Genomic DNA, 55,523 nt, shown 5'->3' with positions numbered 1-55,523 from the left:
TCCAAGGCCATCGAGACGGTGAAGAAGTGGCACTATGGCAGCTACGCTGCGACCCGCGCTGCGGCTGCCCGAGCCCATCTCACCGAGCTGCTGCCGGCATTGCTGTCGACCATTTCCGGCGCCGGCAACCCGGACGAGGCGCTGGCCCGGTTCGACGACTTCCTGTCGCGGCTGCCCTCCGGCGTGCAGCTTTTCGCGCTGCTGCGCAACCACGAGAACCTCAGGAGCCTGCTCGTCGCGCTGATGGCTTCGGCGCCGCGCATGGCCGACGCGGTGATCCACCGCGCCCACGTCATGGATGGGCTGATCGACCCGGCCTTCGCCGACGATGTGCGGCGGCGCGAGACGCTGCTCGGCAAGATCGAGGCGTTCTTTGCCGATGCGCGCGACTATCAGGACGTGATCGACCGGGCCCGCATCATCGGCCAGGAGCAGATGTTCCTGATCGCTGCGGGCTTGCTGGCCGGCTCGATGGACGCGGCGCGGGCCGGGGAGCAGTTTACCACTTTGGCCGAAGCGTTGCTGACCCGGCTGTTCGACGCGGTGCGGCGCGAGTTCGAGAAGCGGCATGGCGTGGTGCCCGGCGCGCGCGTAGCGCTGCTCGCCTTCGGCAAGATGGCGAGCCGCGAAATGACGGCGCGCTCCGACCTCGATTTCATCATGCTCTACGACACCGCCGGCGCCGACGAGTCCGATGGCGAGAAGCCACTGGCGGCTAGCCAATACTATGCGCGGCTGACGCAGCGACTATTGGCGGCGCTGAGCGCCCCGACCTCCGAGGGGGTGCTCTACGAGGCCGATATGCGGCTGAGGCCGTCGGGCAATGCCGGCCCGCTGGCCACCAGCCTTTTGGGCTTCATCCAGTACCACCACGAGAGCGCCTGGACCTGGGAGCACCTGGCGCTGAGCCGGGCCCGCGTCGTCTATGCCGATGGCGAACTGGGCGCCAAGGTCGATGCGACCGTGGCCGAAATCCTGGCCCGACCACGCGACAGGGCAAAGACCATCGACGACGTGCTGACCATGCGCGCCCTGATGAGCAAGGAGCGGCCGCCGCGCCACGCCTTCGACCTGAAGCTTGCGGCGGGCGGGCTGGTCGATCTCGAGTTCATTGCGCAATCGGCACAGCTGGTGGCCGGCGACACGGTAGCGGCACCGCAGGCCACCACCGGCGTGGTGCTGCGCCGCCTGGCCGAAACCGGCTTGGTGCCCGAAGGGCTGCGGCTAGCCGAGATCCTCGAGCTCTACTCCACCGTGCTGCAAGTGATGAGTGCGGCGCTGGCCGACCCGTTCAAGGACGAAGGCTGGACCGAGGCCTTCCGCGAATTGCTGGCGCAGCGCACCAACACGCCGAATTTCGAGCGGCTCGCCGCCGATATCAGCGAGATGGAAGCCGAGGTCAGCGCCGCAGCCGGGGCGTGGTACGCCAAGGCGCGCGGGCTCTAGTCTTCACGCCCCGATCGGTGCGTGACCAATGGCATAGGCACCGAGGAACAGCGCCCAGTCGTTGATGATATGCGCGCCCGCCGACACCCAGAGGTTGCGGGTGACGAGGTATGAGAGCGTCAGCACGATACGCGCCGTGCCGATGATGCCGAGGCACTGCACGATGTTCCAGCCATAGGTCGGCAGGTGCAGGGCGGAGAACCACAGGGTCGAAACGACGACGGCGATGGCGAGGCCGACGCGCTTCGACAGGCCGAACCGGCTGACGCAGAGCCACAGCACCGCCAGCAGCGGCAGGATGGTGGTCACCTCCTCGCCGATCAGCTGGATGAAGGTGCGGGCGAGGAACAGCACGAGCTCGGCCGGCCCAATCCCGGCGAGCGATGTCACCGCCGGATTCGCCACCATCGGGGTCAGCAGGCCGAGCAGGAAGCCCGCCGTCCCGGAGACGACGATGGTGAGCACGCCAAAACCGAGCGACTGGCCGAACTGCTTGATGCCATGGCGGCCAAACAGCGCCCTCCAATTGGAGCCGGCGACCATTGCGAGAGCGCCGAGCGGGATGGCGACGAAGAGCATCGTCGGGATGAAGTTGAGGGGAGCATCGCGGAGCGGCAGGGCGACCAGGGCCGCGAAGCCGAGAGCCACGGCCAGCAGGATCAGCAGCCAGCCGCGGCCGGAAATCTCGACCGGCCGTCCGTCATAGAACGGCAGGTCCCTGTGTTCGCTCATCTCTGCCCCCGGTGCTCTATCAGCCCACTAGGCCATGGAACCCCCGGTGGCGTCGAGGTGGCTCAGGCGGGGGCGTAGGCGACTTCCACATCCAGTACCCAGGTGATGCCGAAACGGTCCCTGAGCATGCCGTAGAGCGGCGACCAGTTGGCCGGGGCGAGCGGCTGCAGGATCGTCGCGCCAGCCGCGAGCTTCTGCCAATAGGGGGCGACTTCCTCGGCGTTGCTGCCGCGCACCGAGACGAAGAGCGGGATCTCGCCCGGGTTCCAGCCGAGGCGCGATGGCACGTCACAGGCCATGATGCGGAAGCCGCTCTCGGCCTCCACCTGGCCCCACATCACCTGGTCGGCCTCGTCGGGGTTCTGCACCGCGCCGGCATCCCTGTAGCTGACCAGCGCCTGCTGGCCGCCGAACACCGACTGGTAGAAGGCGAGGGCGGCGCGGGCGTCGCCGCGGAAGTTGAGGTGGGTGGTGGTCTTGATGGTCATAGCATGGCTCCTGTTTGCTGGCCTGATGCGCCCTGCTATAGCCGGGGCCAACTGCCACTTTCTGTCAGTTGGATGATGGCCCGACCCGACCGGCTTTTCCGCCTGCTGCAGGCGATGCGCGTGCTGCCCGCCCCGATCACCGCCGCTCGCCTCGCCGAGGAGACCGAGGTGTCGCTGCGCTCGCTGTATCGCGACATCGACAGCCTGCGCGCTGCGGGGGCGCGCATCGAGGGCGAGCGCGGCTATGGCTACCGGCTGATCGAGGACTATGCGCTGCCGCCGCAGACCTTCGACCGCGATGAGATCGAGGCGCTCGCGCTGGGGCTGGCCGACGTGAAACGGATGGGCGATCCGGCGCTGGCGAAAGCCGCAGCCTCGGTGCTGGCCAAGGTCGCGGCGACGCTGCCGGATGATCGGGAGCAGCATCTGTTCCACGCCGTCTCGCAGGTTTACCGACCGGACGCCCGCTTCGCCGCGGGGCTCGATATGGACACCGTCCGGCAAGCGTGCTGGCGCGAGGAGGCCCTCGCCATCCGCTACACCGACAAGGCCGGCGCAAGTTCCGAGCGTACCATCCTGCCGCTGGCCATCGTTTACACCGAAGGCACGCTCACCGTTCTCGCCTGGTGCTGCCTGCGCGAAGCGTTCCGGATGTTTCGGGCGGATGGGATCAGCCAGCTGCGGCTGGCCGGGACCAGCTTCCGGCCGCGACGCGTGGTGCTGCTGCGGGAGTATCTGGCGGAGCTGCAGGGGAGGAGGACGGGATAGCGGTAATGTCGCCTTGCGGCTTCACCAAGCTCGACATGGGGGGGACGAGCCCGGTAGCTACCGAAGTTCCTAAGCCGCCTTCGCCGCTTCCTCGGCCAACACCGGCAGGCTCACCGCCACCGTGGTGCCGAGGCCCTGCCGGCTGTCGATGGCGAGGTGGCCGCCCGACAGCTCGGCAATGGCGCGGGCGATGGCGATGCCCAGCCCGGCGCCTTCGCGGTCACGGGTGAGGGCGGCGTCACCAAAGACAAAGGGCTGTGAGAGCGTGGCGAGGCGTTCGGCGGTCATGCCGATGCCGGTATCGGTGATTTCGAGCACCACGCCGTCGCTGCCGGCATAGGCGGCGAGGGTGACCTTGCCGCCGCGCGGGGTGAAGCGTACCGCATTCTCGACCAGGTTGGAGACCATCCGTTCGAGCGCGAAGCGATCGGCAGTGAGTGGGGCTGTGCAGGGGCCGCCGAGGCCGAAGATCACTCCGGCGTGCTGTGCCTGGCCGGCAAAGCGGCGGAACACGCCAACCAGCAATTCGTCGGCAGTGAAGCGGTCGCTCTTCAGCTCGCGCCGGCCGCCTTCGAGTTCGGCCAGCTCGAGGATCGAGCCGAAGAAGCCGAGCAGCCGCTCGCCAGAGGTTTTTACCGCTTCGACGTAACCGAGATAGCGCGGATCGCCGAGCGACCCATAGGGCTGCTGCCGCATCATGTCGGCAAAGCCGATAATGTGGTTGAGCGGGGTGCGGATGTCGTGGCTGAGATGGGCGAGGAAGCTGGTCTTGGAGCGGCTGGCGGCCTCGGCGCGGAGCTTTTCCTCATGGTAGCGCCGGGCCAGCAGACGCTGCTCCTCGCGCACCGTGGTCAGCAGCTGGTTGGTGCGGCGGCTTTCGGTGACATCCATCAGCAGCGTGACGAAGCCGGAGCCAGCCAGCGGGCGTTCCTCGATGAGGAGGGTCGAGCCGTCCTCGCGATGCAGCTCGAGCAGGCGGTTCTCGAAATCCTCGCGCACCGATTGCATGTAACCGCCCTGCGCCAGGCTCTTGACCACTTCGTGGTAGGCCGCGCCGGCCGCCAGCGCGTCGGGCGCCACGCCCAGGCGCTCGGCGAAGCGGTCGTTGCTGGCGAGGAGCCGCGCATCGGCGCCCCAGCAGGCGACCCCGAACGGCAGCGTGTCGATCAGCGCGGCATAGCCGCTGGCGGTGTCGCGGCCGGTTGCGCGGACGAGCAGCCACTCCAGCGCGCCGATGATGGTGCGGCGCAGCCAGTTGCCGCGCATCAGTCCATCAGGCGCGCGGAATCGCTTCGCCTCGTCGCCGGATTGCTCCGTCGGCCGCATCAAGTTCTCCGTCTATGTGATTGGAGCGACCCAGTGATTTGCCCCTTGGCGGGGACTTTGAATCGGCTTCGCCGTCACTGTCCAGAGGGGTTTCTGAACGGGAAGACGGCGAAGCCAAAATCATGAGTCGGCTGAATCACTTAGCGGGAAAGAAAAATTCTTCTAGCGCTAAGGTTCTGTTAACCAGCCAGCGTCCGCTCGAGGATATCGGCAGTGTTGCGGCTGAGCCCACCCGATTCCTGCAGCGATTTCAGCGCTTTCTCCGCCTCGCCGCGACGTACGGATTCGAAGCTGCGCCATACGCGGAAGGCCGTAAGCACGCGCGCCGCGACCTGCGGGTTGCGTTTGTCGACATCCCCGACGAACTCGGCGAGGAAGCGGAAGCCCGCGCCGTCCTGGCGCGCGAACTGCGTCGGATTGTTCATGCCGAAGGTCGCCATCAACGCCCGCAGCCGGTTCGGGTTGTTCCGTGGGAAATCCGGCGAAGCAAGGATGGCCTTGATGCGCTCGAGCGCCGCGTCGTCGGCGGCGAGCGCATTGAGCGACAGCCACTTGTCGAGCACCAGCGGGTCGGCGGTGTACTGCCGGTAGAAATCCGACAGCAGCGCATCGGCATCGGCGGTCCAAGACTGCACCACCGTCGAAAGCGCCGACAGCCGGTCGGTCATGTTGAGCGCCCGCTGATATTGCTCGCGCGCCAGCTTGTCCGCACCCTCGGCCTTGCCGAGCACCAGGAGGGCAAGGGCGGTGTTCTTCATCGAACGCCGGCCGGTCTGCTGGAAATCGGGCGAATAGGCGAGACGGCTGTCATTGGTCAGGTAGACCTTCTCCAGCGTCGGGGCGAGCCGGGCGACCAAAGCCGTCACCAGGCCGGTGCGCACTTCGTGGATGCGGTCGGGGTCGACATTGCTGCCGATAGCGCGGGCGATGGTCTGCTCGTTGGGTAGGTTCAGCGCCAGCGCCTTGTAGGCCGGATCGAGCTCCTTGGAGCTGAGCGTCTCCGTCAGTGCATCTGCAATGGCAGCGACCTGTGCGTCACTCCACGGCTTGCCGCCGACCGCATCGAGTATCAGCCGCATCGACACGTCCTGCAGCGCCTGCCAGCGGTTGAACGGGTCGGCATCGTGGCGAGCGAGGAACAGCTGGTCGGCTTCGCTGGCATTGCTGGTGAGCTGCACCGGCGCCGAAAAGCCGCGGAACAGCGACGGTACCGGGCGGTTGGGGATGCCGGTGAAGCTGAGGCTGAGCTTGTTGGTGTCCATGACGATCAGGTCGTCGCGCACCTCGCCACCGGACACCGAGGCCCAGCTCATCGGGCTGCCGTTCGGACCGATAAGGCCGAACTTGATCGGCAGCACCATCGGTTGCTTCTCGTCCTGGCCAGGGGTCGGCTTGTTCTCCTGCACGATATCGAGCGTATAGGTCTGCGTGGCTGCATCGAACCGGTCGGTGACGCTGACCTCGGGCGTGCCGGCCTGCAGGTACCACTGCTGGAAGTGCTGCAGGTTCTGGCCAGAAGTGTCCTCGAACACCTTGATGAAGGCCTCGATGGTGGTGGCCTCGCCGTCATGGCGCTCGAAATAGAGGTCCATCCCCTTGCGGAAGCCGGCTTCGCCGAGCAGCGTCGCCAGCATGCGGACGATCTCGGCGCCCTTCTCGTAGACGGTCGCCGTATAGAAGTTGTTGATTTCCTTGTAGCGGTCGGGCCGCGCCGGATGGGCGAGCGGGCCGCCATCCTCGGGGAACTGCGTCTGGCGCAGCTGCCGCACGTCGTCGATGCGGTTCACCGGGCGCGAGCGCTCGTCCATCGAGAACTCCTGATCGCGATAAACCGTCAGGCCTTCCTTGAGACAGAGCTGGAACCAGTCGCGGCAAGTGATTCTGTCGCCTGTCCAATTGTGGAAATACTCGTGCGCGATGACGCTCTCGATATTGATGTAGTCGGCGTCGGTAGCGCTCTCGGGTTTGGCGAACACCAGCTTGTCGTTGAAGATGTTGAGCCCCTTGTTCTCCATCGCGCCGAAATTGAAATCGGAGACGGCGACGATATTGAACACGTCGAGATCGTATTCACGGCCGAAGCGGCGCTCGTCCCAGGCCATGGAGCGCTTCAGCGAATCCATGGCGTAGAGGCACTCGCTCTCCTTGCCGTGTGCGCAGTAGATGCCGAGCGCCACCTTGCGCCCCGAGGCGGTGGTGAACTCGTCATGGATCGAGCCGAGATCGCCCGCCACCATGGCGAAGAGGTAGGCCGGCTTCGGAAACGGATCCTCCCACACCGCGAAATGCTTGCCGTCGGGCAGGGCGCCCTTCTCGACCAGATTACCGTTGGAGAGCAGGATCGGCGCCAGCACCTGGTCGGCGGTCATCCGCACCTTGAACGGCGCCAGCACGTCGGGGCGATCGAGATAATAGGTGATGCGGCGGAAGCCCTCGGGCTCGCACTGCGTACACCAGGTGCCGCTGGAGCGGTAAAAGCCCATCAGCCGAATGTTCTTTTCCGGCTCGACCGCCACCTCGGTCTCAAGCACGAAGCGCTTGTTCGGTGGCTGGTGGATGGTGAGCCCCGTGGCAGTCGCCTCATAGGCGGTGAGCGCCTGCGGCAGCCCGTCGATGGCGACGCTGCGCAGCGTCAGCTCTTCGCCGTCCAGCACCAGCGGGGTGCCGGGCGCGGTGTTGGGACGCGGCACCAGCGTCAGCAGGGCACGGATCACCGAGGTGTCGGGGGCGATCCGGACGTCCAGTTCGACCTTCTCGATGGCGTAGGGGGTCTCGGCATAATCCTTGAGGAAGACCGTCTCTTCGTTCTCGCCGCGCATTAAATTCTCCGCAACATCAACTCGTTAACCAACTGTGGCGCAGGCGCAACAGCCGAATCCCATGGTTAGTGTATTCTGTGCGGCTGACAACCAGCCAATTTGGACACGATCCTTGCCGATTCCGGCGGTATTGGGATTGGCGCCTGGCTGGCCCGCCAGCACGCACCTCCGTCACGCTACTGGCGTGGCGTGTGCGTAATCCAAAATACAGAAGAGGGCAAAGCCCTCGGATGGCAAGAGCCGCTTGACCTCAACCTATGTTGAGGCCGTAGCCGTGCCGCCATCCTGACTATGGGACGAGGGAGACGGCCGTGTTCGACAGAGTGTTCAAGTGGTTCGAGGATCGGCTCAACCCCTATCCGCTCGGTGAGCCGCAGCAGCCGCCCAAGGGGCTGGTGGCGTTCTGCCTGCACTACTGCAAGGGCGCCAAGCGCTGGCTGATCGCTATGGCGGTGCTGGGCGCGTGCATCGCGCTGGGCGAGATTCTGCTGTTCAGCTTCATGGGCTCGATCATCGATTGGCTCGGCACGGCGGACCGCGCCACGTTCTTACAGACTGAAGGCTGGAAGCTCATCCTGATGGCGGTGGTGCTGCTCGCTATCCTGCCGTCATTGCAGATCTTCGACACGCTGATCATCCACCAGACGCTGATCGGTAACCTGCCGCAGCGCATCCGCTGGATGGCGCATCGCTACCTGCTGCGCCAGTCGATGAGCTATTTCCAGGACGAGTTCGCCGGCCGCATCGGCGCCAAGCTGATGCAGACCTCGCTGGCCGTGCGCGAAGTGGTGATGAAGCTGCTCGACGTGACGGTGTTCGTGGTCGTCTACTTCGCCGGCGCCGTGGTGCTGGCGGCGATGAGCGACCTGTGGCTGGCCGTGCCGTTCCTGGTCTGGCTCGCCATCTACGTTTCGCTGCTCTGCTACTATGTGCCCAAGCTCGGCAAGGTCGCCGAGGCGCAGGCCGATGCGCGCTCGCTGATGACTGGGCGCATCGTCGACAGCTACACCAATATCGCGACAGTAAAGCTGTTCTCGCATTCGCACCGCGAGGAAGCCTATGCGCACGAGGCCATGGATCAGTTCATGGGCACCGTGCACAAGCAGATGCGGATGTTCGCCCTCTTACAGATCGTCATCCCGCTGATGAACAACCTGCTGCTGTTCGCGGTCATGGCGGTCGGCATCAACCAGTGGCTCAACGGTTCGATGACCCCTGGGGCGATTGCCGTCGCCACGGCGCTGGTACTGCGCTTCCAGGGCATGAGCCAGTGGGTGATGTGGGAGATGTCGCAGCTGTTCGAGAATATCGGCATCGTGCGGGACGGCATCAACTCGATCTCGCTGCCGCGCGTCGTCGCCGATCAGCCCGGCGCCAAGCCGATCGGCCCGGTGAAGGGCGACGTGCGCTTCGATGATGTCGGGTTCCACTACGGCAAGGCGTCCGGTGTCATCGACCATCTCGAGCTCGCCATCAAGCCGGGTGAGAAGATCGGTCTCGTCGGCCGCTCCGGCGCCGGCAAATCGACCATCGTCAACCTGCTGCTGCGCTTCTACGACCGCGAGAGCGGCAGGATCACCATCGACGGCATCGACATCGCCACCGTGCAGCAGGATACGCTGCGCGAGCAGATTGGCGTGGTGACGCAGGATACCTCGCTCCTGCATCGCTCGGTGCGCGAGAACATCCTCTATGGCCGTCCCGACGCGACCGAGGCGGAGATGCTTGCCGCCGCCCGCCTCGCCGAAGCCGACGTGTTCATCGACGGGCTGGTCGATTTCAAGGGCCGCAAGGGCTACGACGCCCATGTCGGCGAGCGTGGCGTGAAGCTCTCGGGCGGCCAGCGGCAGCGCATCGCCATCGCCCGCGTGCTGCTCAAGAACGCGCCCATCCTGGTGCTCGACGAAGCCACCTCGGCCCTCGACAGCGAGGTCGAAGCGGCGATCCAGGGCCAGTTGCAGCTCCTGATGCAGAACAAGACGGTGATCGCCATCGCGCACCGGCTCTCGACCATCGCCATGATGGACCGCCTCGTGGTGCTGGAGCAGGGCAAGATCGTCGAGCAGGGCACCCATGCCGAGCTGATCACGCTGGGCGGCGTCTACGCCAAGCTCTGGGCCCGCCAGTCCGGCGGGTTCCTCGAGATGGACGTACAGGAGGAGGCGGCCGAGTAGGCCGCCTCGCAACACATAATTTCAACCACCCCAAGGAGGGGACAAATGGAAACTCGCAATCAACCCGGATTCATCGACCTCAGCGCGGGCCCCAACGCCAGCCGGTCCAAAGTGAAGCGAAAACAATCCGTTAGAGCCCTGACCTGACTCGGATAGTCAGTTACCGGGCTCGGAAAATGAGTTCAAAATGCTCAACCGAGTCATTGCCTGGTTCGATGCCCGCTACTCTCCGGTAGCGCTGGCCAAGGACACTCAACCCCCGATGGGGGTGACCAAGTTCACCATGTATTTCGTCAACCAGTTCCGCGGCGCATTCCTGCTCCGCATGGTGCTGGTGGCCATCGGCTCGATCGCCGATGCGATGATGCCGGTCTTCGTCGGCGTCGTCGTCGGTCTGCTCGCCACGACCCCGCCGGGGCAGATGTTCGAGCTGCACTGGCAGACCTTCCTCTGGATGATCCTGGTGATCGCCGTGATCCGGCCGATCACCTTCCTGCTCGATACGCTGGTGCGTAACCACGCGATCGTGCCCAACCTCGTCGACATTGTCCGCTGGCAGAGCCATTGGCACGTCATCCGGCAGACCTGGAGCTATTTCCAGAACGACTTCGCCGGGCGCATCGCCAACAAGATCATGCAGGCCGGGGAATCGATCGAGACCTCGGTCAACATGACCATCGATGCCGTCTGGTACGCCGGCATCTTCGTCATCGTGGCGGTGGTCGTGCTGGCCCGGCTCGATTGGGTGCTGCTGGTGCCGATTGCCGTCTGGCTGGTGCTCTACGGCATCCTGTTCACCATCGTCATGCCGCTGATCGCCAAGCATTCCGAGGATCTCTCGGAAGCCAAGTCCGTGATGACCGGCCGCGTCGTCGACAGCTACACCAATATCCACACGCTGAAGACGTTCTCGACCGACGGTCACGAGGACGCCTATGTGGCGGACTCGGTGAACGAGCACGCGGTGGAGTTCCGCAAACTCATGCGGGTGTTCACCTACATGTGGTCGACGCTGTTCCTGCTCAACGCCGGCCTCGTGATCTCGATCGCCTGGATCGCGCTCAGCAGCTGGAACGCCGGAACGCTGAATGCCGCCGCAGTGGCAACGGCCATCCCGTTCGCGTTGCAGATCATGAACATGAGTGGCTGGATCCTCGATGTCGGCTCCAACATCTTCCGTCAGATCGGCACCACGCGGGATTCGATGATCACCATCGCCCAGCCGATCACCATGCTCGACAAGCCTGAGGCCAAGCACCTGGTGGTGAAGGAAGGCGGCATCGCCTTCGACAACGTCACCTTCAACTACTGGCGCGGCAAGGAAGGCACTGTGATGGAGGGGTTCAACCTCACCATCAAGCCGGGCGAGAAGGTGGGTCTGGTCGGTCGTTCCGGCGCCGGCAAGTCGACGCTGGTCAACCTGATGCTGCGTCTGTTCGACGTGGAGTCCGGTTCGATCCGCATCGATGGGCAGGACGTTCGCGACGTCACGCAGGAAAGCGTGCGCGCCGCGATTGGCCTGGTCAGCCAGGACACCTCGCTGCTGCACCGTTCGGTGCGCGAGAACATCAAGTACGGCCGCCAGACCGCGACCGACGAGGAGATGATCCGCGCTGCCGAGCACGCCAAGGTGGCCGACGTGATTGCCGGGTTGATGGACCCCAAGGAACGACGGGGCTACGACGCCCATGTCGGCGAACGGGGGGTCAAGCTCTCGGGTGGGCAGCGCCAGCGCGTCGCCATTGCCCGGGTGCTGCTGAAGAACGCCCCGATCCTGGTGCTCGACGAGGCGACCTCGGCGCTCGACAGCGAAGTCGAGGCGGCGATCCAGGAACAGCTGGTGTCGCTGATGCAGGGCAAGACCGTGATTGCCATCGCCCACCGCCTCTCGACCATCGCCGCGATGGACCGGCTGGTGGTGCTCGAAAAGGGGCAGATCGTCGAAGAGGGCACCCATGCCGAGCTGCTCGCCGGCGGTGGGCACTATGCCCAGCTCTGGGAGCGCCAGTCCGGCGGGTTCCTCGACATGAAAGCCGAGGCAGAAGCCGCGGAGTAAATAAGGGGGCGGCGGACACCAGTCCGCCGCCCTTGCTCTTCCCTTGGGAATATCGTTACTACCGGTATCAATATCGGAACTGTCTTGTCTGCGGCAATGATGCAAGCCGTCAACAGGGAGTAGTCGATGAGCGCTACCGATGAGGGTCGAGCGTCTATTGTTAAGGGGCAGAAGAGCGAAGCTGCTGTGCAGGGCTCGATATATGCTGCCGGCGTCAGCGCAGAGACCGTCGGAGCGAGATCTCTGTTCCTGGGCGTCGTGACACTGCCGCCCGGCAAACGCACGAAGGCTCACGTGCATGAGTTCCACGAAACGGCCATGTACATGCTGTCCGGCGAGGCGGTGGACATGTACTCGGGCCCCAATCTCGAACACCACGAGCAGCTCAACATTGGCGACTACGTCTATATCCCCGCCAACGTTCTGCATGTCGCCGTCAATCGCAGCTCGACGCCCGCCGTTTTCGTCGGATCTCGCAACGAGGCGACCGTGAACGAGAGCGTGGTCCTGTTCCCCGAGATGGATGGAGTCGTTCCCTAGGCCCGTCCTTCACAATGGCGGCAATTTTTCGTTCACGCGAAAACCCTCGAGAACACCCTTTCCGCGATTTCACGTTCCCTTCGTTAGGACTCAAGCTATTGAGTGTTCAACGAGAACACCCATGAAGCTCCTCGAGCCCATTCACCGCTTCTTCGAGCGCTGGACTGACCCATTCGGGAAGTCCGGCGATCTGCAGCCGCCGGCGGTGACCTGGCGGTTTTTCTGGTTCTACATCTCGCAGGCGAAGCTGGCATTCGCCTCTCTGCTGGTGCTCGGCGGGGCGGTGGCGCTGGTCGAGGCGGCGCTGTTCTACTATGTCGGCCGCATCGTCGATATTCTCGATAGCTCCAGCCAGGCCGAGGGCTGGGCCGGGCTGATCGCCGGGTTCGGGCCGGAGCTGGTCTGGATGCTGGTGGTGACGCTGGGCATGCGCTTCATCATCACCTGGCTGTCGGCCACGGTGGAAGAGCAGACCGTCAACCTCGGCTTCTACAACCTGGTGCGCTGGCAGGCCTACGCCCATGTGATCCGGCAGAACCTCACCTTCTTCCAGAACGATTTCGCCGGCTCGATCGCCAGCAAGGTCTGGCAGTCCGGCGGCGCAGTGGGCGACTTCATGGTCAGCCTGCTGCAGGTGGTGTGGTTCATCGGCATCTACACCGTGACGACGGTGGTGCTGGTCGGCCAGCTCGACTGGCGGCTGGCGGCGGCAGTGCTGCTGTGGGTCGCGGCCTTTGCCGCGTTGGCGCGCTACTACGTGCCGCGCATGCGAAAATACTCGGCCGCCGCCGCAGAGCAGGCCTCGGTGCTGACCGGGCGCATCGTAGACAGCTTCTCCAACATCCAGACGCTGAAACTGTTCGGCACGGCCGAGGCGGACGACAAGTTCGTCAAGTCGGGTTTCGAAAGCTTCATCGCCGCCATGACCAGGTTGGCGCGGACGCTGGTCGGCGTGCGCACGGCAATGGGCATGCTGTCCGGCGTGGCGATTGCCGGCATTGCGGCGCTGTCAGTGCACCTGTGGACCGAAGGGCTGGTGAGCGTCGGCGGCGTCGCCTTCACCACCGGGCTGGTGCTGCGGCTCTATAACCTCCTCGGCCGGCTGATGAACCAGCTCAACGGCCTGATGCGCAACTATGGCACCGCGCAGAACTCGGCCGAACTGATCGCCCGGCCGCTCGGGCTGGTCGATGCACCGGACGCAAAACCGCTGCGGGTGACCGAGGCGGCCATCAGCTTCGACCATGTCAGCTTCAAGTACGACAATGCCCTGCCGGTGATCGACAACCTTGAGCTTCACATCAAGGCGGGCGAGCGCGTCGGGCTGATCGGCCGATCCGGGGCGGGCAAGTCGACCATCGTCAACCTGCTGCTGCGCTTTTACGACGTGCAGGGCGGCACCATCACGATCGACGGTCAGGATATCGCGAACGTCACCCAGGAGTCGCTGCGCGCCAATATCGGCGTGGTGACTCAGGACACCTCGCTGCTGCACCGCTCGATCCGCGCCAACCTGACCTATGGCCGGCCCGATGCCACCGACGACGAGATGTTCGCCGCGGCGGCTTCGGCCGAGGCCGACGATTTCATCGAACTGCTGATCGACCAGAAGGGCCGCACGGCTTACGACGCCTTTGTCGGCGAGCGCGGCGTCAAGCTCTCGGGCGGCCAGCGCCAGCGCGTCGCCATTGCCCGCGTGCTGTTGAAGAACGCCCCGATCCTGGTGCTCGACGAAGCCACCTCGGCGCTCGACAGCGAGGTGGAGGCAGCGATCCAGGGCCAGCTGAAGACGCTGATGCAGGGCAAGACCGTGCTCGCCATCGCCCACCGGCTCTCCACCATTGCCGAGATGGACCGGCTGATCGTGCTCGAAGCGGGGCGGATCGTCGAACAGGGCACCCATGCCGAGTTGCTGGCGGCCGGCGGCCACTATGCGACGCTCTGGGCCCGCCAGTCAGGCGGCTTCCTTGATTTGAGGGCGGCGGAGTAGGGGGCTACTTACGCACCCGGTAGTGCAGGTGCGTGACGCCTTCGCCCTCGAGCACCCGCAGCCGCTCCAGGTTGCGCAGGCCAAACCCCAGCGTGTCGAACAGTCGCGTGCCGTCGCCGAGCAGGAACGGCACCTGGTGGAGCATCAGTTCGTCGAGCAAGCCGGCCTTCAGCGCCATCGGCACCAGCGTGCCGCCGCCATGCATCATCACGTTCCGCTCGCCAGCTGCCACCTTGGCTTCGCGCATCGCGACACCGAGATCGTCGACATAGTGCACGTTCGGCCATTTGCGCACCCACTCCGGCGCCTCGTGCCGGCTGACGATGAAGATCTCGACGCCGTCGTGATGATCGCCGTTCCAGCCGCCGGCGGGCTCGAACGTATGGCGCCCGGCGACCACCGCGCCGGTCGCCATCATCTCGTCCCAGATCTGCCGGTTGACGCCTTTGAGCTGCGCGACCGCGGCATCGAAATCGCCGCCTTCGGCATCGCCGAACACCCAGTCGTGGAGGTGCTGGCCCTCGTCGCCGAGACCGTTGTCCGGCCGGACGTTCGGCCCGGTGATGAAGCCATCCACCGATATCGACATGTACAATACGCTCGAACCCATCGTCTTTCTCCTCGGTTGGGCGGCGTTGGCCGCTCTCACCATCCCGACGAGTGAACGCGGCCGGGATCGACAGGCTGCTAGGCTATTTCTCGCAGGATCGTCTCGAGGCTGGAGTCGAACGCCTCCTCGATGCTGCCGCCGAGATTGAAGGCGTTGCCGATCTCCATCAGCACGAAGCCGTGCAGGAACGCCACCAGCGTGCGCGACAGCGGCAGGATGCGTGCCTCGGCAATGCCCGCGGCTTTCAGTTCCTCGAACAACGGTTGCGCCGAGAACAGGCAAGCGGTGCGGATCTCGGGGTCGGTGAAGGCGTTGCCGCTGTAGATCGCCTTGTAGCGATTGGGCGCGGCAAGGCCGAAGCGGCGATAGGCAGTGGCCATGGCGATCAGCCGCGCCTTGGGCGCCACCCCCTTCGTCTCGCGCCGGAGATAGGCCTCGAGCTCGCGGAGGATCCCGATCTCGACCACCTTGAGGATCGCCGCACGGTCGGCGAAGTGCTTGTAGAGCGAAGGCGGCTTGATGCCGGCGCTCGCCGCTACGGCGCCCATGGTGAGGGCGTCGGGACCCGTGGTTTCGACCAGCGTCCGAGCTATGCTCGCCAACTGGGCAGGGGAGGTCTTAGCGGGCGTCGGCACTGCGTGCGGCCTTCTTCGCCGGGCCAATGAGGCCGAGATGGGTGTGGTGGGCGACGCCCGGATATTTGAGGCCATAGCCGACGGCCCGGTCCATGCCGATATGGGCGGCCCAGATCAGTGCGACTTCCGTCAGCCAGAAGATGCCGCCGAACCAGCCGATGGCGCCGAGCACGGCGGGGACCGCATAGGTATGGGCGAGGTTGTAGATTTTCGCCCCGGCCGTTTCGCCGGCATAGAGCCCGAAGAAGCTGAGATCGGGCGCCAGCAGCAGCACCGCGAACAGCCACCAGTTGCCGCCGAGGAACCAGTAGGCGGTGACGGCCGCAATGAGCGCCACCAGCCCTTCGACGCGCAGCGTGGTCACGACGGACTTCGGCGGGAAACCGGTAGTGGTGGGCATGGAAAACCTCAATGGCTAACGTATGTATCTATGATAGCTATATTCGTTAGCTATGAGAGTCAAGCAGTCGTGTTGTTGCTCTGCCGTCGCACCGAACTCGATGTCATCCCAGCGAAAGCTGGGACCCAACTCGCCGCAGCGCAAGTGGATGAATGGGTCCCAGCTTTCGCTGGGATGACAGCCGGTGGCTATGGGACCTGGTAGCCTGTCATCACCACTGAAGACGCCCTCACTTCCGCACAAACGCCTCGCCGATGGCGTGGAAGGCCTTCACGATGTCGTCGGGGGTAGGGGAACGCTCGGGATCGACCAGCCACTGCGCGATGACGCCGGTGGTGACGGCCAGCATCAGCGAGCCGACGGCGCGTTTCGTTTCGACATCGGCATCCGTTTCGGCGAAATCGTCGCCGAGCCCGACTCGCGCGTCTTCCTGGCCGGCCGCTATGATGTGGATGAGCTCGGGCATGCGGATGGCGGTGGCGGCGTTCTCAAAACTGGCAGCCGACAACTGGCGATCGCCTGATACGGCAGCGGCGAGGTCGCGCCAGTGCCTTGCGAAGCGCTCGCCATAATCGGCAATCGATGCCGCCGGCTCACTACCGAACTGGTCGCCCCACTCCCCAAGCATCTCGACGATCGCCTGGGTCATCAGCGCGTCTTTCGAGCCGAAATGGTAGCCGATGGAGGCGAGATTGGTGCCCGACGCGGCGACGATGTCGCGTGCCGTGGTGTTGGCGTAGCCCTTCTCGCGCAGGCATTTTTTGGCGCCGGCGAGCAGATCTTCCTTGTGTCCCATGATCCTTCCTAGCGGCTGCGACGAGTCGTTTCTATACGATCGTATGAAATTCATCTAGACAGATGTTTTATACATACGTATGAATATCGACATCGCAACAGGAGATGCCGTGATGACCCACCACCCGATCCGTACCGTGCTGATCTCCGGGGCCAGCGTCGCCGGCCCGTCCCTCGCCTTCTGGCTCAGCCGCTATGGCTTCCAGCCGACCATCGTCGAGCGGGCCAGGCAGCTGCGCGAGGGCGGCTACGCGGTGGATTTCCGTGGCACCTCGATGGAGGCGCTGCGCCGCATGGAGCTGCTCGATGCGGTGAAGGCCGAGGCGACCAATATGGGCGACATGTACTATGTCGATCGCCACGACCGCGAAGTCGCCACCATGCCGGCCGCCGCCTTCAGCGGCGAACTCGAGATCATGCGCGGCGACCTGGCGCGCATTCTCTACGATGCCACCAAGGCCGGCGCCGAATACATCTTCGGCGACTCGATCGCCGAACTCACCGACCTGGACGACGGCGTCGAAGTCCGTTTTGAGAGCGGCAGGGTCCGGAGCTTCGACCTGGTGATCGGCGCCGATGGGCTGCATTCAAATGTGCGCCGATTGGCCTTCGGTCCGGAGGAGCAGTTCGTCCGCGATCTAGGGCTCTATGCCTCGATCTTCACCGTGCCCAACCGGCTGAACCTCGACTATTCCGGCCGGCTGTTCAGCGCCCCCGGCACCATCGCTGGCGTCTACAGCGCCCGGCAGAACCGCGAGGCGCGGGCGCTGATGTTCTTCGACGGCGATTTCGGCGATTGCGACTATCGCGATGTCGGGGCGCAGAAGCAGTTCGTACGGCAGCGCTTTGCCGGGCAGGGCTGGCACGTGCCGCAGATCCTCGCGGACATGGAGTTCGCCCCGGATTTCTACTTCGACACCATCAGCCAGGTGGTGATCGAGCGCTGGTCGCGGGGCCGCGTCGCATTGCTGGGCGACGCCGCGCATTGCGCTTCGCCGCTCTCCGGCATGGGCACCGGGATGGCGGTGGTGGGGGCGTATGTCCTCGCCCAGGAGCTGAACGCCTCGCCCGACAATCGCCAGGCGGCGTTCGCGAACTACCAGCGCAGGCTGCAGCCGTTCGTCGATGCCAGCCAGACGCTGGCGCACAAGGCCGTCGGCGGCTTCGTGCCGAAAAGCAAGTTCAGCATCTGGATGCGCAACCTGATGATGAAGCTTCTGCCGCTGCTGCCGGTAGAGGCGATGCTGAAGGAGACCTACGCCGCGGCCAACGCCATCAGCATCTGAGGGAAGGGGGCGGCGTCGCGGGGGCGCCGCCCTTCGTATTACATCGGCATCAACTCGGCGACTTCAACCGAGCCGCCGGCGGCATAGATCGGGCAGCCGCGCGCCAGGGAGATCGCGTCGTCGAGGCTTTTGGCCTCGAGGATGGAATAGCCGGTCAGCGCGTTGCCGTTGGTGCTGGCCACACGACCGTCGGCGCCGATGGTCTTGCTCGGCCCAGCCGGGTTGCCCATGTCGGCGACGGCGCTGCCCATGCCCTGGTACCAGGCGACCCATTTCTCCATTGAGCCTTCGAGGTCTGCCGGTGAGGTGGCGGGCGATCCGTGAAAGCCCAGAATGTATTTCGCCATTTTCTTTTTCCCTGTTTTGCCGCTGCTTGATGGTCACATGCTGGTCGGCAGGTTCAGCGGTTTGCCTGTCTCGAGCAGCGTCTTCAGACCCGCGACGACCACCGGCCAACCGGTGTCGATGCCGGCATTGGCTTTCTCGTAGTCGTGGTGGGTGATGGTGAACTTGACGACCTCGCCCATCGGCTCGATCGCGAAGGTGACGAGGGTCGGCTGCGAATTTTCGGCCCAGCTCGGAATGAAGCTCGAGACGATTTTCTTCAGCGGTTCGACCTCGATGACTTCGCCATCGAGCATCACCTGCCCGTCGCCGGTAAGGTAGCGGAACGGCCCCCCGCGCTTCAGCGCGCTGTCGATCCGGGTGCCGTAATAGTAGAGCGCCGTCAGCTCGGGTCGGGTGAGGGCATCCCACAGCGCCTGCGGCGTCGTCCGGATATAGGTCTCGAGCACGAAATTCGGTTTGTCGGCCATCGGTACTGAACTCTCCAACTGGTTCTTCAAATCGAGTGCGAAGCGCGCGAACGGCTTTTGGTAGGGCGCGATCCACCGGTCCGCGACTTCCTGGATCGGGGAGGCGTTGAGGTAGTGGTACTTGAACCGCCCCTCCTTGCGGCTCGTCACCAGCTTCGCCTCTTCCAGCACCTTGAGGTGCTTCATCACCCCGAACCGCGTCATCCCGAGCCCGCTTTCGAGCTCGGTCAGGGTCTGTCCGGCCTTGTCGCGCAGGCTGTCGAGCAGCTGCCTTCGGGTCGGATCGGCCAGGGCTTTGAAGACGGCATCCACAGTCACCACAATAGGTGACCAAATGGTCACATGTCAAGAGTGGGAGGTTGCCGGAGCTACGGGGAGGGGGATTGGCAGCTGGAATGGCAGCGGCTACATCAGTCGCCTGCCGGCGCTGCAATCGATTGCGCGTCGGGCATCTATCGGAGGAACTCCCCACATGGCGAAGACCAGGACCGCGGCTGTGCCTGCCACGACCGGCTACGGCGAACTCGATCTCGCGGGGCAGTTCCAGCTGACGTCGCCGAAGCTGAAGCTCAAGGCGCCGATCACGCTTCCCGGCGACGTGCATACTGCGCTGCTCGACGCCAATGAGATCCCCGACCCATATTTCGGCCAGAACGAAGTCGACGTTATGTGGGTCAACAAAACCCCGTGGACGGTGGAGCGGAAGTTCGAGGCGAGCGCCGCCGACATCGACGGCTACCTGACGCTGACCCTCGACAACGTCGATACCATCGCCACGGTGATCCTCAACGGCGAGGCGGTCGCCGAGACGCAGAACCAGTTCATCCGCTACGACATCGACGTCACCGGCAAGGTGAAGGTAGGGGTCAACACGCTACGCATCGAGTTCGCGGTGACCCGCGATGTGGCCAAGGCCCGCTCCGACGCCCACCCGTTCCCGATCCCCTTCACCTACAACTATCTCTCGAACGGCCTCGAAGGCGTGCACATGAACTTCGTGCGCAAGGCCGCCTGCCACGCCGGCTGGGATTGGGGCATCTGCCTGATGCCGACAGGTGTCTACGGCAAGATGGCGATCCGCCGCTCGCGCCTCGCCCGCCAGGAGAGCGTGACGGTCGAGCAGGCGCATGGCAAGAAATCCGTCGAACTCTCGATCACGACTCGGGTTTTCGCCTTCGCCGAGGGTTCGGTTGAGCTGATGCACGAGGTCGATGGGCAGAAGCTTGTCGACAAGGTGGTGGTGCGGCCGGGCGAGAACGTCTTCACCCACAACGTTACCATCAAGAACCCAAAGCTCTGGTGGCCGAACGGGCAGGGCCAGCAGCCGCTCTACGAGCTCTGGACCACACTCGACGGCGAAGTGACGAAGCGCAAGCTGGGTCTGCGGAAGCTCGAATGGCTGGTCGAGAAGGACGAGATCGACCACAGCTTCAAGGTGCGGATCAACGGCCGCGACATCTCGATGTTCGGCGCCAACTGGATCCCGGCCGACGCCATCCCGTCGCGTATCACTCCCGACACCGTTCGCGACCTGCTCGAAAGCGCCCGGGCGGTAAACATGAACATGCTCCGCATCTGGGGCGGCGGGCAGTACGAGCCGGACTATTTCTACGAGATGTGCGACGAGCTCGGCATCCTCATCTGGCACGACTTCATGTTCGCCTGCATGAGCTACCCATCCGATCGGGCCTTCCTCGCCGATGTGCGCACCGAGATCACCCAACAGATCCGCCGCCTCAGCCACCACGCCTCGATCGCGCTCTGGTGCGGCGACAACGAGGTGATCGGCTCGCTCCACTGGTACCCCGAGACCAAGGCGGCGCCGGAGCGCTACGTCGCCAACTACGACCGGCTCAACTCGATGCTCGGCTATATCGTCGAGGACGAGGATCCGACCCGCCGGTTCTGGCCGTCCTCGCCCTCGCTCGGCTACATGGATTATTCCGACGGCTGGCTGATGGATACGCGCGGCGACACGCACTACTGGAGCGTCTGGCACTCGGCCAAGGACTTTTCCGCCTATCGCGAGGTGAACCCGCGCTTCGCCTCGGAGTTCGGCTTCCAGAGCTTCACCTCGATGAATGTCATCGACAGCTTCACCAAACCCGAGGATCGCAACCCGACCTCGCCGGTGATGGAAGCGCACCAGCGCAATACCGGCGGCAACTCGCGCATCCTCGAGACCATGACGCGCTATTTCCGCTTCCCCTCGGGCTTCGAGAACATGGTGTTCCTGAGCCAGATCCAGCAGGGCCTCGCCATCAAGACCGCCATCGAATACTGGCGCTCGACCAAGCCGCGCTGCATGGGCACGCTCTACTGGCAGATCAACGACGTCTACCCGGTCGCCAGCTGGTCGAGCCTCGACTATGGCGGGCAGTGGAAGCTGCTGCATTACATGGCGAAACGCTTCTACAATCCCATCAACGTCGTGGCCGTGCCGGACGGCGACACCATCCTCCTCAAAGCCATCAACGATACCGCCGAAAAGGCTGAAATCGCTGTGGAAGTTCAGGCGGTACATGCCAATGGCAAGGCCCGCGTCATCGCCACGGCAAAAGTGAAGAGCAACCCCGACAAGGCAGTGGTGGCAACCAAGCTGAAGCTTGCCGATCTGGGGCCCAACGAGTTCCTGTTCTTCTCCTGGACCGCCGAGGACGGCAAGCTGCTGGGCGAGAACGACTACTTCCCCAAAGCGTACAAGGCGTACGAACTGGCCGAAGCCAAGGTAAAGGCGAGCTGGTCGGGCGGCGACAAGGCGCCGGTGCTGACGCTGACCGCCGACAAGCCGGCGGTGTTCGTCACGGCGACGGTGGATGTGCCCGGCTACTTCTCGGACAACGCCGTGACGCTGCTGCCGGGGCGGGAGGTGAAGCTAAGCTTCACGCCGCGCAAGGGGGCGGCGGTGACGAAGGATGCACTGGCCAACAGCCTCAAGGTTGGGCACCTCAGGCAGACGTACTGAGAAGCCGGCGAGGGCAGCCCCCCACCCTTAATCCCTCCCCGCAAGGGGGAGGGAGACGCGAACTGAGATGGTGGTGAGAGGGTCTCCCTCCCCCTTGCGGGGAGGGGGCAGGGGTGGGGGTCCACAGCCACCGGCCTCGCCTACGGCACCAGCACAATCTTCCCCACCGACCCCCGGCTTTCGATCAGCCGATGCGCCTCGGCAGCGTCGGCCAAAGCAAAGCGGTGACCGATCTCGACCGTCAACGAACCGTCCGCCACCGCGCCGAACAGCCGCTCGTACGATGCCGCGAGGGCAGGGCCCCGCCGCATGGGATCACCGAGCAGCGACCACAGCGAGAACCCTGCAATGGTCTGCGCTGCGGCGGTGACACCGGCCATCTGCGCCGGGCTGAAGCCCGGGTAGACCCCGCTCGCCCCGCCATAGACCGCATAGCGCCCCTCCGGCGCGAGCAGGGGCAGGCTCGCCGCGGTGATCTCGCCGCCGGCCGCATCGAAGATCACATCGTAGGGACCGGGCGCTTCCGTGCTCCAGTCCGGCGTCGCCGACAGCACTACGTGATCCGCACCTGCCGCCATCGCCGCGTCCCGCTTCGCCGCACTGCCGACCGTGCCGACAATCCTGCCAACGCCACCAAGCCGGGCCAGCCGCACCAACAACTGCCCGACGCCGCCGGCTGCCGAATGCACCAGCACCGACTTGCCCGCGACCGGGTTGCGCGCCAGCAGCTGCTCCGCCGTCAGCCCCTGCACGGCCAGCGCTGCAGCGACGTCGAACGACACCGCGTCGGGCAATTTGAACGCCACGTCCGACGAGAGCGCCACGAACTCGGCATAGCCGCCATCGAGCCGCGGCTCAGCAAAGATCGCGCCCAGCACCCGATCGCCGACCCTCAGCCCGCTGACGCCGTCGCCGACTGCTGCCACCGTTCCGGCCACCTCACCACCGGGGATGAACGGCATCGGCAACTCAAGCCCCGAGTGGCCCGAGCGGATGATGGCGTCGCCGAGGTTGAGCCCGATCGCCTCCACCTTGATCAGCACCTGACCCGGCCCGGCGGTAGGTGTCGGCACTACGCCAACCCGTAGCTCCTCGGGACCGCCGAACGCCGAGATCGAAACAACCTTCATGACAAAATCTCCTTGTCGAAGGCGTCCCTTGTTCCGATATCGTCCTCTGCCCGCTACAGACTTTCTGGTGTCATACGCACCATCAGGTGCGCTTGGAGAACCCGCGATGAACCGCCTTTCGACCTGGCCGCTCGAACGCACCCTGCAGATCATCGGCGGGCGCTGGAAACTCTACATCCTGTTCCATGTGCTGGGCGGCCCGCAGCGGCTCTCGCAGTTGCAGCGCGGCATTCCCGGCATCTCGCAGAAGGTGCTGGTGCAGCAGCTGCGCGAGATGGAGGAGCACGGGCTGATCGTGAGGACGGTGTTCGCGGCAGCGCCTCCGCATGTCGAATACAGCGCCACCGAGCTCGGCCTGTCGCTGGCGCCGCTGATGGATACCCTGCAGAACTGGGGTATCCGCCACGCCAAGGCCTCTGGCGACCACGGCCGCATGGTCTATTGCGACGGCTTCGCCGCACAGAACCGGGCAGCAACCGCCGCCTGAACGGTTGATGCTGGCTCGGCGCCTACGCCATCCGCAGCCCCTGGCTGGCGGCGTTCGTCCCTGTTGCAGTGATGGCGCTGGCCGACATCGTGCTCGGCTGGCATAGCTCGGCGCTGTTCACCTATGCTGGCATGCTGGCTGGCGCACTGATCGGGCGCGGACTGCTGCGGCAGCTCTCGGTGCTCCGGCTCGGCGGCGCTGCCATCATCGCCAGCCTCGCCTTCTTCCTCATCTCGAACTTCGGCGTCTATCTCGGCGGCTATTACGGTCTCGGCCTCGACGGGCTGGTCGCCTGCTTCATCGCTGCCCTCCCGTTCTGGGGCCTGAGCCTGATCGGTGATCTTGGCTCCACGGTGATCCTCTTCGCGCTGTTCGTCCTCGCCCGCCGCACTGTCGAGCGTGACACCGGCGCAGCAGGCTCCAGACTTTAGTTCAACTGAACCGATTGCCGCCGCCCTGCCATTGACAGGCCGGGGCGGCGCGCCCTTTGGTGGATCGGCGCCCGCATCCCTCAGCGGCACACCGGACCTGTCAATGACCTCCACCATCGCCCCCGTCGAGGAGCGCCGCAATTTCGGCATCGGCATCCTGCTGATCTCGCAGCTGTTCTTCGCCACGCTCGATACCTCGGCGAAATACCTCTCCTTCATCGGCCTGCCGTTGGGCGAGATCGTCTTCGTGCGCTACGCCATCCACGTCGTGCTGGCGATTGCACTGTTCCTGCCGCTGCAGCGCGACCTCTTCGTCACCCGCAACTGGCCGCTGCAACTGCTGCGCGGGCTCTGCCTCCTGGGCGTGACGGGCGCCAACTTCCTCGCCATGCGCTTCCTGCCGCTGACCGTCACCGGCGCACTGATGTTCACCATGCCGCTGATGGTGACGGCGCTTTCCGGCCCGTTCCTTGGTGAAAAGATCGGCTGGCGCCGCTGGGCCGCGGTGGGCGCGGGGTTTGTCGGCATCCTGATCATCGTGCGCCCCGGCACCGAGGCCTTCCATCCGGCCTCGCTGATCTGCCTCGCGGGCGCTCTCTCGGCCGCCTTCTACAGCATCATCACCCGCAAGCTCGCCGGCGTCGATTCCGCCGCGACGCAGCAGGTCTATTCGGGGCTGATCGCTCTCACCTGCATCACCCCGTTTGCCTTCAACGAATGGGTCTGGCCCTCGACCGGCGCCGGCTGGTTCGCCTTCATTGCCATCGGCGTCACCGGCATGATCGCCCACCAGCTCAACACCATCGCCCACCGCTATGCACCGCCCTCGGCGCTGGCGCCGTTCAGCTACACCGAACTGCTGCTGCTGGCGCTGGCGAGCTGGCTGATCTTCTCCGAGCCGCCGGACGTCTGGTTCTATGTCGGTGCGCCGGTCATCATCGGCTCCGGCGTCTACATCTGGTTCCGCGAGCGCCAGCTTAACCGCACCGTCACCGTTGCGCCGGTGGAGGACTGAGCGTGGCCGGCCTGGTGAAACCCGTCGAGGATCGCCGACCCTTCGCCATTGGCCTGATGGTCGCGGCGCTGTTCTGTTACACGGTGATCGACAGCTGCGCCAAACTCATGGTGCAGGCCGGGTTGCCGCCGATGGAGGTGGTGTTCGTCCGCTATGCCGGCCAGTTCATCCTGGTGCTCGCCTTCTTCCTGCCGCGCGAACGCAAGGCGCTGGCAAGAACGCGGAACCTGAAGCTCGAGGTGGCGCGCGGGCTGTTCCTGCTGGGCTCGACCATCTTCAACTTCATTGCCGTGGTCTACCTGCCGCTGACCATCACCTCGGCGATCTCCTTCACCATGCCGCTGATCCTGTGCGCCCTGTCGATCCCGCTGCTGGGGGAGACGGTGGGCTGGCGGCGCTGGCTGGCGATCGGCGTCGGCTTCCTCGGCGTGATGATCATCGTGCGGCCGGGCACTGAGGCCTTCCATCCGGCCGTATTGCTCTCGCTCGGCACTGCCGTCTGCGCCGCCCTCTACAACCTCTCGACCCGCCGCCTGGCTGGCGTCGATAGCACCTCGACGCAGCAGTTCTATGCCGCCGGCGTGGCGACAGTCTGCGTGCTGCCCTTTTCACTGGGCGGCTGGACCTGGCCGACCGATCCGGTGATCTGGGGTTGCTTTGCCGGCATCGGCGTCGCGGCGCTGATCGGCCACCTGTTCGTCACCACAGCACACCGCCATGCGCCGGCCTCGGTGTTGGCGCCGTTCGGCTACCTGCAGATCTTCTTCATGACCGGCGCCAGCTGGCTCGTTTTCAACCAGCCGCCAGACATCTGGATCTACATCGGCGCGCCGATCGTCATGGCCTCCGGCCTCTACATCTGGCTGCGCGAGCGCCAACTGTCGAAGAGCGTGATCATCGAAGTGGCGGTGCAGGACTAGAAGCCGTTGACGATCATGTCATAGGCAAGCTTGATCTGGTCGTAGTAGCGATCGAGGTTGTCGACGCAGACGCCCAGTTCGTGACGGTCCAAGGCAATCATGAATTGGGTGACGGGCACGCAGGTTTGCCCGTCGATGACCACTTCGGGGTTCAGTCGGGGGTGCCGGACCGGAGCGTCGCCGGGCTACATTAGTGGGATAACAAGTCGGTTGTCGAACGAACCAGGCAGGTCCGTTTGAACGTCCAACGCGAGTTCGCCATCTGCCAACCGGTAGACGTCGAACTGCGCCAGTCAGAACGAGCGGTACTTTCGCAGCGGCAGCCCGTGGCGTGCGACGTACTCGTTGTTGCTCCGGATGACATCGGCGTTTTCCTCAGCCCATTGGCGCGCCGTCTTCTCCGCGACAATGGCCCGGGCGATACCAGCCTCCGCTGCGCGGGAGAGATTGATGTTCATCGACCTCGCCTCTTCAATGAGGTCGCTGTCCAGGGTCACCTTCGTTGAGCGTCGTGTAGCCGTCATGTCGCCTCCGGCCTGAGCTGCATAATGATGGGGTGGCACCGTGTTGCGTCAAGCCACCCGCCGCCGCAGCAATCCGCTGCCCGGCGCGAACAGCAGCGCCATGAGGAACACCCCGGCCTGGATCAGCACGATGCACGGGCCCGTCGCGCCGTTGATGCTGAAGCTGATCAGCGTACCCAGTACGCCCGAGGCGATGGCGACGGTCATGGCGATGGCGAGCATTGCCTCGAAGCGCTTGGCCAGCAGGAACCCGATAGCGCCTGGGGCGATCAGCATGGCGACGACCAGGATGATGCCGACCGCCTTGAGCGAGGCGACGATGGTGATCGAGAGCAGCGCCAACAGGCCGTAGTGCAGCAGCTTCACCGGCAGGCCGATGGCGCGGGCATGTTGCGGATCAAAGGCATAGAGCAGGAAGTCGCGCCGCTTGGCGAGGACGATGAGGAGCGTGCCGAGCGCGATGACGGCGGTCTCGATCAGGTCCTGCCAGGTGACGCCGAGCATGTCGCCGAACAGGATGTGGCTCAAATGCTGGTCGGTCTCGATGCGCGAGAACAGCACCAGGCCAACCGCGAACATGCCGGTGAAGACGATGCCCATGGCGGTGTCTTCCTTGATCCGGCTGTTGTCCTTCAGATACCCCGTGCTCACCGCCGCGAACAGTCCGGCGACGAACGCCCCGATGGCTATCGGCAGGCCGATCACATAGGCGATGACAATGCCGGGCAGCACGGCATGCGAGATGGCGTCGCCCATCAGCGACCAGCCCTTCAGTACCAGGAAGCACGACAGCACCGCCGAGACCGCGCCGACGAGGATAGCGACGAGCAGCGCGCGCTGCATGAAGTCGTAAGTCAGCGGCTCGACGAAGAAGGCGTAGAGCGCGTCCATCAGTTCACTCCCGCTTCGCGCAGTGCCCGGCGCCGCGCCGCGAGCCGCCCGTGCTTGGGGGCAAAAAAGAAGGCGAGGAGGAACAGCGCCGTCTGCAAGGAGACGATGACGCCGCCGGTGGCGCCGTCGAGGAAGAAGCTGATATAGGCGCCCACCGCCGCCGTGGCCGAACCAAGGATCACCGCGATGATGAGGAGGTTCCGGAACCGGTCGGTGAGGAGATAGGCGGTGGCGCCCGGCGTCACCACCATGGCGATCACGAGAATGGCGCCGACCGTCTGTAGGGCGGCAACGGTGCAGGCGGCGAGCAAAGCGAAGAACAGCACCTGCAGCGCCCGCGGGTTGAGCCCGACGGTCCGCGCATGGTTTTCGTCGAAGAACACCAGCATCAGGTCCTTCCACTTGAGGATGAGGATCGCCAGCGACACCAGCGAGATGATCACCACCTGGATGACGTCGCCGTCTGAGATGCCGAGGATGTTGCCCATGACGATCGCCTGCACGTCTACCGCGGTGGGGTTGAGCGACACGATGAGCAGGCCCAGCGCAAAGAACGAGGTGAAGATGATACCGATGACGGCGTCCTCCCTCAGCCGGGTGCGCGCCCGCACCAGCACCATCGAGGCGGCGGCGAGGCCACCGGCAACGAATGCGCCGGCGGAGTAGGGGAGGCCGAGCAGGTACGCCGTGGCAACGCCGGGGACGACAGCGTGTCCGAGCGCGTCGCCGATCAGCGACCAGCCCTTCAGCATCAGGTAGGCCGAGAGGAAGGCGCAGACGGCGCCGACCAGCGCCGACACCCACATGGCCTTGACCATGTAGTCATAGGTGAAGGGGACGAGCAGCTCCTCGATCATTTCTCGTCCCGCTGCGTCTCTTTGCTGGGCGATGCCGGCTTGCTGCCGCCATTCTCGCCGTAGAACACCACCGGGCGCTCGTCGTCGGTCAAGACGGTGACGCGGCGCTGATCTTTGTCGTCGTGGAGATCTTCGCCGGCGAGATGGAAGTGCCGCAGCACGCCGCCGAACGCCTTCTCGAGATTGGTCTGGGTGAACACTTCGGCGGTGGGGCCGAAGGCCAGCACCGTGCGGTTGACCAGCACCACCTGGTCGCAGAAATCCGGCACACTGCCGAGGTTATGGGTCGAAACCAGCATCAGGTGTCCCTGGCTGCGCAACTCCTGCATCAGCGTAATGATCGCCGCTTCGGTCTGCACGTCGACGCCGGTGAACGGCTCATCGAGGAGGATAATCCGGCCTTCCTGGGCCAGTGCGCGGGCGAGGAACACGCGTTTCTTCTGCCCGCCCGACAGCTCGCCGATCTGGCGCTTGCGATAGTCGCTCATGCCGACCCGGGCCAGCGACTGCTCGACCAGCTCGCGGTCGCGTGCCGAAGGCATGCGGAAAAAGCCCATATGGCCCTGCCGCCCCATCATCACCACGTCCTCGACCAGGACGGGGAAATTCCAGTCGACCTCTTCGGCCTGCGGCACATAGGCGACGATGTTGCGCTTCAGCGCTTCGCGCACCGGCAGGCCGGCAATGCGAACCTCGCCGGCGATGGGCTGCACGAAACCCATAATCGCCTTGAACAAGGTGGATTTGCCGCTGCCATTGACGCCGACGAGGCCGGCAATGGTGCCAGCCCCGAGCCCGAAAGTTGCATCACGCAGCGCCACGTTGCCATTGGGGTAGGCGACCGTCACGCCCTCGACCTCGAGGCTCGGTTGCGGCGCCGGATTCCATGCCTCGTGCGGCACGCTGGCGGTAAGGCTCACTTCCCAAATCCCTTGGCGATGGTGTCGACGGTAACTTCGAGCAGCTTGAGGTAGGTGGGCGTCGGGCCGTCGGCCTCGCTCAGCGAGTCGACGTAGAGGATGCCACCATAGGCGGCGCCGGTTTCCTTGGCGACTTGCTTGGCCGGCTTGTCCGACACCGTGCTCTCGGAGAACACCACCGGGATCTTGTTAGCGCGCACCGCGTCGATGACCTTCCGCACCTGCTGCGGCGTCCCCTGCTGGTCGGCGTTGATCGGCCAGAGATAGAGTTCCTTCATGTCGTAGTCGCGGGTCAGGTAGCTGAAGGCGCCTTCGCTGGTGACCAGCCAGCGCTGCTCGACGGGAATCTGCTCGAGACGGGCCCGCAAAGGCGCGTCGAGCGCCTTGATCTGCTCCGAATAGGCCGCGGCGTTCGCGTCGTAAGTTGCAGCGTTCGCCGGATCGTACTGCACCAGCGCCTTGCGGATGTTCTCGACATAGATCAGCGCATTGTTCGGCGACATCCAGGCATGCGGGTTGGGCTTGCCGGTATAGGGCCCTTCGCCAATGCTCATCGGCTCGACCCCGTCGCTCACCACCACCTGCGGCACGTCCTTCACGTTGTCGAAGAATTTCACGAACCACTGCTCGAGGTTCATGCCGTTCCACAGCACCAGGTTGGCGCCCTGCGCCCTGACGATATCGCGCGGCCCCGGCTGGTAGCCGTGGATCTCGGCGCCCGGCTTGGTGATCGACTCGACCACTGCCGCGTCGCCCGCAACGTTGCGCGCGATGTCAGCGATGATGGTGAAGGTCGTCACCACCTTGAACTTGTCCTGGGCGAGAGCAGGCAAGGCCGTCATCCCGGCCAACAATGCGAGGGCCAGGACGGTGAGGCGGCGGCGCGTAATCATCGGTCGGGGCAATCTCTTGTTGCGAATGGTTCTTAATAGCATCTAGTTTTCGACGCTTGTCAACTCTCTCCAGCATTCCGGCGGTGGGGCAGGGAAAGCACCGTGCGCGGTTGCTTTCGCGGGCGGTTTCTTCCACGATTGCGAAAAACACCGAGCCGCGAACAAATCGCCTCGGGTTTGGGGGAATCCGTCCTATGCCTGCCTTCCGCCTGATCGACGCCAAGCTGCCTGACTTCGGCATTCCAGCAACGCGTCCGGAACTCGACCGTTCCGTCTATCTTGCCCGCTTCGCCGCCCTCGGCCGGGCCCGTCGTGCCGCCGGGCTCGATGCGCTGGTCGTCTATGCGGACCGCGAGCACTCGGCGAACCTCTGCTACATCACCGGTTTCGATCCGCGCTTCGAGGAAGCGCTGCTGCTGATCGCTCCCGACGCCACCCCGACCCTGCTGGCTGGCCCCGAGAATCTCGGCCGCGCCGCCAATGCCGCGATCGAGGTCGAGGCGCGTCTCTACCCCCCTTTCGGGCTGCTTGGGCAGGACCGCACCAAGACCCCGGCGCTGGCCGAGGTACTGCGCAACGCCGGCATCGCAGCGAACCAGCGTGTCGGCGTGCTCGGCTGGAAGTACTTTGGGCCCGATGAGGCTTCCAAGCCCGAGGCCTGGCTCGAGACGCCATCCTACATCGTCGACACGTTGCGCCAGATCGTCGGCGCCGACGGCCGCGTGGTGAATGCCAATGCCCTGCTGATGCACTCGGTGACCGGCCTGCGCGCCGTCAACGAGATCGTGCAGCTCGCCCAGTTCGAGTTCGGCGCCGTCGCCTGTTCGGAAGCGGTCAAGGCGGTGATCGCCAACGTGCAGCCCGGGATGAGCGAGTTCGAAGCGGTGCAGCAGATGCGCCTCGGCCTGCTGCCGCACTCCTGCCACACCATGTTCTCGTCGGGCGACAAGCTGGTCGGCCTCAACAGTCCGTCGGGCAAGAAGCTCAAGAAGGGCGATCCGATGACCTCGGCGGTCGGCTACTGGGGTGGCCTGTCGAGCCGCATGGGCTGGCTGGTCGAGGATGAGTCGGAGCTTCCATCCAATGTTCGCGACTATGTCGATCGCCTCGCCGGCCCGTACTTCGCCTGCGCTGCGGAATGGTACGAGACCATTGGCATCGGCGTCACCGGCGGTGAGCTCGACGCGCTGGCGCGCCGGCACCTCGATACGCCGTTCTTCAAGCTGGTGCTCAACCCAGGCCACCTGATTCACCTCGACGAGTGGATGAACACTCAGGTCTATCCCGGCTCGAAGGAACCGTTCCTGTCGGGCCAGGCGGTGCAGTGCGACATCATCCCGGCGGCCGGTCCGCCCTATTACGGCGCCAACATCGAGGATGGCATCGCGCTGCTCGACGAGCGGGGCAGGGCCGAGCTGAAGGTGGATTTCCCCGAGGTCTGGGGCCGCATCGAAGCGCGCCGGGCCTTCATGGGCGACGTGCTCGGCATTCGGCTGAAGCCGGAGGTGTTGCCGCTCTCCAACCTCGCCGGCGCGATGCCACCCTACTGGCTGTCGCCGAACCGTATCGTTTCCAAAGCGTGATGTGATCGTGCGCGCTCACTTGCCAATCTTGCGCGCGCCGATTATCTCGTTTGCCATCGACATTTGGCTGACTTCCGGCCGTATGCCCCCGCTCTCGGTCAGGCGCACGATAGGACTTCCAAAATTCGACTGACCGGGCAGGGTGATCGCATGTCGTTCTGTCCACCACATCACTGCGAAGAGGGACTCCCCCGATGGAAAAGGGCACCGTCAAATTCTACAACGATCAGAAGGGCTACGGCTTCATTCAGCCTGACAGCGGCGCGAAGGACGTGTTCGTGCACGCCACCGCTCTGCAGCGCGCTGGCCTGACCGGCCTGAGCGAAGGCCAGAAGGTCTCGTTCGAGACCGGCGAAGACCGCCGCACGGGCAAGATCGCCGTCACCGAGATTTCGGCCGCCTGATCTAGCGTAGAAATTGAGTTGAACGGCCGGGTACCGCAAGGTGCCCGGCCTTTCTCTATTCAGGCCGCCGCCCACGGGCTGTAGCTGCCGACGCTCCACAGGTGCCCCTCGGGGTCGAGGCAGGCGAAGCCCCGGCCGCCGTAACTCTCGGCGCGAATCTCGCGGACGATCTCGGCGCCGTTTGCCTTGGCCTTCTCATAGACCCCGTCCACATCGTCGACGATCACGTAGGGACTCTGCGTCGTGCCGCCCAGCTTGTCGGGTGTCGAGATGGCGCGGCCGAACTCGGTGTGCGGATGCGGCGAGCCCAGCATGATCATGCCGTCGCCGAGCCGCAGTTCGGCATGCGAGATGCCGCCATTGCCGTCGCTGTTGATCTCGTGCCGGACGAAGCCGAAATTCTCGCACAGCCAGTCGATCATGGCGGGTGCGTCCTCATAGGTGAGGCAGGGGATAACGGTGGAAGCCATTTTCATCTCCGTTGCTGCGGTGAGTCTGGCTCCTGCGCCCGCGCCGGTCTTGGAGATTTGTTACCTCGGCGGCGCCAGCACGCTCCCATCCGGCAGGCTGGCGCGCAGCAGCGCGGTTGGCGATTGGCCGCTCATCGAGCGGAACTCGCCGTTGAAGTGCGACTGGTCGGCATAGCCGCAGGCATAAGCGAGATCGGCCAGCGACTGCACCCGGCCGGAGCGCAGGCCCGCGAGCGCGGACTCGAACCTGAGCAGCCGTGCCACCGTCTTCGGCGCCATACCGATCTCTCGCTGGAACAGCGTGCCGAGGTGCTTGCGGCTGACATCGAGCCTCGCCGCCAGCGCGCTGATATCGAGGTTTCCACCGGCCGCGACGAGTTGCGCATAGCCGGCCTCGACCAGCGGCGTGGGCGCCGCGTTGCGGTCGAGCCGCTCGAGCAGGTAGCGCTCGATGATGGTGAAGCGCTGCGACCAGCCGATGGCATGCGCCAGTCGATCCTCGAGCCCACTGAACGCCGCGCCGAGCACAGCATCCGCCGGCACCACCAATCCCGCGATCTCGTGGAGGTCGAGGCCGAGGATGCGGCGGGCGCCGAGCGGGGTAAAGTTGACCTGCATGCAGAAGGCGTGGCCCGGCGAGCCGACCAGCGTCGGCTGGTCGGTGAGGCCGGCGATAAACCCCTGTCCCAGCCGCACGCTTTCTGCGCCATCATCAGCGAAGACGCTGAAGTGATGCTCGAACACCAGGATTAGCGGGATGCCCGAGAATGGCAGCTCACGCCGCACCAGCGGCGCGCCGCCGGTCTCGACATAGCCCTCGAGTTCGATGACGTGTGGTTGCAACAGCGCGGCGGCCTGCTTCCGCCACAGCGTCCAGCGGCCATGTTCCGATGCGTGATCGAACCTGTCGATGCCGGCCAGCTCGTCCATCCGGCAACTCTAGCTCTTAAGGCCGTTAGGCAAAACCTCACTTCTTGCCGCTGCCGGCTTCGCCCCAGGTGATCAGCCGGGCGCTGCGATGGCCGGTGAGGTAGATCCACAGCCAGCTGATCGCCACCGAGATGCGGTTCTTGAGCCCGATCAGGAAGTAGATATGGGCAAGGCCCCAGGTCCACCAGCCGATCCAGCCGGTGAGCTGGAGCCAGCCGAAGTCGATCAGCGCGGCGCTCTTGCCCACCGTGGCGATGTCGCCCAGGTGCTTGTAGCGGAACGGGCCGACCGTCTGCCCGGCGAGCCGGGCGCGGATCACCGAGGCCGCATACTTGCCGCCCTGCTTGGCCGCGTCGCCAATCCCCGGCACCGGCTTGCCGTTCGGCGCCAATACCGTGACCGTGTCACCGATGGCGAAGATATTCGGGCTGCCGGGAACGGTGAGGTCGGGTTCGACCTTGATCCGTCCGGCGCGATCCGCCTCGACCCCCAGCCACTTGGCCGCCGGCGAGGCCAGCACGCCCGCCGCCCAGATGATGGTGTTGGCACGGAGCTCCTGGCCGTCGAAGCGCACAGTGTCGGCCGTCACCTCGGTGACCGGCTGGCCCAGCATTACCTCGACGCCGAGCTTTTCCAGGGCCGACCTGGCATAGCCCGAGAGGTTTTCGCGGAAGTTGGCCAGCACCCGCGGCCCCGCCTCGATGAGGACGACGCGCGCCTCTTCCGGCTTGATCGAGCGGAATTCGTGCTTCAGCGAGGTGTGCGCCAGCTCGATCACCGCGCCGGCCAGTTCCACGCCCGTCGGGCCAGCGCCGATGATGGCGAAGGTCAGCAGCGCCTTGCGCTTGTCCGCATCGGTCTCGCGCTCCGCCGCCTCGAAGGCCAGCAGCAGCCGGCGCCGCATCGCGGTCGCGTCTTCGAGTGTCTTGAGGCCAGGGGCGAACGGCTCCCAGTCGTCATGGCCGAAATAGGCATGCCGGGCGCCGGTGGCGATGATCAGGCTGTCATACGGCACCCGCCCGCCATCTTCGAGCTCGACCAGCTGCCCCGCCTTGTCGATGCCGGTGACATTGCCGAGCAGCGTCGTCACCTCCGGCCGGTGCTTCACCAGCATGCGGATCGGCCAGGCGATCTCCGATGGGCTGAGGGCCGTCGTCGCCACCTGGTAGAGTAGCGGCTGGAACAGGTGATGGTTGCGCCGGTCGATGACGGTGATGTCGACATCGGCGCCCTTGAGCCTCTGGATGGCAGCCAGGCCGCCAAACCCGCCGCCGATCACGACGACCCGATGTCGTTGAGCCGAGTTGGTCATTTCAAACCCCACTTGCAGTGCCCGCACTGCATGTAGGTCTTTGATCCGTAATGCTCAATGAACGGCGGCCGCGCCGGGCGCAGGCCTCACATGCGTTGAGGGCACACAAGGGGGATAAGAGAGAACGGAGGGAGCCTTGCACGATCATGCATGGGGTAAGGCTCCCTCCGGCCGGCGCTCTTCGCGCCATGCCCCGCCGCAAACGGCGGGGGAGTCTGCTAAGCCACTGAGCCGTCGAAATCGCGGCGCGCCGCCTCGATGCTCTGCTGGTTGCGCACCGCGAACGAGCCGAGCGGACGGACGCTGGCGGCGAAGTCGCGGCCGAGTTCGGTCAGCTCGTATTCGACCCGCGGCGGGATGGTGGCGAAGGCGGCGCGCGCCGCAAAGCCGTGACGCTGCAGGTTCCGCAGTGTCTGCGTCAGCTGCTTTTGCGAGATGCCGTCAACGGCGCGCGAAATCTCGTTGAACCGCAGCTTGCCGTCCCGCATCACCGACAGCACGTCGACGGTCCAGCGGGCGCCGGCGAGATCGAGGAGGTCGTGAACAATCTCAAACTGGTTGGCCATGTCGTAATACCCTGTAGTTGTGGTGGTCCACCCGGCCGCGTACGGCCGGGCTTGGTCGTTACTCGCCCATCGCGTGGGCGCGCTCCTCCGCCGTCATCGGCTTGGCTGCCTTCGGCCGGCGGAGCAGGAAGACGATCGGCAGCGACACGAAGGTCAGGATCATCATCAGGTGGAAGTCGTCGAGGAAGGCGAGCATCGCCGCCTGCTGCGTGATCATCCCGTGGATCGTGCCGACGACATTGGCGAACCCGCCATAGGCCGCCGCGAAGTCGCGCAGCGGGCCGGAGTCCAGCGTGATCCGTTCTGCCAGTTCGCCATAGTTCACCACTTGCATCTGCGCGAGGATGGTGGTCACCACCGAGATGCCGACACCCTGGCCGACATTGCGGATCAGGCTGAACATCGCCGTCGCATCGACCCGGTACTTCGCATTGATGGTGGCGAAGGCCAGCGAGTTGAGCGGCACGAACACAAAGCCCATGCCGATGCCCTGCAGGAACCCTGAGATGAGGATCGGGCCCGAACCCATGACGATGTCGAACTCGGTCATCATGTAGAGCGAGTAGCCCATCAGCAGGGTGCCGCCGACCACCAGCAGGCGCGGGTCGTACTTCGACACCAGCCGGCCCACGACGATCATCGACACCATCGTGCCGATGCCGCGCGGCCCCATTAAGAGGCCTGTCTCGATCACCGGAAAGCCCATCAGGTTCTGCAACATCGGCGGCAGCAGCGCGAGGCCCGAGAACAGCGTGATGCCGGTAATGAAGATCAGCACCAGCCCGGTGACCAGGTTCCTGTCCTTGAACATGGCCATGTCCATGAACGGGTTCTCGGCCGTCAGGCAATGGACGATGAACACCCACAGGCCCGAAATGGCGAGCAGCAGGTAGAGCCAGATCTCGGCCGAGTCGAACCAGCCGACGCCCTGGCCGCGGTCGAGCAGCATCTGCAGCGATGCCACCGCCAGCGCCAGCATGCCGAAGCCGAAGAAATCGAACTTGCGGATCTTGATCACGGTGTTCGGCATCAGCGCCGCCAGCATGAAGAAGGCGACGATCCCGACCGGCAGGTTGACGAGGAACACGGCGCGCCAGTTGAACGTCTCGGTCAGCCAGCCACCCAGCGTCGGCCCGATGATCGGCCCGAACATGATGCCGGCGCCGAAGATCGCCATCGCCTGCCCGAGCTGTTCGCGCGGGTTGATGTCCATCATCGTCGCCTGGGCCAGCGGCACCAGCATGGCGCCACAAACCCCCTGGATGACGCGGAACGCCACCATCTGCGCGAGGTTGGTGGCAATACCGCAGAGCAGCGACGCCGCGGTAAAGCCGACCACCGCCGCGAGCAGCAGGTTGCGCCGACCGAAACGGTCGGAGAACCAGCCGGTCAGCGGCGTCGCGATGGCCGCGGCGACGATATAGGAGGTCAGTACCCAGTTGATCTCGTCCTGCGACGCGCCGAGGCTGGCGCGCATATGGGGCAGGGCGACGTTGGCGATCGTGGTGTCGAGCACCTGCATGATCACCGCCACCATGATGGCGGCGGTGAGCAGGCCCTTGTTCTTGACGACGACCGTAGGGGCTGACACGGCGGCAGCGGCGGCAGCCATTTTAGAGCGCCTTCTGGCTTTCGGCAGCCTCTGCCCCGGCGGGCTTGGTGTCGACGTTGACGGTGGCGCTCATGCCGGCCCGGAGCAGGTCGGTGCCCGTATCGCAGGCGATGTTGACCGGCACGCGCTGCGTGACCTTCACCCAGTTGCCGGTGGCGTTCTGCGCCGGGATCAGTGCGAACTCTGCGCCGGTCGCCGCACCGATCGAGGCGACCTGGCATTCGATCGCGAGACCCGGATAGGCGTCGACCTTCACCTCGGCCGGCATGCCCACGGCAAGCGTGGTCAGCTGCGTTTCCTTGAAGTTGGCCTCGACCCAGGTGTCGCCGGTTTCGACCAGCGTCGCGATGGTCGAGCCGGTATTGATGAACTGGCCGACATTAAGGCTCGCGACCTGGCTGACGATCCCATTCGCCGGCGCGAGCACCGTGCTCTTGTCGAGGTTGCGCTGGGCGTTGTCGCGCGCCGCGAGGGCCGCACGCACCGCCGGGTGGTCGTCGGTCTTGATGCTGGGGTCGCCGCCAAGCGCTGCCGTGGCATTGGCCACGTCCTGCTGCTCGAGCGCCACATTGCTTTGGGCCTGCTGCAGCGCCAGCCGTGAGTCATCGAGCGCCGACTCGGCCGAAATTCCTTGCTTCTGCAGGTTCGAAGCGCGGTCCCATTCCTTCTGCCGGATGGCGAGCGTGGCGTTGGCGGCGTCGAGTTTGGCGCTGGCGATCGAGTAGCCGACGCGCAACTGTTCGACATTCACCCGTGCCGTGGCGAGCGCCGCGTCGGCCTGGCTGAGCGCGATGCGATAGGGCTCGGGGTCGATGGCGAACAGCGCGTCGCCGGCCTTCACCGACTGGTTGTCCTTGACTGCCACCGAGACGATGCGGCCCGCCACGTCCGACGAGATCGATACCTTGGGCTGCTGCACATAGGCATTATCGGTTTCGACATAGCGCCCGCCGGTCAGCCAGAAATAGCCGCCACCCACCGCTAGCACCACCGGCACGGCCAGCATCAGCGCCAGCCGTCGACCGGAGCGCTTCTTCTTGGCCGGAGCTTCAGGCGCAGCCGGAGCCGCAGCCTCGGGCTTTGCAGCTTCAACGGCTGATGCGGTGACGGGCTTGGCTTCGCCGGGGGCAGGGGGCGTGACACGGGCGTTCATAATCAGACTTCCTCGAGATCGGCCGTCTGGCCGGAAAGGTTTTCGCGCATTTTCGAGAGCGCAGTAATCACAGTTTGCCGTTCCTCGGGGCTGACCCCCTCAAGCGCGGCCTCATACATCGCCAGCCCGACTTTCCGGGCGGTGGTGAAAATCTCCTCGCCCTCGGCGGTCAGCCGGGCGAGCTTGGCGCGGCTGTCGGTGGGGTCGGGATAGCGGTCGAGCAGGCCGCGCTTTTCCAGCCGGTCGAGCACGCCCGATACCGTCATCGGGTCGGTATCGGTCGCCGCGGCGAGCGCCACCTGGGTGATGCCCTCGTTGATCGCCACCTGCGCCAGCACCCGCCACTGCGGCAGCGTAATGCCGTGCACCCGCGCCTCTTCCTCGAAGCGCCGCTTCATCAGCCGGGCCACTTCATGGATCAGGTAGCCCATCGGGGCCTGGTGCTTGTACGTCTGGTTGGATTTCATAAGCGCACATATAATAAGCGCACATACGAAGTCAACGAACGGAACTATTAGAAACCAAGCTAAATCTGCATGGCTGGCATTTTTGCGCCGCATGCCCTATCTCCCGGCCATGGCACACGACGTCGCAACCGCCCGCCGCTTCTCGGTGGCCCCGATGATGGATTGGACTGACCGTCACTGTCGGGTCCTGCATCGGCTGCTCACCTCTGAGGCGCTGCTGTTCACCGAGATGGTGACCAGCGCGGCAGTGGTGCACGGCCCGCGCGAGCGGCTGCTGGGGTTCGACCAGGTCGAGCAGCCGGTAGCGCTGCAGCTCGGCGGCTCCGATCCAAAGGAGCTGGCCGAAGCCACCCGTATCGCCAGCGAGTTCGGCTATCGCGAGATCAACCTCAATGTCGGCTGCCCGTCCGATCGGGTGCAGTCGGGCCGTTTCGGTGCCTGCCTGATGGCCGAGCCGGAGCTCGTCGCCGAGTGCGTCCGCGCGATGCGCGATGCCACCGACCTGCCGGTAACGGTCAAATGCCGTATCGGCATCGACGACCAGGACACCGAGGAGAGCCTCGATCGCTTTGCTGACGTCATGGTGGCGGCCGGGGTCGATGCGCTCTATGTGCACGCCCGCAAGGCCTGGCTCAAGGGCCTCAGCCCCAAGGAAAACCGCGAGATCCCGCCGCTCGACTACCCGCGGGTCTATCGCCTCGCCCAGCGTCTCGGGCCGCTTCCAGTAATGATCAACGGCGGCATCAAGACCATCAAGGAAGCCGAAGCGCATATGGCGCACATGTCCGGCGTCATGCTCGGCCGCGTCGCCTACCATGAGCCGATGCTGCTGAGCCTGGTCGACGAGCGCTTCTTCGGCGCGCCGAAGAAATCGATCGAGCTGCGCGATGTGATGGTCGCGATGGCCGACTACGCCGAGCGCGAGATCGGCAAGGGGGCGCGGCTCAACAACATCACCCGCCACATGCTGGGCCTCGCCAACGCCCGCGCCGGCGCCCGCACCTTCCGTCAGATCTTGAGCGTCGACGCGGCGAAGCGCGGCGCTGGTCCGGAAGTGATCATGCGGGCGTTCGAGGCGCTCGAGCCGGAACTGCAGCTGGCGGGTTAGTGGCGATTGTCCCCGTGGGGCGACCCCTCATCCGGGCTTCGCCCACCTTCTCCCACAAGGGGAGAAGGCCATCCCACCGACATCGCAGTCGGGCCTTCTCCCTTGATGGGAGAAGGTGCCCGAAAGGGCGGATGAGGGTGGGGCCGCTCGCTCCGGCTCACCCCTTCTCCTTCCAGAAATCCGCTTGCAGCTGCGCCGCTTCTTCCGCCAGCAGCGGCCCGACGATCTCGGTCGGCCGCTGCCCGGCTTCGAACACGATGTGGCAGGGCAGATCCAGCGTCGGGTTTTCCTCGTGCGCACCAGTCTGCGCCTTCAGGTCGCGCTCGGTCTGGCCGAACACCACCCGGCCAATGCCGGCCCAATAGATGGCGCCCGAGCACATGGCGCAGGGCTCGGCCGAGGTGTAGAGCGTGCAGTCCTTCAGCTCTTCGAGGCTGAGGTTCTTGGCCGCCCACGAAGCCAGCAGCTTTTCGGCATGCGCGGTGCGGTCGCCACCTTCCGAACTGTAGCCGTTCCCCTGTTCACGCAGCACCTTGCCGGCTTTGTCCGCCAGGAGGGAGCCGAACGGATGGTCGCCGCCATCGCGCGAGCGTTTGGCGACGGCAAAGGATTGGCGCAGCAGGGTTTCGTCGTAGGGGCGTTGTGGCATCGAGGTCTCCGTGATCTCGGGAGACTATGCCCGAGCCCGGGTCAGTCGACCAGTTCGAGCGCGTTGCCGCTCACCGCATAGCGGCTGAGCGTGCCGAGGAAGGTCATGCCGAGCAGGCTCTGCTCCAATGCTCCCTGTTCGGCGATGAAGGCGCGCACATTGTTGCGCACGATCCCACCTACCTCGACCTGGTCGAGCGTCACCGCCGCCGCCTTGCCGGTGCCGTTGGCGGTGGAGACCGAGATATCGTAGCGCAGCGTCTCCGTGGCGTAGCCGGCCTTCTGCGCGTCATCATGCGTCAGCACCACGGCGCTCGCGCCGGTGTCGAAGATGGTCCGGATGTCCGAGCCGTTGATGGTGGCGTTGATCTGGAAGTGCCCGTCGCGACCGCCGCGGAAGGTGGCGCTGCCACGTTCGCCGTCGACCACCGCGATCCCCGGCATCAGCTCGCCGAACACGCGTGACGCCACCAGGGTCAGGTCGTCGCGATAGGTGTAGCCGACCAGCACCACGCCGAAGATACCGGCCCACAGCACCAGGTTGCCGAACAGCTCGGAAAACTTGTAGCGCCGCGAGAACAGCCCGCCGGCGATAAAGATCAGGATCACCACCAGCGGCAGCAACTGCCCGAGCTGGTTCTGCGTGAGGCCAACCATCGACCCGGCGTCGGCGCTGACCAGCAGGGCCAGGCCGATGGCGATGACGAGGGCGAAACCGATGAACAGCATGCAGATCCCTTAGCTGACGCACTCCACGATAATGGGGAGCCCCAGTCGCAATTCAAGCACAGCGCCGGCCGGAGAACAGTGAACTCTGCTCGACCAGCCCGTCGCCGACGATATCGAAGAAGGCCCTGACTCGCGCCGTCTTCCTGAGGTCAGCATGGGTGACGATCCACAGCTCGCGTGTCAACTCGATGACCGGCCCGGCGGCGGCGCGCATGAGGTCCGGCTCGATGTCGCCGAGGTAGCAGGGCAGCATCGCATAGCCGATTCCGGCCTTGGCGGCGGTGAACTGGTTGATCAGGCTGTTGGCGCGATAGACGATATGACGCGGCTCGATGTTCTCTCCCAGCCAGTCGGCGGCCGCGATTCCCGTCACCTCGGCGCCCCAGCCGATGAAGTTGCGCCCGGCAATATCGTCCAGCGGCCCGAGCGATGGCGCGCCATAAATGGCCCAGGCGATATCGGCGAGTTTACGCCCGAACAGGTCCGGCTCCTTGGGCCGCGTCACCCTGAGGGCAATGTCCGCCTCGCGCCGGCTGAGGCTCAGCACCCGGTTGTCGACCACGAGTTCGACCACGATCCCCGGATGCGCCACGCGGAACTGCGCCAGCTGCTCGGTCAACACGCTATAGGCCAGCGTTTCGGACGAGGTGACGCGCAGCGCCCCAACCAGCCGCTGGTCCCGGCCCCCGACCTCGCGGCTCAGGGCATCCGCCTCGGTCTCCACCCGCTCGGCGGTGGTGGCGACCCGCTCGCCCTCGGTCGTTGTCTGGTAGACGCCGCCCGGCAGCCGCTCGAACAGCCGCACCCCGAGCTTTTCCTCCAGCGTATTGAGTCGCCGGAAGGCGGTGGAATGGTTGACGCCGAGCGCCGTGGCGCCGCCGCCGAGGGTGCCGGCCCGCGCGATGGCGAGCACCAGCTTCAGGTCGTTCCAGTTTTCCATGCCATAGACATAGCACTTCCGGCGTTTGCAATCATGCAAATGCTGATGGCGAAATCACCATTCGCCTTTCGTTGGTGCGGCGGCTAGCTCTTCGGCATCACAACCGGAGAGACTGAAATGCAGCTCTATTACCACCCCTATGGATGCTCGCTCGCCCCGGCAATTGCCGCCGCCGAAGCCGGGATTGCGCTGGACCTCGTCTATGTCGACATCATCGGCGAACCGCACACCCTGGCCGATGGCCTGCTCTATACCGAGATCAACGCCCGCAATTATGTGCCGCTGCTCGGGCTCGACGACGGCACCGAGGTCAGCGAGGCCGGGATCATCCTGCAATATCTCGCCGACCTGAATCCGGCGGCCGGGCTGGCGCCCGCACAAGGCACGAGCGAGCGGCGTGAACTCAACCAGTGGCTGACCTTCCTCGGCACCGAACTGCACAAGACCTACTCGCCGTGGTTGTTCCACCCCGAGGTCGGGGAACTGGCGCAGGACTATGCCCGCAAGCGCGTCGCCGCCCGCTACGCCATTGTCGAGCAGCAGCTCAGCGGCAAGACCTGGCTCTTGGGTGAGAGTTTCACCGTCGCCGACGCTTACCTGTTCGTGATGGTCAACTGGGCCGCGGCGGCGAAGACGCCGCTGAGCGACTTCCCCAACATCCGCGCCTGGTTCGAGCGGATGAAGGCTCGCCCGCAGGTTCGCGCCGCGCTGAAGATGCATTCGGCCAGCCCGGCTGCGCAGGCCGCGTAACGCCGCCTCGCACGGAGACTTCGCTCCCCTCCCCCTCGAGGGGGAGGGGTCGGGGGTGGGGGTGGTCCTGTGATCACAGATGGACCCCCACCCCCCACCCCTCCCCTCAAGGGGGAGGGGAGCTAGACGAACACCAGCAGCACGGTCAGCACGGCGACCTCGATCAGCGCCTGCAGCGCCCCGATCAGGTCGCCGGTCTGTCCGCCGATCAGTTTGCGGCAGACCCACACCCACGCCGCCGCGACGCCTGCCGCCGCGGCGAGCGACAGGATCACCGCGACGACGCTGGTGAACGGTGCGGCGAGGACGAATGCCAGCAGCACCGCAAATCCCATGCCCCCGAAGAACGCTTTCCGCGACACCCGTCCGACTGAGGCCGACGCCCCACCCTCGCGGGCATTGGGCAGCGCGACGCTTACCCACAACGACGCCGAGCGCCCGACCACACTCGAAGCCAGCCAGATCGCACCGGCGGCCAGCGGATTGTACGCCGCTACCGCGCCGATCGCCGTCACCCGCAGCAGCAGGTAGAGCCCGATCGCTGCCACTCCATAAGTGCCGTGCCGGCTGTCCTTCATGATCTCGAGCCGCCGCTCGATCGTCGCGCCGCCGATCAGCCCGTCGGCGCTGTCGGCCAACGCGTCGTCCGCCATTGCGCCGGTGGCCACCAGCATCGCGGCGACCCCCAGCGTCGCTGCGAAATAGCTCGGCACCCCGAGCCAGGCGGCAATCATCATCAGCAAGGCCGGCAGGAACCCGATGGCGACGCTGGTGAAGCTGAGCCCCACCGCGATGCGGTTGAGGTTCGGTTTCTCGAACGGGCTGTCGCCGGTCGGCAGCCGCGAGAAGAACCTGAGCCCCATGATCAGGTCATCCGCCAGGCGCCAGCCATAGGCTTCGGGCTGCGGCGGCTGAGGCTCCGCGCCCGGGCGATGGTTGTCCTGCCGCGGGGGCGTCCGAGGCGCGTCGTCGCTCACTTGCAGTTCCCTTGCCATGGGTCGATGCTCGCTTGTCCTTCAGCCGAGGGGGCAATGCAAGGTGAGTGTCACTGAGTTCGAACTGGTGTCGCATTGGCGGATTGCTGCGCCGCTGGATCGAGTCTGGCCCGAGATTGTCGATGTCGATGCCTGGCCCTCGTGGTGGCGCGCCGTCCGCAAGGTGGAGCGGCTCCGCGATGGCGATGCCGGTGGTGTCGGGGCGCTCCGCCGTCTGACCTGGGCGACGGCGCTGCCCTACAGCATCACCTTCGATGTCCTTTCGACCCGTATCGAGCCGATGCATCTGATCGAGGGCCGGGCCAGCGGCGAGCTCAGCGGCGTGGGCCTCTGGACCCTGCTTGCCGACGGAGCCGGAACGGCAGTGCGCTACGATTGGCGCGTCGACCTGGGCAAGCCCTGGATGCGAACCCTGGCGCCGGTGCTGCGTCCGGTCTTTACCTGGAACCACAACGTCCTGATGGGCTGGGGCGAGGCCGATCTCAAGGCCCGGCTGGGCATCGGCTGAGCTCCGGGTCAGTATTGCGGATCCCCGGGATCAGCCTTGCTGATCCCCGGGTCAGTTCTTGCTGATCCCTGGGGCAGTATTGCTGATCCCGATCGCGCTGGACTCTTGGGGCCGGACTCGCCCATGAGTGGCGTCCCCGAGCCGGAGCCGAAATTGCCGTCCCCCTTCGCCGATATCATTGACCTCCTGCACATCGCACCCTCGGGTGATGAAAGCGCGGTCGCCGCCATCCGCCAGCGTGATCGCCAGCTTACCAAGCCGCCCGGCTCGCTCGGCGAACTCGAGCAACTGGTCGAGTTCCTCGGCCGCTGGCAGGGTAAGTCGAAGCCCACCCTGGACAACCCGATGGTCGCGATCTTCGCCGCCAATCACGGCGTCACCGACCAGGGCGTCTCCGCCTTTCCGCGCGAAGTGACGGCGCAGATGGTCGCCAACTTCACCGCCGGCGGCGCTGCCATCAGCCAGATCTGCGCGCTGCATGAGCTGAACCTGCGCGTCTTCGAGCTGGCGCTGGAACTGCCCACCGGCGACATCACCCGTACCGCCGCAATGGACGATCGCATGTGCGCCGCCACCGTCGCCTATGGCATGGAAGCGGTAGCCGGTAAGCCCGATCTGCTTGCCATTGGCGAGATGGGCATTGGCAACACCACCGTTGCCGCCGCCATCTACGCTGCGCTGTTCGGCGGCACCGGTGCCGATTGGGTCGGCCGCGGCACCGGCGTCGACGATGCCGGCCTCGCCCGCAAGGCCGATGCCGTCGATCGCGCCCTGGCGCTGCACCGTGACGCGCTGACCGATCCGCTCGCCATCCTCGCCCGGCTCGGCGGCCGCGAGATTGCCGCCATGCTCGGCGCTATCATCTCCACCCGCCAGCAGAAGATCCCGGTGATCGTCGATGGCTTCGTCGCCACCGCCGCAGCCGCCATCGCGCAGGCGGTGAACCCGGAGGCGATCGAGCACTGTATCTTCGGGCACCTGTCGGGCGAGCACGCCCACGCCCGTGCACTCGAGGCGATGGGCAAGCGCCCGTTGCTCAACCTCGGCATGCGGCTGGGGGAGGGGAGCGGCGCAGCGCTGGCCGCCGTGCTTGCTAAGACCGCGCTCCACCTCCACAACAACATGGCCACTTTCGGCAGCGCCGGGGTCAGCGACAAGAACTGACCCGAGGTCAGCGACAAGAACTGACCCGGGGTCAGCGACAAGAACTGACCCGGGGTCAGCGACAAGGAGAGCTGGGCGATGATCGTGGCCGGTGCGGAGGCAACCATTGACCTCGCTACTGGCCATTTCGTCAGCCTGCTGCAGCGCAACACCGCCGACCTGATCACCGGCCTCCATCTCATCGGCTCCATCGCCGACGGCGACTTCCGTCCGGCCATGAGCGACCTTGATTTCGTTGCCGTGCTGTCGCGCCCGCTGACCGACGAGGATGCCGAGGCGCTGGTGCTGGTTCACCGCAGCTACCGCACCGATCCGACCCTGCCGAACCTTGACGGCATCTGGCTCACCGAAGCCGAGCTCGGCGCCGGCCCCGACGCCATTGACGATGGCCCGACCTCGCAGCAGGGCGATTTCGTCATCGCGGCCCGGGGCAACCGCAACCCGGTCACCTGGCACGCGCTGCCTGGTGCGGTGACCCTGGTCGGCGAACTTGATCGCTCGGCCCTGTGGCAGGATCGCGCGCACCTGGTGAGCTGGGTCCGCGACAATGCGGCCACCTACTGGCGCCGCTGGCTGGCGCGGGCTTCCGGGATCTCGCCCGCCATGCTCGGCCGCGCCGCCCCGATGTGGGGCGTGCTCGGCATCAGCCGGCTGGCCTACACTGGGGTCACCGGCGAGATCGCTTCGAAGTCCGCCGCCGGCGAATGGGCGCTGACAGCGTTCGAGCCGCGCTGGCGCCCGATCATCGAGGAAGCATTGGCTTATCGCCGCGGCCAGCCGTCGAACTACGGCAATCCGTTCGCCAGGCGCAGAGATACGCTGGCCTTCGTCGAGATGGCGATCGGCGAGACCGTGGCCTGACGAAGCTGCATGCTCGATGCCTCATCTCCCCCGCAAGGAGGGAGATGAGGCCGGTACCTGCAGCCACCCTCAGCTCGCTTCGGAGTAGATCCGCAACCGCGGCTTCTTTTCCACCACCGGCGCCAACGCGTCCATGACACGGGCCCGCGGGAATGTCGCGATCACTTCGGTGCCGAAGCGGAGTTTTGAGAACAGGTCGAACCGGCCCTGGTGCAATTCCATGATCTTCTGCACGATGGGCAGGCCGAGGCCCGCCCCCTGTTCCGCCGTCTTCTGCGCCAGCGAACCCTGGCCGAACGAGCTCAGCACCGTCTCGATCTCGCTCTCCGGGATGCCCGGGCCGTTGTCGCGCACGCTGATCAATTGGCCGCCATCGCCCGAACGCGTCACCATCAGGTGCACCTTGCCCGATTGGGGGGTGAACTTGATGGCATTGGAGAGCAGGTTCAATACCACCTGGCGGATCGCCCGCTCATCGCCCCACAGCTTGGGCAGGTTGTGTGCATAGCTGACACTGAGTTCGATGCCCTTGCCCTTGGCGCGGATCTCGACCATACGCCGGCAATCTTCGGCGATGTCGATCAGCGACACCGCTTCCTCGTTGAGGTCGTACTTGCCCGCCTCGATGCGGCTCAGATCCAGCAACTCGTTGATCAGGTTGAGCAGGTGCTGGCCCGAGGAGTGAATGTCCCCGGCATATTCCTTGTATTGCGGCACGTTGTGCGCCCCGAGCAGCTCGGACTGCAGCACCTCCGAAAAGCCGATGATGGCGTTGAGCGGCGTGCGCAGCTCGTGGCTCATCGTGGCGAGGAACTGCGACTTGGCGATGTTCGCCTGCTCGGCATGCCGCCGGGCTTCATCGCTCATCTCGCGCGCTTCCTCGAGTTCGTTGATCAGCGCGTCCTTCTCCGACTGGTGCTCGATGGTCTCGAGCTCCGAGGCGTAGAGCTGCTTGGCGAGGTAGACAAAGAACATCTCGCCGCCCACCACCACCGCCGCCAGCGCCCAATTGAGCGTTCCTCCCGCCAGCAGCAAGGTGATGGTCACGGTGGCCGCTGCGGGGAGGGTGCTCATCAGCGTTGCACCGGGCAGGGTGCGTGTCGCCACCGCATTGGCGGCGATGCCAACCAGCGCGATTGCAAACATCGCCACCAGCAGCGCCATCCGATCTTCAGCCACCAGGGTGAACAGCGCCAGCAGCGCCCACGCGATGCCGTTGACCAGCTCTGCCGCGATGAACGTCGTGGTCCAGCGGCCGGCATTGAACTTGGCGGGGTCCTCGGTCTTCAGCCGCCGGCACAGCCAGATCACTGCGAGATTGGCGACGATCACCAGCGCTGCCCATCCGGCCGCCGCCAATGGCGGAACCCACAGGCTCGAGAACAGCGCGAGAATGAGAACCAGCGCCGGTACTGCGAGGAGCCCGCCGAGCCGCGAGCTGGCATATTCGTCGAGCAGTTCGAAATCGAAGGAAGCGCGGGTGCCGGAACTGGAGGTGAGGCGCTGTCGCGCGTCGAACACCGCCCGCTGCGAGTTGCGACGAAGCTCGCGGCCCATCTGGGCGCGCACGTCCTGATCGTGCATCGCGGGCTTCAACGACATTTACGCAGTACTCGACTAAACACTACGAACAGGAAACGCGTTCGTTACGCTTGTGCAAAAACCCTTAGCCTCGCATGGTTAAGTTAGGGTGAAGGGCGGGGGCTCGGGATGGGAAAAGCCCGTGGCGAGAAGCAGTTGCAGCCGACCCTCCACCGGGCCATGCCCGCCTGGGCGAACGGCCGCCGCAACCCGCTGCCTCGCCGTCGCAGGTTTCGTTGGCGCAGCTGGCTGGTCATTCTCGCCGGGCTGGGGATCGTCGCCTATCTGCTGCTCGCTGATGCTCCATTCACGCTCGATGGCCCGCTGCTGACCGGTCAGGTCGAGCGGGTGAGCGACGGCGACACCATCGACATCAGCGGGCAGCGCATTCGGCTGCCAGGGATCGATGCGCCGGAATGGAACCAGACCTGCCGGACGGCCGATGGCGGCTCGTGGGATTGCGGCAAGGCCGCGGCCACCCGCATGCGGGAATTGACCCGTAACCGCACGCTGTCCTGCCGACCGGAGGGCCACGATCGCTACCGCCGGCTGCTGGCCGTCTGCCGCGCCGGCAAGGTGGATATCGCCGAGACCATGGTCACGGACGGACTTGCAACTGCAACGGACCGCTACGCGGGGGCCGAGAGCCAGGCGAGGCGGGCCAGGCGCGGGCTGTGGCAGGGGCAATTCGATACCCCGGCGGATTGGCGTCGGCGCGAGGCCGAGGGTGGTGCCGGCGAGGCCGGGAATCCCAGCCGCTTCGAGCGCTTTTTGGCCTGGCTTTGGGGGCTTCTACCCAGTTGACAGGCGCAAGATATTTGCGTTGTATGGCCACCTTATCCGACCATCTTTGCGTCGTGGCGCTGATTTTCTCACAGTCACGCAATCTGATTTCTAGGGGGCTGCCATAGCTTTGGACAAGATCGACCGCAAGATTCTGGCGCTCCTGCAGAAGGACGCGACGACTCCGGTTGCCGAAATCGGCCGCAAGGTTGGGCTGTCGACGACGCCGTGCTGGCGCCGCATCCAGAAGATGGAAGAGGACGGGATCATCAAGGGCCGCGTCGCGGTGCTGGACCCCACCAAGATCAATGCCGGCGTCACGGTGTTCGTGTCGATCCGCACCAACGAGCACAATGATGCGTGGATGCGGAAGTTCGCTGCTGTGGTGGAGGATTTCACCGAGGTGGTCGAGTTCTATCGGATGAGCGGCGAGGTGGACTACCTGCTGCGTGTCGTCGTTCCCGATATCGCGGCCTATGACTCGTTCTACAAGAAGCTGATTTCGAAGATCAATCTGACCGACGTCAGCTCGTCCTTCGCCATGGGCCAGATCAAGTACACCACGGCATTGCCGCTTGAGTTCGCCATCGTCTCCGACGACGACAAGTAACATGGCCATTACCCGTGAGAGGCTGCGCCAGCTCGTCGGGCTGGTGGAACCGGCTGTGTCGCTCAGCGCTGCCCGCATCGAAGAGCGCAACGGCTACGAGGTCGAACACCTGACCTTGCTGCTCGGCGACACCGAGGTACGTGGCATTCTGACCCGGCCGTTGCATGCTGAGGGCAGGCTGCCCGCGATCCTCTACGGGCACTCGCATGGCGGACGCTATGATATCGGCGCCGATGAGCTGCTCGATGGCCGCGAATATCTGCTCGATCCGCTCGGTCCGGTCTTCGCCCGTGCAGGCTATGTGACCCTCTCGATCGACATGCCGGTGTTCGGCAAGCGTTCCACCATCACCGAGAGCGCGGCGGCCAAGGCGCTGCTCTGGTACGGCAAGGGCCTGTTCGGGCAGATGCTCTGCGACCACTCGGCGGCGCTGACCTACCTCGCCTCGCGCCCGGATGTCGATCCTGCCCGCATCGGCGCCTTCGGCATCTCGATGGGCTGCACGTTGAGCTACTGGCTCGCCGCGATGGACGAGCGCATCAAGGCTGTCACCCACCTCTGTTGCTTTGCCGACCTCCGCAAGATGATCGAGCTCGGCAACCATGATGGTCACGGCGTTTACCTGATCGTACCGGGGCTGCTGAACGAGGCGGATGCCGGCGCCATCGGCGCACTGGTGGCGCCACGCCCGCAACTCATCTGCATCGGCGAGGCCGACTCCCTGACCCCGCCGGCCGCTGTGGCGCTGGCGTGGGAAGAAACCAGCGCCGCCTACGCGAACACGCCCGGCCGGCTGCAGCTGGTGTCGGAGCCGGGTGTGAAGCACCAGGAGACGCCGCGCATGCGCGAAGCCGCGCTGAGGTTCTTCGCCGAGAACCTTTAGCTGCGCCCGGCGATCCCCAGACTGCCATCGGAGTGGGTGACGAAGCGGACGCCATGACGGGTGAATGCTTGGCGGATCGCCGCGACATTCTCGTCGCGCACGGCTCGGTGCCCGGGCATCTCGACCCGGCGAACCGTGGAGAACGACACCCCGGACTCCTCGGCAAGTTCGAGCGCCGTCCAACCCAGATAGGCGCGCGCGGCGCGGATCTGAGCGTGTGACAGGGTATCTGTCGGAGTTTCAATCAGCCCCGGCTGCATGTGCGAATGCTGGTTCACGGGCGGGATCCCTCCCACCACAGATTCGTCCGGTCCTTCGCCTCGCAGTCGCTATGCCCAGTAATGCCTGGTCGCGTATTTATTATTGTCATTTCCCCCACATCAGAACGCTGGTTTGTTGCCCCCCAACGCCTGAAGTCACGCTATCGCCTTCATCACGCACCCTATGCGGCGAAATTGGATCGGGACAGTACCGGCCACAATCACATTTTGCCGATGAGCAAAAATCGCTCAGTCGATGCAGTGTGTTGATCAAAAAAGAACAAAAACTGCTCTGGATATATAGTTGCAGTAACTGGACACAATCGGCAGTCCAGTCCGTCGCAACAGAAAATGTAACTTGAGCCCGACTGTCAATGATCAATTGACGACAGGCCCGCCGGGCGTGGCGGTTTCCGTGTATCGGCGTGACGGGCGCCAGGAGCAGGTGCGAAAAGTTCGGCGGCTAGACCGTTCGACATTTCCCGCGCGCCGTCTATTGTGCTCTGCCAGCAAGGACGAAAACGTCCGTCTGGCGCCGGTCGGCGCAGTCCTGGAGGGGGCGAGAGATGCGGGAGGAATTCGATCACATCGTGATCGGAGGGGGAGCGTCGGGCTGCGTTGCGGCGGCCCGGCTGGTGACCGATGGTGGGCGCCGCGTGCTGCTGCTCGAGGCGGGCCACTCGCACCACCACCCGCTCCTCGACATGCCGCCTGGCATCTTCAAGCTGATCAACGGCTCGAAATACATGACCTATCACCACACGGTGCCGCAGCAGCACCTGAATGGTCGCGTCCACGATATCCCGCAGGGCAATGTGCTCGGCGGCGGCACCTCGGTAAACGCCCAGGTCTATATGCGCGGCCGGCCATCGGACTATGACGAGTGGGACCAGATCCTGCGCGGCAGCAACGATGGCGCGGCCTGGGATTGGGCCACCGTGCTGCAGCACTTCCGCCGCATCGAAGGCAACAACCGGCTCAGCAATGATTTCCACGGCAACGATGGTCCGCTGCTCGTCTCCGATCCCGGCCATGTCGACGATGTGTCGCGCTGGTTCGTGCAGAGCGTGCAGCAGAAGGGCGAACCCTTCACCAATGATTTCAACGGTGTGACTCAGCGCGGGGTCGGCTTCTACCAGTTCATGAACAGGAAGGGGAAACGCTCCAGCGCCGCCTACGCCTATATCGAGCCGCTGAGAGACGATCCCCGCCTGACCGTGCGGCTCCGCGCCGCTGTGCAGAAAATCAACATCGAGAACGGCCGTGCCGTCAGCGTCACCTATCGCGATGGCAGAGGGGCCGAGCATACCGTCCATTCGTCCGGCGATATCGTGCTCAGTTCCGGCGCCTTGGTGACGCCCAAGCTGTTGATGCTCTCGGGCCTCGGTCCCGCCGAACAGCTCGACAGCCACGGCATCAAGACGCTGGTCGATCTGCCCGGCGTCGGGCGCAACCTGATCGACCACCCGGAGGTCCCGGTGATCTCTGTGGCCAACGGCCCTTACGGCTACTTCAGGCAGGGCGTCGGCTGGCGCATGCTGAAGAACGGCCTCAACTTCAAGCTGTTCGGCAACGGCCCGATCCTCTCCGCCGGCTTCGAGGCAGGCGCCTTCATCAACCCCGTCGACCGCGACGCACCGCCGTCCATCCAGGCCTTCTGCGTGCCCATTGTCTATCTCGACCGCGACCTGCTCAAGGTGTTCGACGACTCCTATGGAGTCACCATCACCACGGTGCTGGTGAAGCCCAAGTCGCGCGGCTATGTCGAACTCCGCTCCGCTAACCCGGCCGATATGCCGCTGGTTTCGCCACACCTGCTGCAACACCCCGACGATATGCGGATGATGGTCGAGGGCCAGCGCTTCTTCCGCGACGTGCTGCTGTCGGGCGCACTTGGCAAGCGTATCGAGAAGGTCATCGCGCCACCCGGTCCCGATCTCAGCGACGAAGTGATGGCCGAACATTGCCGACGCTTCGTCAAGACCAATTACCACCCGGCCAGCACTGCGAAGATGGGCGCCGACGGCGATCCGATGGCGGTGCTCGACGCGCGCCTGCGCGTCCGCGGCGTCGACAACCTCAGGGTCTCCGATATGTCGGCGGTGCCCAACATCAATGCCGGCAATACGACGGCGCCCGCCATGATGCTGGGCGACCGCTGTGCCGATTTCATCCTCGGCCTCGATCGGCCGCCGCACGCCGCAACGCACTGAAGTCTTGGTTGTCGCGTGGTCGAGCTGGAAAAGTCTGCAACTTTTCCTGACCACGCCTTGGAGGGAAGTACGATGATTTTCGATCTGTTTCGTCTGGACGGCAAAGTCGCGCTGGTCACCGGCGCCACCCGTGGCATCGGCCTCGGCATCGTCGAAGCGCTGAGCGATGCCGGCGCCCACGTCATTCTCTCGTCCAGGGTGCCCAAGCCCGATGTGGTGCAGCGCTTCAAGGACCTGGGCCGCCAGGTGGACTACCTGCAGGGCGACGTGCAGGACCCGGCAGTGCCGGCGCAACTGGTGGCCGAGGCCGTAAAGCTTGGCGGCGGCAGGCTCGATATCCTCGTCAACAATGCCGGCGTTGCCCAGCACGGCGACACCCACAGCTTCCCCGAAGAGCAGTACCGCCGACTGATGGATATCAACGTCGACAGTGTCTTCCGCGCCTGCCAGGCCGCCCTCGGCCCGATGCGGGCCCAGAAGAGCGGCGTGATGCTGAACATCGGCTCGATCTCCGGCCTCATCTCCAACATCCCGCAGCCGCAGGCCGCCTACAATGCGTCAAAGGCCGCGGTGCACATGCTGACCAAGAGTCTCGCCTCCGACTATGCTGATGACGGTATCCGCGTGAACGCCATCGCCCCCGGCTACATTACCACCGACATGACCAATGGCGGCCTCGCCGACCCGGTTTGGGGCCCGGTGTGGCGTGACATGACGCCGATGAAGCGCCCGGGCTCGGCCATCGATATCGGCGCCGCGGCGCTCTACCTCTGCTCGCCGGCGTCCGGTTACGTGACCGGCGAAGTGCTGGTGGTGGATGGCGGGTACACGGTTCGCTAGCTGGGCTGACGGAAACAGACGGCCCCCTCCCATCCTCCCCCATGAAGGGGGAGGTGCCGCATCCAGTGCTGGGCACGATTGAGGACAGAGCCTCAACTCTTCACCTCCCCCTTCATGGGGGAGGCCGGGAGGGGGCCGTCTCTATCAGTAAGGCACTACTCCCCGCAGGCGAGGCGCTACCCCCCCGTGACACTCATGTGCCGGCTCAAGGCCGGCGCCGTGTGGTCGCGATCCAGCACGAAATCGTGCCCCTTGGGCTTCAGCAGCATCGCCCGATCCAGCGCCGTGTCCAACGCTTCCGGGCCGCCCTCGCGGATCGCCGCGCGCAGGTCGACCATGTCGTCCTGTCCCAGGCACATATAGAGCTGACCGGTTGCGGTCAGCCGGACCCGGTTGCAGCTCTCGCAGAAATTGTGGCTCATCGGCGTGATGAAGCCGACCAGCCCGTTGGTCTCGGCCACATAATCGTAGCGCGCCGGCCCGCCGGTGCGGTGACCGGTGGGCTCCAGCGTATACTTGGCCTGCAGCCGCTCGCGCATTTCCTTGAGCGGCAGGTAGGTGTCGACCCGGTCGATGCCGACCTCGCCCAGCGGCATGCCTTCGATCAGCGTCAGCCCGAAACCGCGGCCATGCGCCCAGTGCAGCATCGGCTCGATCTCGTCTTCATTGACGCCGCGCATCGCCACCATGTTGATCTTGATCTTGAGCCCGGCATCATCAGCCGCGTCGATCCCATCGAGCACATCGGCGATCCGACCGCGACGGGTGATCTCGGCGAAGCGCTGCTCGTCGAGCGTGTCGAGCGATACGTTGAGCCGCTTCACTCCGGCGCGCGCCAGGCCCTCGGCATGACGGCGCAGCTGGCTGCCGTTGGTGGTGAGCGTCAGTTCCTCGAGCCCGTGCCCGATATGGGTGCCGATCTTCTCCACCAGTTCCATGATGTCGCGTCGCACCAGCGGTTCGCCGCCGGTCAGCCGCACCTTCCTCACCCCGCGGGCGACGAAGGCGTTCACGATGGTGTCGATCTCCTCGAAGCTCAGCACGTCCTTTTTGGGCAGGAACGTCATGTGCTCCGACATGCAGTAGACGCAGCGGAAGTCGCAGCGGTCGGTCACCGATACCCTGAGGTAGGTGATCCGCCGGCCATAGCGGTCGACGAGCGGGCGCTCCGCACCGGTCGGAGCGAGGTTCGGCTGTTCGAGAAGCGTCAGGGACATTCCCCTTTTTACCGCACGTTTGCCCGGACAGCAAAACAAGAAAGGGCCGGCTCCGTGGAGCCAGCCCTTCCGAATTCGCAGTGCTCTGCCGTTACTGGTGAACGACCACCAGGGCGCCGACCTTCACACGCTCGTAGAGATCGGTGACATCTTCGTTGGTGAGCCGGATGCAGCCCGAAGATACGGCCTGGCCGATGGTCCAAGGCTCCGACGTGCCGTGGATACGGTAGAGCGTCGAGCCGATGTAGAGCGCACGAGCGCCGAGCGGATTGTCCGGGCCACCCGGCATATAGGCCGGCAGGTCGGGAACACGCTTGCGCATCTGCGCCGGCGGCGTCCAGCCCGGCCACTCGGCGGTGCGGGTAATGCGGTGCTGGCCCGACCAGCGGAAGCCGTCACGGCCGACGCCGATGCCATACTTCATCGCCTTGCCGTCCTGGAGCACAAGGTAGAGCCGGCGCTCGGACGTCTCAACGACGATCGTGCCCGGCTTGAACTTGCTGTCGTAGTCGACGATCTGCTTGGCGATTGCACTGCCGCGCCTGGAGCCGGCCTTGACCGCGCCAGCTTCCGACCAGGTGTCGGTGGCGGGATCGTAGACACGCCTCGCTGCCGTGGCCGGAGCGGCTAGTGACAGCGACAGGATCGCCGACAAAAGAGCGGCGACCACAATCTTGGTCTTGGAGATTTTCTTCAAACTGCGCCTCTTGACGTAATCGACCCTGATTCTGAGCCAGTTCCGGATGGTTGATAAACTGTTCCTAACAGGCAGTGAACGGGCCATGCCACGATTCGGACAAACTCAGAACACCACAGCCACAATGTGTTGCCTCGATGTGACATTTCCATTCACCTCTGCGTGAAAAGGCTAGGTTGACAGGCCTTCGCGCCTCTCCTAGGTCCGGCCGGAAGGGGAGGACTGCTTGATGAGCGATGACCAGAAGTACCGCGCCGCCGAGGCGGCAATGGCCGAAGTCACGAGCGGCATGCGATTGGGCCTGGGCACCGGTTCAACGGCCAAAC

At 65.2% G+C, this 55,523-nt stretch carries 56 protein-coding genes and 1 pseudogene (2 of these 57 running past the window's edge); 25 read left to right on the top strand and 32 right to left on the bottom strand.

Going from position 1 to position 55,523, the window contains the following annotated elements:
• Positions 1-1,446: the 3' portion of a bifunctional [glutamine synthetase] adenylyltransferase/[glutamine synthetase]-adenylyl-L-tyrosine phosphorylase gene (locus tag ASC68_RS13260; RefSeq protein WP_055879720.1), read on the top strand. It extends 1,326 nt beyond the left edge of the window; the window shows 1,446 of its 2,772 coding nt (coding positions 1,327-2,772); the start codon falls outside the window, past its left edge; the stop codon is at positions 1,444-1,446.
• Between the two features lie 3 nt (positions 1,447-1,449).
• Here ASC68_RS13260 and ASC68_RS13255 read toward each other — a convergent pair whose 3' ends face one another.
• Together ASC68_RS13255 and ASC68_RS13250 are read right to left on the bottom strand one after the other, a co-directional pair.
• Positions 1,450-2,178 (bottom strand): CPBP family intramembrane glutamic endopeptidase, encoded by a 729-nt coding sequence (locus tag ASC68_RS13255; protein ID WP_055879716.1) that lies wholly within the window; start codon positions 2,176-2,178, stop codon positions 1,450-1,452.
• A gap of 62 nt (positions 2,179-2,240) precedes the next feature.
• Positions 2,241-2,666, bottom strand: a complete 426-nt coding sequence (locus tag ASC68_RS13250) for a VOC family protein (protein WP_055879713.1) — start codon at positions 2,664-2,666, stop codon at positions 2,241-2,243.
• Between the two features lie 75 nt (positions 2,667-2,741).
• Between ASC68_RS13250 and ASC68_RS13245 the strand changes: the two genes are divergently transcribed.
• Positions 2,742-3,434, top strand: a complete 693-nt coding sequence (locus ASC68_RS13245; RefSeq protein ID WP_055879710.1) for a YafY family protein — start codon at positions 2,742-2,744, stop codon at positions 3,432-3,434.
• 69 nt (positions 3,435-3,503) lie between these two features.
• On the opposite strand, the gene ASC68_RS13240 is transcribed toward ASC68_RS13245, so the two are convergent.
• Positions 3,504-4,760 (bottom strand): PAS domain-containing sensor histidine kinase, encoded by a 1,257-nt coding sequence (locus ASC68_RS13240; protein ID WP_055879708.1) that lies wholly within the window; start codon positions 4,758-4,760, stop codon positions 3,504-3,506.
• Positions 4,761-4,939: 179 nt separating this feature from the next.
• Positions 4,940-7,579 (bottom strand): aminopeptidase N, encoded by a 2,640-nt coding sequence (gene pepN / locus ASC68_RS13235; protein ID WP_055879705.1) that lies wholly within the window; start codon positions 7,577-7,579, stop codon positions 4,940-4,942.
• Positions 7,580-7,902: 323 nt separating this feature from the next.
• On the opposite strand from pepN, the gene ASC68_RS13230 reads away from it, so the two are divergent.
• The 4 genes from ASC68_RS13230 to ASC68_RS13215 all read left to right on the top strand — a co-directional run bounded on the left by ASC68_RS13230 (position 7,903) and on the right by ASC68_RS13215 (position 14,339).
• Complete coding sequence (locus ASC68_RS13230) at positions 7,903-9,753, top strand: ABC transporter ATP-binding protein (protein ID WP_055879959.1); 1,851 nt, start codon at positions 7,903-7,905, stop codon at positions 9,751-9,753.
• Positions 9,754-9,940: 187 nt separating this feature from the next.
• Positions 9,941-11,809 (top strand): ABC transporter ATP-binding protein, encoded by a 1,869-nt coding sequence (locus tag ASC68_RS13225; RefSeq protein WP_082528130.1) that lies wholly within the window; start codon positions 9,941-9,943, stop codon positions 11,807-11,809.
• Between the two features lie 126 nt (positions 11,810-11,935).
• Entirely contained in the window at positions 11,936-12,349 is a 414-nt protein-coding gene (locus tag ASC68_RS13220; protein WP_055879702.1) for a cupin domain-containing protein, read from the top strand.
• Positions 12,350-12,470: 121 nt separating this feature from the next.
• Positions 12,471-14,339 carry an ABC transporter ATP-binding protein gene (locus ASC68_RS13215; protein WP_055879700.1) on the top strand — a complete coding sequence of 623 codons (1,869 nt, stop codon included), beginning with the start codon at positions 12,471-12,473 and terminating at the stop codon, positions 14,337-14,339.
• A gap of 4 nt (positions 14,340-14,343) precedes the next feature.
• Here ASC68_RS13215 and ASC68_RS13210 read toward each other — a convergent pair whose 3' ends face one another.
• The 4 genes from ASC68_RS13210 to ASC68_RS13195 form a co-directional block, all read right to left on the bottom strand.
• Positions 14,344-14,949 (bottom strand): dihydrofolate reductase family protein, encoded by a 606-nt coding sequence (locus tag ASC68_RS13210; RefSeq protein ID WP_055879697.1) that lies wholly within the window; start codon positions 14,947-14,949, stop codon positions 14,344-14,346.
• A 77-nt stretch (positions 14,950-15,026) separates the two neighbouring features.
• Entirely contained in the window at positions 15,027-15,584 is a 558-nt protein-coding gene (locus tag ASC68_RS13205; protein ID WP_197421192.1) for a TetR/AcrR family transcriptional regulator, read from the bottom strand.
• Entirely contained in the window at positions 15,568-15,984 is a 417-nt protein-coding gene (locus tag ASC68_RS13200) for a DUF4260 domain-containing protein (RefSeq protein WP_055879691.1), read from the bottom strand. The genes ASC68_RS13205 and ASC68_RS13200 overlap by 17 nt, the downstream gene beginning before the upstream one ends.
• Positions 15,985-16,213: 229 nt before the next feature.
• Entirely contained in the window at positions 16,214-16,780 is a 567-nt protein-coding gene (locus ASC68_RS13195; protein ID WP_055879689.1) for a TetR/AcrR family transcriptional regulator, read from the bottom strand.
• A 112-nt stretch (positions 16,781-16,892) separates the two neighbouring features.
• Here ASC68_RS13195 and ASC68_RS13190 point away from each other — a divergent pair, with 112 nt between their 5' ends.
• Complete coding sequence (locus tag ASC68_RS13190) at positions 16,893-18,065, top strand: FAD-dependent monooxygenase (protein WP_055879955.1); 1,173 nt, start codon at positions 16,893-16,895, stop codon at positions 18,063-18,065.
• A gap of 38 nt (positions 18,066-18,103) precedes the next feature.
• Here the strand turns inward: ASC68_RS13190 and ASC68_RS13185 are convergent, their stop codons facing one another.
• On the bottom strand, positions 18,104-18,412 hold the full coding sequence (locus ASC68_RS13185; protein ID WP_055879687.1) for a YciI family protein: 309 nt from the start codon (positions 18,410-18,412) through the stop codon (positions 18,104-18,106).
• Between the two features lie 33 nt (positions 18,413-18,445).
• On the bottom strand, positions 18,446-19,192 hold the full coding sequence (locus ASC68_RS29435) for a metalloregulator ArsR/SmtB family transcription factor (RefSeq protein ID WP_055879684.1): 747 nt from the start codon (positions 19,190-19,192) through the stop codon (positions 18,446-18,448).
• 160 nt (positions 19,193-19,352) lie between these two features.
• Between ASC68_RS29435 and ASC68_RS13175 the strand changes: the two genes are divergently transcribed.
• Complete coding sequence (locus ASC68_RS13175) at positions 19,353-21,845, top strand: glycoside hydrolase family 2 protein (protein ID WP_055879681.1); 2,493 nt, start codon at positions 19,353-19,355, stop codon at positions 21,843-21,845.
• A gap of 140 nt (positions 21,846-21,985) precedes the next feature.
• Here the strand turns inward: ASC68_RS13175 and ASC68_RS13170 are convergent, their stop codons facing one another.
• Entirely contained in the window at positions 21,986-22,975 is a 990-nt protein-coding gene (locus ASC68_RS13170; RefSeq protein ID WP_055879678.1) for a zinc-binding dehydrogenase, read from the bottom strand.
• Positions 22,976-23,081: 106 nt separating this feature from the next.
• Between ASC68_RS13170 and ASC68_RS13165 the strand changes: the two genes are divergently transcribed.
• The 4 genes and pseudogenes from ASC68_RS13165 (at position 23,082) to ASC68_RS13150 (ending at position 25,828) form a co-directional block, all read left to right on the top strand.
• Positions 23,082-23,462, top strand: a complete 381-nt coding sequence (locus ASC68_RS13165) for a helix-turn-helix domain-containing protein (RefSeq protein WP_156384564.1) — start codon at positions 23,082-23,084, stop codon at positions 23,460-23,462.
• Positions 23,463-23,488: 26 nt separating this feature from the next.
• Positions 23,489-23,893 (top strand): annotated as a pseudogene (locus tag ASC68_RS13160) (DUF6580 family putative transport protein); the annotation flags it as partial.
• Between the two features lie 103 nt (positions 23,894-23,996).
• Positions 23,997-24,908, top strand: a complete 912-nt coding sequence (locus ASC68_RS13155; RefSeq protein WP_055879673.1) for a DMT family transporter — start codon at positions 23,997-23,999, stop codon at positions 24,906-24,908.
• 2 nt (positions 24,909-24,910) lie between these two features.
• Complete coding sequence (locus ASC68_RS13150) at positions 24,911-25,828, top strand: DMT family transporter (protein WP_055879671.1); 918 nt, start codon at positions 24,911-24,913, stop codon at positions 25,826-25,828.
• Here ASC68_RS13150 and ASC68_RS28330 read toward each other — a convergent pair.
• From ASC68_RS28330 to ASC68_RS13125, 6 genes are all read right to left on the bottom strand, one after another.
• Positions 25,825-25,983 (bottom strand): CcdB family protein, encoded by a 159-nt coding sequence (locus ASC68_RS28330; RefSeq protein ID WP_082528126.1) that lies wholly within the window; start codon positions 25,981-25,983, stop codon positions 25,825-25,827. The genes ASC68_RS13150 and ASC68_RS28330 overlap by 4 nt on opposite strands.
• A gap of 138 nt (positions 25,984-26,121) precedes the next feature.
• Complete coding sequence (locus tag ASC68_RS13145) at positions 26,122-26,352, bottom strand: type II toxin-antitoxin system CcdA family antitoxin (RefSeq protein ID WP_055879669.1); 231 nt, start codon at positions 26,350-26,352, stop codon at positions 26,122-26,124.
• 48 nt (positions 26,353-26,400) lie between these two features.
• On the bottom strand, positions 26,401-27,243 hold the full coding sequence (locus ASC68_RS13140; RefSeq protein WP_055879666.1) for a metal ABC transporter permease: 843 nt from the start codon (positions 27,241-27,243) through the stop codon (positions 26,401-26,403).
• The gene (locus tag ASC68_RS13135; RefSeq protein ID WP_055879663.1) at positions 27,243-28,100 is read right to left on the bottom strand and encodes a metal ABC transporter permease; all 858 of its coding nucleotides are present in this window, start codon (positions 28,098-28,100) and stop codon (positions 27,243-27,245) included. The genes ASC68_RS13140 and ASC68_RS13135 overlap by 1 nt, the downstream gene beginning before the upstream one ends.
• Entirely contained in the window at positions 28,097-29,020 is a 924-nt protein-coding gene (locus ASC68_RS13130) for a manganese/iron ABC transporter ATP-binding protein (RefSeq protein ID WP_274532702.1), read from the bottom strand. The genes ASC68_RS13135 and ASC68_RS13130 overlap by 4 nt, the downstream gene beginning before the upstream one ends.
• Positions 29,017-29,913 (bottom strand): metal ABC transporter substrate-binding protein, encoded by an 897-nt coding sequence (locus ASC68_RS13125; RefSeq protein ID WP_055879659.1) that lies wholly within the window; start codon positions 29,911-29,913, stop codon positions 29,017-29,019. The genes ASC68_RS13130 and ASC68_RS13125 overlap by 4 nt, the downstream gene beginning before the upstream one ends.
• Before the next feature lie 194 nt (positions 29,914-30,107).
• Here ASC68_RS13125 and ASC68_RS13120 point away from each other — a divergent pair, with 194 nt between their 5' ends.
• Both ASC68_RS13120 and ASC68_RS13115 read left to right on the top strand, forming a co-directional pair.
• Positions 30,108-31,496, top strand: a complete 1,389-nt coding sequence (locus ASC68_RS13120) for an aminopeptidase P family N-terminal domain-containing protein (protein ID WP_055879656.1) — start codon at positions 30,108-30,110, stop codon at positions 31,494-31,496.
• A gap of 194 nt (positions 31,497-31,690) precedes the next feature.
• Positions 31,691-31,900, top strand: coding sequence for a cold-shock protein (locus tag ASC68_RS13115; RefSeq protein WP_055879654.1), 210 nt, complete (start codon positions 31,691-31,693; stop codon positions 31,898-31,900).
• A 59-nt stretch (positions 31,901-31,959) separates the two neighbouring features.
• On the opposite strand, the gene ASC68_RS13110 is transcribed toward ASC68_RS13115, so the two are convergent.
• The 7 genes from ASC68_RS13110 to ASC68_RS13080 form a co-directional block, all read right to left on the bottom strand.
• Positions 31,960-32,370 (bottom strand): VOC family protein, encoded by a 411-nt coding sequence (locus ASC68_RS13110; protein WP_055879652.1) that lies wholly within the window; start codon positions 32,368-32,370, stop codon positions 31,960-31,962.
• A gap of 60 nt (positions 32,371-32,430) precedes the next feature.
• Positions 32,431-33,300 (bottom strand): helix-turn-helix domain-containing protein, encoded by an 870-nt coding sequence (locus ASC68_RS13105; RefSeq protein WP_055879649.1) that lies wholly within the window; start codon positions 33,298-33,300, stop codon positions 32,431-32,433.
• A 37-nt stretch (positions 33,301-33,337) separates the two neighbouring features.
• A complete protein-coding gene (locus ASC68_RS13100) occupies positions 33,338-34,612 on the bottom strand; it encodes an NAD(P)/FAD-dependent oxidoreductase (protein ID WP_055879646.1) in 1,275 nt (424 codons plus the stop codon).
• Between the two features lie 218 nt (positions 34,613-34,830).
• The gene (locus tag ASC68_RS13095; protein ID WP_055879643.1) at positions 34,831-35,178 is read right to left on the bottom strand and encodes a helix-turn-helix domain-containing protein; all 348 of its coding nucleotides are present in this window, start codon (positions 35,176-35,178) and stop codon (positions 34,831-34,833) included.
• Between the two features lie 58 nt (positions 35,179-35,236).
• Positions 35,237-36,790: a DHA2 family efflux MFS transporter permease subunit gene (locus ASC68_RS13090; RefSeq protein ID WP_055879640.1), complete on the bottom strand. Its 1,554-nt coding sequence runs from the start codon at positions 36,788-36,790 to the stop codon at positions 35,237-35,239.
• Position 36,791: 1 nt separating this feature from the next.
• Positions 36,792-37,943, bottom strand: a complete 1,152-nt coding sequence (locus tag ASC68_RS13085; RefSeq protein ID WP_055879638.1) for an HlyD family secretion protein — start codon at positions 37,941-37,943, stop codon at positions 36,792-36,794.
• Positions 37,944-37,945: 2 nt separating this feature from the next.
• On the bottom strand, positions 37,946-38,410 hold the full coding sequence (locus tag ASC68_RS13080) for a MarR family transcriptional regulator (RefSeq protein WP_162247929.1): 465 nt from the start codon (positions 38,408-38,410) through the stop codon (positions 37,946-37,948).
• A 91-nt stretch (positions 38,411-38,501) separates the two neighbouring features.
• Between ASC68_RS13080 and dusA the strand changes: the two genes are divergently transcribed.
• Positions 38,502-39,518 carry a tRNA dihydrouridine(20/20a) synthase DusA gene (gene dusA, locus ASC68_RS13075; RefSeq protein ID WP_156387329.1) on the top strand — a complete coding sequence of 339 codons (1,017 nt, stop codon included), beginning with the start codon at positions 38,502-38,504 and terminating at the stop codon, positions 39,516-39,518.
• Positions 39,519-39,675: 157 nt separating this feature from the next.
• Here dusA and ASC68_RS13070 read toward each other — a convergent pair whose 3' ends face one another.
• The 3 genes from ASC68_RS13070 to ASC68_RS13060 are packed head-to-tail and all read right to left on the bottom strand — an operon-like array spanning position 39,676 to position 41,835.
• Positions 39,676-40,167, bottom strand: a complete 492-nt coding sequence (locus tag ASC68_RS13070) for a nucleoside deaminase (RefSeq protein ID WP_055879633.1) — start codon at positions 40,165-40,167, stop codon at positions 39,676-39,678.
• Between the two features lie 41 nt (positions 40,168-40,208).
• Positions 40,209-40,895, bottom strand: a complete 687-nt coding sequence (locus tag ASC68_RS13065; protein ID WP_055879630.1) for a TIGR02281 family clan AA aspartic protease — start codon at positions 40,893-40,895, stop codon at positions 40,209-40,211.
• A 52-nt stretch (positions 40,896-40,947) separates the two neighbouring features.
• Positions 40,948-41,835: a LysR family transcriptional regulator gene (locus ASC68_RS13060; protein WP_055879627.1), complete on the bottom strand. Its 888-nt coding sequence runs from the start codon at positions 41,833-41,835 to the stop codon at positions 40,948-40,950.
• Positions 41,836-41,952: 117 nt separating this feature from the next.
• Here ASC68_RS13060 and ASC68_RS13055 point away from each other — a divergent pair, with 117 nt between their 5' ends.
• Positions 41,953-42,585, top strand: coding sequence for a glutathione binding-like protein (locus ASC68_RS13055; protein ID WP_055879625.1), 633 nt, complete (start codon positions 41,953-41,955; stop codon positions 42,583-42,585).
• 122 nt (positions 42,586-42,707) lie between these two features.
• On the opposite strand, the gene ASC68_RS13050 is transcribed toward ASC68_RS13055, so the two are convergent.
• A complete protein-coding gene (locus ASC68_RS13050) occupies positions 42,708-43,562 on the bottom strand; it encodes an adenosylcobinamide-GDP ribazoletransferase (RefSeq protein ID WP_197421186.1) in 855 nt (284 codons plus the stop codon).
• Positions 43,563-43,623: 61 nt separating this feature from the next.
• Here ASC68_RS13050 and ASC68_RS13045 point away from each other — a divergent pair, with 61 nt between their 5' ends.
• The 3 genes from ASC68_RS13045 to ASC68_RS13035 all read left to right on the top strand — a co-directional run bounded on the left by ASC68_RS13045 (position 43,624) and on the right by ASC68_RS13035 (position 46,113).
• Positions 43,624-44,088 carry an SRPBCC family protein gene (locus ASC68_RS13045; protein WP_055879621.1) on the top strand — a complete coding sequence of 155 codons (465 nt, stop codon included), beginning with the start codon at positions 43,624-43,626 and terminating at the stop codon, positions 44,086-44,088.
• A 123-nt stretch (positions 44,089-44,211) separates the two neighbouring features.
• Positions 44,212-45,252 (top strand): nicotinate-nucleotide--dimethylbenzimidazole phosphoribosyltransferase, encoded by a 1,041-nt coding sequence (gene cobT, locus ASC68_RS13040; RefSeq protein WP_055879615.1) that lies wholly within the window; start codon positions 44,212-44,214, stop codon positions 45,250-45,252.
• Between the two features lie 78 nt (positions 45,253-45,330).
• Entirely contained in the window at positions 45,331-46,113 is a 783-nt protein-coding gene (locus tag ASC68_RS13035) for an aminoglycoside adenylyltransferase domain-containing protein (protein WP_055879613.1), read from the top strand.
• A 69-nt stretch (positions 46,114-46,182) separates the two neighbouring features.
• Here ASC68_RS13035 and ASC68_RS13030 read toward each other — a convergent pair whose 3' ends face one another.
• Positions 46,183-47,715 carry a HAMP domain-containing sensor histidine kinase gene (locus tag ASC68_RS13030; protein WP_082528124.1) on the bottom strand — a complete coding sequence of 511 codons (1,533 nt, stop codon included), beginning with the start codon at positions 47,713-47,715 and terminating at the stop codon, positions 46,183-46,185.
• 108 nt (positions 47,716-47,823) lie between these two features.
• Between ASC68_RS13030 and ASC68_RS13025 the strand changes: the two genes are divergently transcribed.
• The 3 genes from ASC68_RS13025 to ASC68_RS13015 all read left to right on the top strand — a co-directional run bounded on the left by ASC68_RS13025 (position 47,824) and on the right by ASC68_RS13015 (position 49,970).
• Complete coding sequence (locus tag ASC68_RS13025; RefSeq protein ID WP_082528123.1) at positions 47,824-48,498, top strand: thermonuclease family protein; 675 nt, start codon at positions 47,824-47,826, stop codon at positions 48,496-48,498.
• Between the two features lie 109 nt (positions 48,499-48,607).
• Complete coding sequence (locus ASC68_RS13020) at positions 48,608-49,087, top strand: Lrp/AsnC family transcriptional regulator (protein ID WP_055879605.1); 480 nt, start codon at positions 48,608-48,610, stop codon at positions 49,085-49,087.
• A gap of 1 nt (position 49,088) precedes the next feature.
• Positions 49,089-49,970 (top strand): acetylxylan esterase, encoded by an 882-nt coding sequence (locus ASC68_RS13015; protein WP_055879602.1) that lies wholly within the window; start codon positions 49,089-49,091, stop codon positions 49,968-49,970.
• Here ASC68_RS13015 and ASC68_RS13010 read toward each other — a convergent pair.
• Positions 49,967-50,248 carry a helix-turn-helix domain-containing protein gene (locus ASC68_RS13010; protein WP_156384565.1) on the bottom strand — a complete coding sequence of 94 codons (282 nt, stop codon included), beginning with the start codon at positions 50,246-50,248 and terminating at the stop codon, positions 49,967-49,969. The two genes, ASC68_RS13015 and ASC68_RS13010, sit on opposite strands and share 4 nt — an antisense overlap.
• 548 nt (positions 50,249-50,796) lie before the next feature.
• Between ASC68_RS13010 and ASC68_RS13005 the strand changes: the two genes are divergently transcribed.
• Positions 50,797-52,443 (top strand): GMC family oxidoreductase N-terminal domain-containing protein, encoded by a 1,647-nt coding sequence (locus ASC68_RS13005; protein ID WP_055879596.1) that lies wholly within the window; start codon positions 50,797-50,799, stop codon positions 52,441-52,443.
• Positions 52,444-52,515: 72 nt separating this feature from the next.
• A complete protein-coding gene (locus ASC68_RS13000; protein ID WP_055879593.1) occupies positions 52,516-53,283 on the top strand; it encodes a glucose 1-dehydrogenase in 768 nt (255 codons plus the stop codon).
• A gap of 176 nt (positions 53,284-53,459) precedes the next feature.
• Here the strand turns inward: ASC68_RS13000 and moaA are convergent, their stop codons facing one another.
• Together moaA and ASC68_RS12990 are read right to left on the bottom strand one after the other, a co-directional pair.
• Entirely contained in the window at positions 53,460-54,500 is a 1,041-nt protein-coding gene (gene moaA, locus ASC68_RS12995; protein WP_055879590.1) for a GTP 3',8-cyclase MoaA, read from the bottom strand.
• Between the two features lie 91 nt (positions 54,501-54,591).
• Positions 54,592-55,188, bottom strand: a complete 597-nt coding sequence (locus ASC68_RS12990; protein WP_055879950.1) for a L,D-transpeptidase — start codon at positions 55,186-55,188, stop codon at positions 54,592-54,594.
• 238 nt (positions 55,189-55,426) lie between these two features.
• Here ASC68_RS12990 and rpiA point away from each other — a divergent pair, with 238 nt between their 5' ends.
• Positions 55,427-55,523, top strand: partial view of a ribose-5-phosphate isomerase RpiA gene (gene rpiA / locus ASC68_RS12985; RefSeq protein ID WP_055879587.1) — the 5' portion only. The gene runs 596 nt beyond the window's last position; only the first 97 of its 693 coding nucleotides appear in the window; the start codon lies at positions 55,427-55,429; the stop codon falls past the right edge of the window.

Origin of the sequence: Devosia sp. Root105 (assembly GCF_001424865.1) — a bacterium.
Classification (GTDB): Bacteria; Pseudomonadota; Alphaproteobacteria; order Rhizobiales; family Devosiaceae; genus Devosia_A.
The sequence above is the reverse complement of the archived record's forward strand: the minus strand, read 5'-3'. Positions and strand labels throughout refer to the sequence as shown.

Excerpts from the sequence above, each read along its gene's own strand:
- ASC68_RS13255 (WP_055879716.1), bottom strand. The coding sequence starts at position 2,178 with ATGAGCGAACACAGGGACCTGCCGTTCTATGACGGACGGCCGGTCGAG.
- ASC68_RS13250 (WP_055879713.1), bottom strand. The coding sequence starts at position 2,666 with ATGACCATCAAGACCACCACCCACCTCAACTTCCGCGGCGACGCCCGC.
- ASC68_RS13245 (WP_055879710.1), top strand. The coding sequence starts at position 2,742 with ATGGCCCGACCCGACCGGCTTTTCCGCCTGCTGCAGGCGATGCGCGTG.
- ASC68_RS13240 (WP_055879708.1), bottom strand. The coding sequence starts at position 4,760 with ATGCGGCCGACGGAGCAATCCGGCGACGAGGCGAAGCGATTCCGCGCG.
- pepN (WP_055879705.1), bottom strand. The coding sequence starts at position 7,579 with ATGCGCGGCGAGAACGAAGAGACGGTCTTCCTCAAGGATTATGCCGAG.
- ASC68_RS13225 (WP_082528130.1), top strand. The coding sequence starts at position 9,941 with ATGCTCAACCGAGTCATTGCCTGGTTCGATGCCCGCTACTCTCCGGTA.
- ASC68_RS13220 (WP_055879702.1), top strand. The coding sequence starts at position 11,936 with ATGAGCGCTACCGATGAGGGTCGAGCGTCTATTGTTAAGGGGCAGAAG.
- ASC68_RS13215 (WP_055879700.1), top strand. The coding sequence starts at position 12,471 with ATGAAGCTCCTCGAGCCCATTCACCGCTTCTTCGAGCGCTGGACTGAC.
- ASC68_RS13210 (WP_055879697.1), bottom strand. The coding sequence starts at position 14,949 with ATGGGTTCGAGCGTATTGTACATGTCGATATCGGTGGATGGCTTCATC.
- ASC68_RS13200 (WP_055879691.1), bottom strand. The coding sequence starts at position 15,984 with ATGCCCACCACTACCGGTTTCCCGCCGAAGTCCGTCGTGACCACGCTG.
- ASC68_RS13195 (WP_055879689.1), bottom strand. The coding sequence starts at position 16,780 with ATGGGACACAAGGAAGATCTGCTCGCCGGCGCCAAAAAATGCCTGCGC.
- ASC68_RS13190 (WP_055879955.1), top strand. The coding sequence starts at position 16,893 with ATGACCCACCACCCGATCCGTACCGTGCTGATCTCCGGGGCCAGCGTC.
- ASC68_RS13185 (WP_055879687.1), bottom strand. The coding sequence starts at position 18,412 with ATGGCGAAATACATTCTGGGCTTTCACGGATCGCCCGCCACCTCACCG.
- ASC68_RS13175 (WP_055879681.1), top strand. The coding sequence starts at position 19,353 with ATGGCGAAGACCAGGACCGCGGCTGTGCCTGCCACGACCGGCTACGGC.
- ASC68_RS13170 (WP_055879678.1), bottom strand. The coding sequence starts at position 22,975 with ATGAAGGTTGTTTCGATCTCGGCGTTCGGCGGTCCCGAGGAGCTACGG.
- ASC68_RS13165 (WP_156384564.1), top strand. The coding sequence starts at position 23,082 with ATGAACCGCCTTTCGACCTGGCCGCTCGAACGCACCCTGCAGATCATC.
- ASC68_RS13155 (WP_055879673.1), top strand. The coding sequence starts at position 23,997 with ATGACCTCCACCATCGCCCCCGTCGAGGAGCGCCGCAATTTCGGCATC.
- ASC68_RS13145 (WP_055879669.1), bottom strand. The coding sequence starts at position 26,352 with ATGACGGCTACACGACGCTCAACGAAGGTGACCCTGGACAGCGACCTC.
- ASC68_RS13140 (WP_055879666.1), bottom strand. The coding sequence starts at position 27,243 with ATGGACGCGCTCTACGCCTTCTTCGTCGAGCCGCTGACTTACGACTTC.
- ASC68_RS13135 (WP_055879663.1), bottom strand. The coding sequence starts at position 28,100 with ATGATCGAGGAGCTGCTCGTCCCCTTCACCTATGACTACATGGTCAAG.
- ASC68_RS13125 (WP_055879659.1), bottom strand. The coding sequence starts at position 29,913 with ATGATTACGCGCCGCCGCCTCACCGTCCTGGCCCTCGCATTGTTGGCC.
- ASC68_RS13120 (WP_055879656.1), top strand. The coding sequence starts at position 30,108 with ATGCCTGCCTTCCGCCTGATCGACGCCAAGCTGCCTGACTTCGGCATT.
- ASC68_RS13115 (WP_055879654.1), top strand. The coding sequence starts at position 31,691 with ATGGAAAAGGGCACCGTCAAATTCTACAACGATCAGAAGGGCTACGGC.
- ASC68_RS13110 (WP_055879652.1), bottom strand. The coding sequence starts at position 32,370 with ATGGCTTCCACCGTTATCCCCTGCCTCACCTATGAGGACGCACCCGCC.
- ASC68_RS13105 (WP_055879649.1), bottom strand. The coding sequence starts at position 33,300 with ATGGACGAGCTGGCCGGCATCGACAGGTTCGATCACGCATCGGAACAT.
- ASC68_RS13100 (WP_055879646.1), bottom strand. The coding sequence starts at position 34,612 with ATGACCAACTCGGCTCAACGACATCGGGTCGTCGTGATCGGCGGCGGG.
- ASC68_RS13095 (WP_055879643.1), bottom strand. The coding sequence starts at position 35,178 with ATGGCCAACCAGTTTGAGATTGTTCACGACCTCCTCGATCTCGCCGGC.
- ASC68_RS13090 (WP_055879640.1), bottom strand. The coding sequence starts at position 36,790 with ATGGCTGCCGCCGCTGCCGCCGTGTCAGCCCCTACGGTCGTCGTCAAG.
- ASC68_RS13085 (WP_055879638.1), bottom strand. The coding sequence starts at position 37,943 with ATGAACGCCCGTGTCACGCCCCCTGCCCCCGGCGAAGCCAAGCCCGTC.
- ASC68_RS13080 (WP_162247929.1), bottom strand. The coding sequence starts at position 38,410 with ATGAAATCCAACCAGACGTACAAGCACCAGGCCCCGATGGGCTACCTG.
- dusA (WP_156387329.1), top strand. The coding sequence starts at position 38,502 with ATGCCCTATCTCCCGGCCATGGCACACGACGTCGCAACCGCCCGCCGC.
- ASC68_RS13070 (WP_055879633.1), bottom strand. The coding sequence starts at position 40,167 with ATGCCACAACGCCCCTACGACGAAACCCTGCTGCGCCAATCCTTTGCC.
- ASC68_RS13065 (WP_055879630.1), bottom strand. The coding sequence starts at position 40,895 with ATGCTGTTCATCGGTTTCGCCCTCGTCATCGCCATCGGCCTGGCCCTG.
- ASC68_RS13060 (WP_055879627.1), bottom strand. The coding sequence starts at position 41,835 with ATGGAAAACTGGAACGACCTGAAGCTGGTGCTCGCCATCGCGCGGGCC.
- ASC68_RS13055 (WP_055879625.1), top strand. The coding sequence starts at position 41,953 with ATGCAGCTCTATTACCACCCCTATGGATGCTCGCTCGCCCCGGCAATT.
- cobT (WP_055879615.1), top strand. The coding sequence starts at position 44,212 with ATGAGTGGCGTCCCCGAGCCGGAGCCGAAATTGCCGTCCCCCTTCGCC.
- ASC68_RS13035 (WP_055879613.1), top strand. The coding sequence starts at position 45,331 with ATGATCGTGGCCGGTGCGGAGGCAACCATTGACCTCGCTACTGGCCAT.
- ASC68_RS13030 (WP_082528124.1), bottom strand. The coding sequence starts at position 47,715 with ATGTCGTTGAAGCCCGCGATGCACGATCAGGACGTGCGCGCCCAGATG.
- ASC68_RS13025 (WP_082528123.1), top strand. The coding sequence starts at position 47,824 with ATGGGAAAAGCCCGTGGCGAGAAGCAGTTGCAGCCGACCCTCCACCGG.
- ASC68_RS13015 (WP_055879602.1), top strand. The coding sequence starts at position 49,089 with ATGGCCATTACCCGTGAGAGGCTGCGCCAGCTCGTCGGGCTGGTGGAA.
- ASC68_RS13005 (WP_055879596.1), top strand. The coding sequence starts at position 50,797 with ATGCGGGAGGAATTCGATCACATCGTGATCGGAGGGGGAGCGTCGGGC.
- ASC68_RS13000 (WP_055879593.1), top strand. The coding sequence starts at position 52,516 with ATGATTTTCGATCTGTTTCGTCTGGACGGCAAAGTCGCGCTGGTCACC.
- moaA (WP_055879590.1), bottom strand. The coding sequence starts at position 54,500 with ATGTCCCTGACGCTTCTCGAACAGCCGAACCTCGCTCCGACCGGTGCG.